General features: G+C 57.3%; 30 protein-coding genes and 1 pseudogene. 15 read left to right on the top strand and 16 right to left on the bottom strand.

Annotated elements, in window-relative coordinates:
• From AC0L3U_RS35380 to AC0L3U_RS35370, 3 genes and pseudogenes are all read right to left on the bottom strand, one after another.
• Positions 1-1727: FecR family protein (locus tag AC0L3U_RS35380; RefSeq protein ID WP_473364767.1), on the bottom strand; the 1727-nt coding region annotated here is incomplete at its 3' end.
• Positions 1728-3079: 1352 nt separating this feature from the next.
• The gene (locus tag AC0L3U_RS35375) at positions 3080-4048 is read right to left on the bottom strand and encodes a Hint domain-containing protein (RefSeq protein ID WP_456765741.1); all 969 of its coding nucleotides are present in this window, start codon (positions 4046-4048) and stop codon (positions 3080-3082) included.
• 1911 nt (positions 4049-5959) lie between these two features.
• A pseudogene (locus AC0L3U_RS35370) lies at positions 5960-7146 on the bottom strand (IS3 family transposase).
• 1187 nt (positions 7147-8333) lie between these two features.
• On the opposite strand from AC0L3U_RS35370, the gene AC0L3U_RS35365 reads away from it, so the two are divergent.
• Positions 8334-8669 carry a hypothetical protein gene (locus tag AC0L3U_RS35365; protein WP_456765742.1) on the top strand — a complete coding sequence of 112 codons (336 nt, stop codon included), beginning with the start codon at positions 8334-8336 and terminating at the stop codon, positions 8667-8669.
• 2935 nt (positions 8670-11604) lie between these two features.
• Here AC0L3U_RS35365 and AC0L3U_RS35360 read toward each other — a convergent pair.
• From AC0L3U_RS35360 to AC0L3U_RS35335, 6 genes are all read right to left on the bottom strand, one after another.
• Positions 11605-11979, bottom strand: coding sequence for a hypothetical protein (locus AC0L3U_RS35360; protein ID WP_473295149.1), 375 nt, complete (start codon positions 11977-11979; stop codon positions 11605-11607).
• Between the two features lie 1105 nt (positions 11980-13084).
• Positions 13085-13945 (bottom strand): IS3 family transposase, encoded by an 861-nt coding sequence (locus tag AC0L3U_RS35355; RefSeq protein ID WP_473364766.1) that lies wholly within the window; start codon positions 13943-13945, stop codon positions 13085-13087.
• Positions 13942-15321 carry an IS110 family RNA-guided transposase gene (locus AC0L3U_RS35350; RefSeq protein ID WP_473295150.1) on the bottom strand — a complete coding sequence of 460 codons (1380 nt, stop codon included), beginning with the start codon at positions 15319-15321 and terminating at the stop codon, positions 13942-13944. Before AC0L3U_RS35350 ends, AC0L3U_RS35355 begins: the two co-directional genes overlap by 4 nt.
• A gap of 201 nt (positions 15322-15522) precedes the next feature.
• Positions 15523-15834, bottom strand: coding sequence for a transposase (locus AC0L3U_RS35345; RefSeq protein ID WP_473295151.1), 312 nt, complete (start codon positions 15832-15834; stop codon positions 15523-15525).
• 353 nt (positions 15835-16187) lie between these two features.
• Positions 16188-16433, bottom strand: coding sequence for a hypothetical protein (locus tag AC0L3U_RS35340; RefSeq protein ID WP_007606727.1), 246 nt, complete (start codon positions 16431-16433; stop codon positions 16188-16190).
• 1910 nt (positions 16434-18343) lie between these two features.
• On the bottom strand, positions 18344-18643 hold the full coding sequence (locus AC0L3U_RS35335; RefSeq protein WP_473295152.1) for a hypothetical protein: 300 nt from the start codon (positions 18641-18643) through the stop codon (positions 18344-18346).
• Between the two features lie 1363 nt (positions 18644-20006).
• Here AC0L3U_RS35335 and AC0L3U_RS35330 point away from each other — a divergent pair.
• From AC0L3U_RS35330 to AC0L3U_RS35295, 8 genes are all read left to right on the top strand, one after another.
• Entirely contained in the window at positions 20007-20225 is a 219-nt protein-coding gene (locus AC0L3U_RS35330) for a hypothetical protein (protein WP_473295153.1), read from the top strand.
• A gap of 2358 nt (positions 20226-22583) precedes the next feature.
• The gene (locus AC0L3U_RS35325) at positions 22584-22805 is read left to right on the top strand and encodes a hypothetical protein (RefSeq protein ID WP_473295154.1); all 222 of its coding nucleotides are present in this window, start codon (positions 22584-22586) and stop codon (positions 22803-22805) included.
• A 19-nt stretch (positions 22806-22824) separates the two neighbouring features.
• Entirely contained in the window at positions 22825-23115 is a 291-nt protein-coding gene (locus tag AC0L3U_RS35320; protein ID WP_456765756.1) for a PilZ domain-containing protein, read from the top strand.
• 3 nt (positions 23116-23118) lie between these two features.
• A complete protein-coding gene (locus tag AC0L3U_RS35315; RefSeq protein WP_473295155.1) occupies positions 23119-23361 on the top strand; it encodes a PilZ domain-containing protein in 243 nt (80 codons plus the stop codon).
• A 928-nt stretch (positions 23362-24289) separates the two neighbouring features.
• The gene (locus AC0L3U_RS35310; RefSeq protein ID WP_473295156.1) at positions 24290-24484 is read left to right on the top strand and encodes a hypothetical protein; all 195 of its coding nucleotides are present in this window, start codon (positions 24290-24292) and stop codon (positions 24482-24484) included.
• A 1262-nt stretch (positions 24485-25746) separates the two neighbouring features.
• Positions 25747-26307 carry a hypothetical protein gene (locus AC0L3U_RS35305; protein WP_473295157.1) on the top strand — a complete coding sequence of 187 codons (561 nt, stop codon included), beginning with the start codon at positions 25747-25749 and terminating at the stop codon, positions 26305-26307.
• 688 nt (positions 26308-26995) lie between these two features.
• Positions 26996-29404 carry a tetratricopeptide repeat protein gene (locus AC0L3U_RS35300; protein ID WP_473295158.1) on the top strand — a complete coding sequence of 803 codons (2409 nt, stop codon included), beginning with the start codon at positions 26996-26998 and terminating at the stop codon, positions 29402-29404.
• Positions 29401-31539 (top strand): O-linked N-acetylglucosamine transferase, SPINDLY family protein, encoded by a 2139-nt coding sequence (locus AC0L3U_RS35295; protein WP_473364765.1) that lies wholly within the window; start codon positions 29401-29403, stop codon positions 31537-31539. The genes AC0L3U_RS35300 and AC0L3U_RS35295 overlap by 4 nt, the downstream gene beginning before the upstream one ends.
• 98 nt (positions 31540-31637) lie before the next feature.
• On the opposite strand, the gene AC0L3U_RS35290 is transcribed toward AC0L3U_RS35295, so the two are convergent.
• Entirely contained in the window at positions 31638-33434 is a 1797-nt protein-coding gene (locus AC0L3U_RS35290; RefSeq protein ID WP_473364764.1) for a Hint domain-containing protein, read from the bottom strand.
• Positions 33435-33628: 194 nt separating this feature from the next.
• Here AC0L3U_RS35290 and AC0L3U_RS35285 point away from each other — a divergent pair, with 194 nt between their 5' ends.
• On the top strand, positions 33629-34678 hold the full coding sequence (locus AC0L3U_RS35285; RefSeq protein WP_473295161.1) for a helix-turn-helix transcriptional regulator: 1050 nt from the start codon (positions 33629-33631) through the stop codon (positions 34676-34678).
• A 110-nt stretch (positions 34679-34788) separates the two neighbouring features.
• Here the strand turns inward: AC0L3U_RS35285 and AC0L3U_RS35280 are convergent, their stop codons facing one another.
• Both AC0L3U_RS35280 and AC0L3U_RS35275 read right to left on the bottom strand, forming a co-directional pair.
• On the bottom strand, positions 34789-35760 hold the full coding sequence (locus AC0L3U_RS35280) for a Hint domain-containing protein (RefSeq protein ID WP_473295162.1): 972 nt from the start codon (positions 35758-35760) through the stop codon (positions 34789-34791).
• Positions 35761-36586: 826 nt separating this feature from the next.
• A complete protein-coding gene (locus AC0L3U_RS35275; protein ID WP_473295163.1) occupies positions 36587-37066 on the bottom strand; it encodes a hypothetical protein in 480 nt (159 codons plus the stop codon).
• Positions 37067-37477: 411 nt separating this feature from the next.
• On the opposite strand from AC0L3U_RS35275, the gene AC0L3U_RS35270 reads away from it, so the two are divergent.
• Together AC0L3U_RS35270 and AC0L3U_RS35265 are read left to right on the top strand one after the other, a co-directional pair.
• Positions 37478-42607: a VCBS domain-containing protein gene (locus tag AC0L3U_RS35270; RefSeq protein WP_473364763.1), complete on the top strand. Its 5130-nt coding sequence runs from the start codon at positions 37478-37480 to the stop codon at positions 42605-42607.
• A 28-nt stretch (positions 42608-42635) separates the two neighbouring features.
• Positions 42636-42887, top strand: a complete 252-nt coding sequence (locus tag AC0L3U_RS35265) for an H-NS family nucleoid-associated regulatory protein (RefSeq protein ID WP_083843201.1) — start codon at positions 42636-42638, stop codon at positions 42885-42887.
• A 225-nt stretch (positions 42888-43112) separates the two neighbouring features.
• Here the strand turns inward: AC0L3U_RS35265 and rfbD are convergent, their stop codons facing one another.
• Together rfbD and rfbC are read right to left on the bottom strand one after the other, a co-directional pair.
• The gene (gene rfbD, locus AC0L3U_RS35260; RefSeq protein WP_456765764.1) at positions 43113-44015 is read right to left on the bottom strand and encodes a dTDP-4-dehydrorhamnose reductase; all 903 of its coding nucleotides are present in this window, start codon (positions 44013-44015) and stop codon (positions 43113-43115) included.
• Entirely contained in the window at positions 44015-44569 is a 555-nt protein-coding gene (gene rfbC / locus AC0L3U_RS35255) for a dTDP-4-dehydrorhamnose 3,5-epimerase (RefSeq protein WP_456765765.1), read from the bottom strand. Before rfbC ends, rfbD begins: the two co-directional genes overlap by 1 nt.
• 106 nt (positions 44570-44675) lie before the next feature.
• Here rfbC and rfbA point away from each other — a divergent pair, with 106 nt between their 5' ends.
• Both rfbA and rfbB read left to right on the top strand, forming a co-directional pair.
• Complete coding sequence (gene rfbA, locus AC0L3U_RS35250; protein ID WP_456765766.1) at positions 44676-45551, top strand: glucose-1-phosphate thymidylyltransferase RfbA; 876 nt, start codon at positions 44676-44678, stop codon at positions 45549-45551.
• Between the two features lie 24 nt (positions 45552-45575).
• Positions 45576-46643, top strand: a complete 1068-nt coding sequence (gene rfbB, locus AC0L3U_RS35245) for a dTDP-glucose 4,6-dehydratase (protein ID WP_473295165.1) — start codon at positions 45576-45578, stop codon at positions 46641-46643.
• A 30-nt stretch (positions 46644-46673) separates the two neighbouring features.
• On the opposite strand, the gene AC0L3U_RS35240 is transcribed toward rfbB, so the two are convergent.
• Positions 46674-47435, bottom strand: a complete 762-nt coding sequence (locus AC0L3U_RS35240; protein ID WP_473364762.1) for a galactosyltransferase-related protein — start codon at positions 47433-47435, stop codon at positions 46674-46676.
• Between the two features lie 208 nt (positions 47436-47643).
• Between AC0L3U_RS35240 and AC0L3U_RS35235 the strand changes: the two genes are divergently transcribed.
• Positions 47644-51120, top strand: a complete 3477-nt coding sequence (locus AC0L3U_RS35235; protein WP_473364761.1) for a tetratricopeptide repeat protein — start codon at positions 47644-47646, stop codon at positions 51118-51120.
• A 425-nt stretch (positions 51121-51545) separates the two neighbouring features.
• Here AC0L3U_RS35235 and AC0L3U_RS35230 read toward each other — a convergent pair.
• On the bottom strand, positions 51546-52109 hold a 564-nt coding region (locus AC0L3U_RS35230; RefSeq protein WP_473295168.1), incomplete at its 5' end, for an IS66 family transposase.

Below are 52109 nucleotides of genomic sequence, written 5' to 3'. Positions count from 1 at the left end.
CTGCCGTTGTTCAGTGTGACCGTGGCGCTCCAGCTGCCGTTGCCCTGCACCACCGCGGTGCCGATCGTGGCCGTGCCATCAAGGATGGTGACGGTCGCGCCGGCATCGGCCACGTCGACCGTGCCGGTGATGGTCTGGCTTGCCTGGTTGGTCGCACCGCCCGTGCTGGTGATCGCAACCGTTGGGGCCGTGGTGTCCAACGTAAAAACAACGGGCACACTCGGATTGTTACTGGCGTCGGGGAAACGGGCGACGATACTGTGCGTACCATCACCTGCCAGTGTGACGGCCGTACTCCAAGCGCCGCCAGAGCCAACGGTAACTGAAGCAATCTGAGTGGTGACACCGTCATAGGTATCATACAGCGTCACCGTCGTTCCAACAAAGGCGGCACCGGCGGTTCCACTGATCGTCTGACTACCGTGGTTGATTGGGCCGCCTGTGTTGCTGATAATCACAGCTCCGAATGGCGCCACAACGGCAGCTTGCGTGGTGTCCAATGCGGGGACAAGTGGCTTCGTTGCCGACGAAGAACTTCCGGTAATCAGAGCGAGCGTTACCGTGGGTGGAGTGATCGATCCGCCACTAACCTGTCCCTTCACGTCGTCTACAATAACGGTAGTCGAGGCCTCGGTGGGTGACGGTGGGGGACTGCCAGCGAACTTTTGTAGAGACTTAGTGTCGACGTCGCCTCGCTTGCCGTCGCTGGGCGGCGGAGTATTCGGAGCCAGCTGCTTTCCAATGTCGTAGGTCGTCAACACCTGCTGAAACGCGATGAACTCCTGCGCAACCTGGCTCTGGCTTTTGCTGATAACTTGGGTGACAACTTCGAGATTGGCGGTCGGCGTTATGCTTAGCGAAGGGCCGTCGCTGGTAACGATCCCGATTGAATCTCCCGCAACACAGGCGCCTTGAAGTACACTCCCCGGAACGCATTTGAAGACCTGTACCGAATGGATCTGACCATCGTGCTGATCCGCAACAGAGATTGAGACCTGGCCGTCCACTGAATCGACGTTGAGAAGGACTGCCGTGCCGCGGATTCCGATAACGGCACTCGGGGTCGCAACCTGCATGTCACCCGTCTTGGCAACCTGACCAGCGACGAAACTGACCGCACCTTGCATAAGTGTGAACAGAGAATGGTTCGAGCCATTGGTCAGACTGACCAAGGTGCCATTCGCATTATTCTGACCGTCATATCCCAAGTCGTTCAACATGAACCGTGCGTTAGCACTCAAGTTGAATGTTGAGCCGTCGATCAGAACCAGACCAATTGTCGAGCCACTTCCTGTCTGCACAACGTCGTTTTGATAGACGACGTCCCCATTATTTGCCTCGATAGTAACGCCATTGCGAACGATGCTGGCGCTTCCCGTTACTGTTGCAACATGGCCGATCACCTTGACAGCCGACGCCGCATTTCCCGCGGCTTGAGCGAGGGTTTGATAACCAGTTAGCGCTTCGACAACTCTCGCATCGACTAGCGCGCCGTCTCTTGAGACCAGCGAAGGACGTTTTTCGCCGTGAAAGTAACCTTGGATTGTGAGGCGGTGGTCAGAATCCGAAATAACTAGATCTCGCCCCGACCGTGCGTACGCGCCAGAGAACAGGAGATGCGCGTCGGAAATGGTTACCGTATCGGCTGAGCCGTGAGCGGATGAACTTATGGACCCCCAGACTAACTCGGCCCCGGCGTCGAACATCGGTTGCAATGGGGTATTCAAATCGCCCCCCAACAGAAATCTGTAAAAATCAATTTGATCTTACTAGCATCTGCTCAATTGTCTGAAAAGAGGTTTTGTTCTAATGTTAATTGTTTGGACCCCGGCGATCGTTCGGCCTGCGGCGATGATCCCAGCGTTTCACTAGCGCGCAGATTCTGCGTGGGGGGAGAACCAGGCCAGTGGATCAGTGCTTCGTCCAGGCGGATACACCCCGGGATCCACTCGCACGGTGCAACCTGGAACATCCATCCCTTGGATCTATTCGAGATCCGCCACCAACTTCGTGCAGGCGCGCAACCGGCATTCCAATCGCCACATTCTTGTAGCGCGTCTGTGCAGCATTTATCACTTACAGGAAGTGCGCGACCCGAGCGAACGAGAGCGAATCCGCAAAGCTGCTCAAGTCGCCCTTCGAGGTCCAGCTGGAAATTAGGACCGCTCAACTGCTGGAGCGGCGTTAATTAAAAAACTAAATCTGTCAGATTTAAAAGACGGAACAACGAATAAGTCAAGACAGTCAGGGACGGTGATCTATTAGTCCGCCTCGTGACGATTGAAGGCGCAACTTCAACTGACGCGCGCCGTTTAAAATCGGCGGCATCGCTGCCTCAGTAAATTGCTCTGCTGACGACTTCCTCCATTCGGGAAGGCGCACGTCAGGCGCAAATAGCTCTGACACCAGCGACTTCGATTACCGACGATGACTTCGCACGAGATGATACGATTATACCACTGGCTCTGTCTCGGGAGGACCTACGCACTGCACCCTGCTCTGCCCTTAAAACTCGGGCTCGAAGCTCTTGCAGTTCGGCAAATTGTGAGTTGAGAGCCCCAACGAGTTGCCTCAGAAGAACGATACGATCGCGCTGACCGCGCTCACTCATGATACGCCCCCTCAAATAATGGGACTTTTCAAAAATCAAATCACCTAACGCCAGATCGACAGCTGAAACGGACGCTTCAATTGGGTCCGACGGACTATAGCAAAGGTTCACATGAAAGATGTGACATAGTAGGCGTCGATGTGCAGGTGCACCCCGATGCCCCGGCCGTGATAATCTTACACATGGGGCGGGGAGCATTGCTCACCTCCGCGCCCAACTAAGAGAACATGATCGCTTCTGCGTTTTCATCATGCGACGTCCCCACACAAGACTACCGGCTCTGGCCGTTTTCGTTCGGGCCTGAGGGCAATACGCCACCGCCGATAACAACACCGACCAATGGCTCGGCGAGTTGGAACCAAATGTGTGTTGACGTGCCGGGCCGGACGATCCCAAATTCTGAACACTGCTATCACAAAGAGGCAAAAAAAGAGGCGACTTAAAGCCGCCTCTTTGTGACCTGCCGCACTACGCAACAGATTGCGCGTCCTGCGGCATATCGGTTTGAGCTCTTGCACCCAGCGCAATGCGAATACTGACTGGTACCTGACGGTGCGATTTTGCGCGAGGGTACGGCAACTCGTTCACCGGCTTGCCGTTTGGATAGAGCGCTACATGCTCGGCCCAATTGTCGAAGCCAAGACGATCAACGTTGTCGATGAACGTCTCCGCTGGGGTATTTTCTGCAATGATCAACGAATGATCTTCCACCTCGACGTGATAATAGACGAACGTCGATGGGACCGCGGTCTCTCGCGCGATCGAAGCGCCATTCACAAGCGCGCCAGCTTGGATGAGCGTGCCGTCCACCAACAGCGCGTGATCGGGAGAGACCAATAAGTCTCGGGACGGCACATTGTCGGCCAAAGCTCCTGCCCGAACGCGGATCGGCAGCGACCGCATTTTATCGGCAAAGACGGTCGATACCGTCTGAATGCCGACCCAATCGACTGGGACTGTGCGTCCATCATGAGTCAGCACGAGGTCGCCACGCTTGAGTGCTTCTACAGCCACATCACCGTGGGGCGTCCGGATCAGCGTACCGCTGTAGAAGCAGAATGTGACCTCGGCAGTTGTGTCGACATTCGTCAGCCTGCCGTGTTGGCCGTTCAAATTGCCGGAATACGCGGTATCCGTCAGGAAGAAATAGTTACCGTGGTTGTCCTGGATAATGATGCCGTTATGGCCAGCGAGATCCGCAGTCGCGATGAAGGTATATTTGTTGCCGTTGCTCAGCGAGCCGCTTGCGACGTCGCCGATTTTGACCTTGTCGCCGTGATCGAGCGGATCATTTCCGGACTGGTCTACCGCCTTGACCCCGACCGCGACCGGGTTGACGCCAGGTGACGAGGAATCAGCATCGACGAGTTTAAATGTTCCGCCCGTCTTTACCAACTCGTACGCGAAATTAAATTCCTCACTCGTTTTTGCAGCCATCGCGATAACCTCGGAAATCCAATATTTACCCTAGCCCAAGTTCCTCATAACGGATTGCCAACGCCGTTGATATACGCCGAAACAAAATAACTGTAACTTGAGATAAATAAGCAAATGAATTTACGATCTTTCCACTGGTCATCAGGGCTAGGCGGGGACAGCAGTGCTGAGTGGCCGGCAGACGCAGCTCAGGGCGCCGCTGCCACAGCAGCGAAGGTCCGCAGCGGAACAACAGATTCGGGCCACAACGAAAGATTGCTCAAACATAACGGCGGGCTACTCGGCTCACTGGCGCAGAGGTTTGGGCCCCAAGCTACTTTTAGCCGGGACTGGATTTACGTAATCGTTTGACTTGCGTGAGATACACTGGTCGAACCGGCCGCCCGGCGGGGCGGCCCTTTCTTCTGCCGACCCCTTCGCCCAACCTAAACAGGCTCATCTTAAAGGAGATGGCGTATTCAGTCGCACATGGAGCATCGGCAAAGACATCACTTCACCAATTGTGCGAAAGATTTCCCACTCGTTTTGTTTGTTCGGCCCCGCTGTTTTTGAAAGCGCTGCAAGCGAGCGTAAACCGCCTGCCGCGTGCGGCCCAGCTGTTCGCCGACCTCCCCAGCCGACGCGCCACCGCTAAAGAGGAGAAGCAGTTTGGCTTCCTCGTCTGGCAGCCATGGACGCGTCAAAGTTCGATTGTTCGTCATGATCGGTTACAGCGTTCGCAGACTTAGGCGCGCGGCGGTGCAGGCCGCCGCGGTGCATCAGGAGTTCGGGCCGGCCGTTCGACCCGCGGCGGCTCTGGTATGCGGCTACGCTCAGGCTCACGATTACCGCGCACCATCCACGCCGCTAGACGCGCATAGCTTCGCCTCAGAGCCGGTGCAAACCAAGCCGATACCTCTTCGTGATCCATGCCGCGAAAGAATGTCTTCAAATCATTTAAAAAGACTTGCCGTGTTTTCCCGGACGCGTAACTGCTCTTCAATAGTGCGATGCGAAAGGATGGTCATGATGGAAACAGACCGCTGGCTTGAAGCCATACTGCAAGACGTCCGCCGTCGCGCAAAGCACAATCTTCACTCAGCATCACCGGAAACATCTTGGCCTTCTCGCGATCGCGATTGGGTGCTCGGTTCGAAGCTGCCGAACGTGCCAAAGTGACGGCTGTCCTCCTCCGAAATAATTGGTTCGAACAGCGCTCCACCAAGGCTGGCCTCGAATATCGCATGACTGAGGTAGGTCTGGCAGAGCTTAGCCGACCGCGATAACCGCAGGGCGGGTCGGAACGACAACAAGCTCGCGGGCTACGGATCTTGGATGCGTACCCTGGTCATGTCCTCTCGGCAAAGAGCTGATTTACCCTTCAAGGTCAATGAGGTCCCAAGGGCTCGATAGTGGTCCAGGCGAATTCGGCCGATCACTGATGTGCAAAACTCCTCGCGCTCGTCCTACCGTCATTCGAAGAGAGGGGAATTCAGATGATTACACTCAAAGCGTTTGTACTCGCCCTTGGTGCCGGGATCGCATTTTGGAATTGTTCGGGCGACTTCGGCTACGACGTGGCACTGGCGACCGCCGCCTGCCTGCCATAACTTTTCGACGACAGGAACCCGCCTTGAAGGCAACCTACATCGGACTGGTAGTGCGAAGCCCGCCAGATCAAACCGGCAGCAGCTCAACATAAACGCTCTTGCTCTAGCCGTCTTGGCACGCGATGTCCAAGCTGTCGCAAGCGATGGCGAAAGCCTGTTTTGCCTTAGCTTCTTCGAAGCAAAATTTGGTTCCGACCTTCCGCTCGATCGGTCCACCAGACGGTTCTCGTATCTTTGGCGATGCTCCAGCAGCACGCACAGTCAGGCAATGTTCGTTTGTCATCAAGCCTCCGGAAAATTGGAGTGACCTGCCCCTGAAGTTTCACGCAGTAGCGGTTAGAGTCTCGGCGGATGTTACGCCGTTTGGCGCGGTGTTAGCAACGTGCGATCGGCGGAGCTGGTCGGGGTTGCGCAGCCGATCGCACGTTGCGGTGAGGTAGGCGGCATAGGCCGCAGGGGCCAGATAGCCGAGCGAGGAATGCGGGCGTTGGCCGTTGTAGTCGCCGACCCAATCCGCAATCTTGGCGCGGGCGTGATCGAGGCCGAAGAACAAGGTTTCGTTGAGAAGCTCGTCCCGCATCCGGCCGTTGAAGCTTTCACAGAAGCCGTTCTGCATCGGCTTGCCCGGCGCAATGAAGTGCCAGTCGATGTTGTTCTCCTTCGACCAGGCCAGCATGGCATTGCAGGTGAACTCGGTGCCGTTGTCGGAGACGATCATGCCCGGCTTGCCGCGCTGATTGATCAGCGCCGTCAGTTCGCGTGCCACCCGCCGCCCCGGGATCGAGGTGTCGGGGATGGTCGCCAGACATTCCCGGGTCACGTATCGACGATATTCAGGACCCGGAAGCGACGGCCGCTGGCGAACTGGTCGTGGACAAATCCAGCGACCACCGGGCGTTCGGCCGAGCCTCGAGCAGTATCGGCGCTCGGGTGCCCACGGCGCGGCGGCGGGCTCGGCGCTTGCGCACGCTGAGGCCTTCCTCTCGATACAGACGGTAGATCCGGTTCCGCCCGGACGGCTCGCCCTGCTGGCGAAGCAGCACGAACAGCCGGCGGTAGCCGAACCGCCGACGGGCATTAGCAAGCTCGCGCAAGTGGCCGCGTAGTTCGGTGTCCGGCGGTCGGCACGATCGGTAGCGAACCATCTTGCGGTCAGCGCCGACGATGCCGCAGGCCCGCCGCCTCCGACAGACCCATGACGGCCTGCAGGTGCGCGACGGCTTCGCGCTTGGCGACGGGCCCTACCATTTTTTTGACAAAAGCTCGCGTAGCGCTGCAGCATCCAGCATCTGCTCGGCCAGCAGCTTCTTCAGCTTGGCGTTCTCCGTCCTCGAGTTGCCGCAACCGCTTGGCATCGGAGACGTCCAGACCGCCGAACTTCGCCTTCCAATTGTACAGCGTCGCTTCAGAGACGCCATGCTTCCGCGCCAAATCGGCAGCCTTCGCACCTGCCTCATGCTCACGCAGCACGCCAATAATCTGCTCTTCCGTAAACCTGGCTCGCTTCATCTGTCCGTCCTTCAGAAGGCCGGACTCTAACTTCAACTGGAGGAAATCGGCAGGGCAGGTCAACAGTTGAACAAGACGCAGTCTGGGGCAGACTGCGGCCCGCGCATTGTCAAAAAATCCGGGTGAAAGGGGTCTAGGTGCAAAGCCAGCCCATTGTGCAAACAAAATGCTGTTCCATTACAGGAGCTTAAATTTTGCGGCCTTCGTGCACATAGGGAGGCCCGCTAAAACTACCGAGGTAGGCGACTTCCGCTTCCTGAGCAAGGCCGCGCAAACCCCCAGGGCCGCTTCCCGTTAGATTTTGGACCCGTTTGAAGGGCGGTTTGCAACATCAAGTTCGAAGCGATCCGGCGCGGGGAATTGCCGATCCCGCATCGTCTGCCGAAGGCTGAATAGGCCGGAAAGGCCGGGCGAAGCAGCGGAATGATTATGTGAGGCTGGCAACAAATTGCCAAAGCTAAGCCGCAGCCGAAGTCACACGAACAATTCCAAAACAAATCTCCGTACCTTGGGCGAGCACAAATGCTTTGAGTGCAATTATATGAAGACCCTCTCGTCCAGTGAGGGCGAGGATGAGCCATGATCGTTTCCAGGCAGCTTCAAGGGGACGGGGCGATTGGTTTCGTTCACCGAGCCGTTTATTCCCCTACTTCCATTAGGCGGCGCCGTTTGCCTCGGTATTGCAACCAACCGCAGCTCTCGACAGTACACCCTTTTCAAGTGCCTTCTTATAGGAGATAAACTTTGGCCTAGGTTATGCAGCTTGGCTTCGTATCCAGCAGCCAAGCTGTTGTTGGCACCTCAACGTTTCCCCAGAAACCGCTCATGCAACGTGATGGGGCCCTTTGAGCCGTCGAGAAGAACCCTGACCCGTGTGCGCGTTGCACCTGTCCCAAGAACCACGCCACGTTTACCGGCTAGTCGCGGGCCAGCGTCGGCCTGCACGACGATTAACTGGCCGGCGGACAACGGCGTCATTGCCGACGAGTGCAAGCTGGAAGAAGTTTGCAGCCTCGAATGGCGATCACCCATCGATTGCGCTCTCATAACCAGCATCGCCGCCGCTCCTACCAGCTGGACAGCGCGGCGCTTACCCAAAATGGCGAAGATCTGTTAGCGGGGCCGCTTCGCGTGCTCGTAGGCCACCGCTCCCGTCTGGTCGCTTCGATTCGCTCGCGATCAGCACAATGGCGAGCAATCGCAACTATCGAGCTCGACGGCGTCTCACCAGCCAATACACGCCATATCCTATCGCGAGAAGAGGAAGGCCGGCGCCTGCAATCGGTCCGGGCGCTCCCCGGATTTGGCCGGGCGCGTTGGAGCAATTCCCGTTGCCATTGCAGGCGCTCGCTGTCGGCGAACCCGTCATCAGAATAAAAGTCAAAACGGCCGCAGAGGGTAAGGACAAGGTCAGCTTTTTCATTTGTATCTTGCTCCACGCCACCCGCCAAGGGAAGGAAATATCTAAACTCTACGAATTTAAACTAGAGCTGTCCAAGATTAAATCATTAAACAACGACTGATCTTTTTCAGCGGAACCCAAATCCGCGACCGCATTACTATGAAGACCCGGCGAAGAACGACTTGTCGAAAGTTCGCACTACAACAGATGATCGTTGGGCTGAAATCAGTCGGCGGTTGTTTGACCCACGATACAGCCGTGTACGACGCTACCCGACCGATGGCAACAAGCAGTGGATCGGGCGCATCGGGACCCGCCGCGCCATCATAAGCCTTAACATGGACCAGCTTCTTCGGAGCCGATGGTTCCTTGAGCCGAAGTGGCCCCACAAGCCCGCGATTTGTGACCTTCGCCGCACCCGATTTCGTTCGTGCCATGTTCGTGACGTGTCGTCGGGAGGCGTCGCCATCTTTCTCCAAGACTAAGGGTCATACCGAAAGAGTTTGAGCTGCTGATTGACGGAGTGCCTGCGATGACGCTCTGCAAAATGGTCTGGCGCCGCGATGCCTTTGTAGGCGCCAAGTTTACGGTCCGCGAGGCTTGCTGTTAGTGTTACAGCGTAGTTGCCGTACAGGGATACCCTGATGTGGCTTGCGCGTCCGCCGGCGAACCGGATGCTTGACGCATTTGCGAAATCCCGTGTTTCGCGTCACAACGGCTTCGGGACGCGGAGCTTAGCGCTCCGCTCTGGGCTGTTCTCGACCTCGCGGTTCACTTCCGGACCAGCGTCAACCTCATGCCGGTCAGCATGGTGTAGGCAAGGCGTCGCCAGATCAGGTTCATCAGCACTAACATGATCGCATCCTCTCACTTGAGACGTGGCTTAGGTTCGGTCCGATTTGTTTCAGGGCGACTTCGCCAGCAGAGGATATGGCTTCTTCGCGGAGGCGAGGCCGCGTTTAAACCGCCGCTTCATCACTGAGGGCAGTGTCGCCGAAGCGCCTGCAGGTTATATTAGATAATAACGGGGATAAAATATGCGGTTTAATATTCAAATTGCCATAAGCGAACAATAACGCTCGCGTGGTGAACCTTACAGTTCCCCTCACCGACACAAATTTAAGCAACGCATGCTATGCTGAAAGTGGTCACGGCCGCCCCGTGACCGGGCGGCCGTGTCCTGAGCGTCCTCAACCTACCCCAAGCGAAGTGCACGGCCGCCACCTGTTATCAACGTTTGCAAAGCACTGCAACCGACAGGAAGTCCCTTGGGAAGCAGTTGGACGCCACACGGCGAGTGAAGGCGTAATGACGCACGAAGCCGCGGTAGGGCCGATAGCGGGCGCAACCGTTGCTGCAAGTCCTCAGCTGATTGTCGAGGTAAGATTGACGCCCGTTGTTCTTTGACTGTGCACGCTTGAGCTCGTTCACTCCAGGCCGGGAGAGACGAACGTGTTCATTTGAATGTTAGTCATTCTCATCGGTGTCAGTGTCGCAATTCTGATTGCCCACACGATCGATGCAATACGCTCCTGAAGCCCTGGAGCGGGACGGGTTCACACCTGTGAACGCACGCCGTCGCAGCCGGCGCCACCCCTCGCGGAAGGTGGGCCGCCAGCTTTCCAGCCAGTATCCACTGGCGGCCCGTGCCAATCGAAAATTCTGGCCTTGCGTGGTCAGACGACTGGCGAAATGATACTGCTTCGCAGTCACCCGACCCCGCAAGCGCTTGGTGCAATTAACGTAACGAGGCGAGGTTACCGGCCGCTCCTTCGAGCGGCACTATGGCCCGCCGGTAGGATCAAAGCACCAGAGAGCGGCGCAAGATCAGCGAGCGCCCCTCAGTCGACATGACGTTGAGCACGTCGTCATCACGCCCTTGTCGCATCTGATGCACGCGTTGACGCATTGATCAAAATTTTTTGGATCGAAAGACGAGTACATTTTTGCGGCGCATGCATTTGTTGAGTTGGTGACGTCTTCCTCACGCGAGCAAGCGACCAGCCATGTTGTAGCAAGCGTGACGACGGCAACCGCGCGGATCATTTGCTCGTGACCGCGCTTAACCAGTGCTTGCTGGGGCCAAAGCTACCAGCCTTGGAGACTTTGATTGCATTGCGGCGAAATACCGGGATGTCGTGACTGCGGCAAAAGCGACGGAAATCTCAAAAGCAACCGTGAAAGTAATGAAAGCGGCACGAGGGCTAAAGCATATTTAAGCGCTGCTCCCCAGGGGTCCCCCTGGTAACATTTTAGCGACATCGTCTTTATCAGTCCAAGCCTTTGTCTGACCGGCCTTTGCGACACGCGAAGGCCTGTTCCCCCGACCCCGCCGCTCAAGTGTTCACTTTGGACAATTCGCCGACCTAGCCAGAGGCCGGCAAGCCAAGGCGCCACTTGCCGAGATTGACGAAAACTTGACCGCGCCGACCCAGCGCCGGCACCAGCGCGCAAGTTCACCGCCGTGTGGAAGACGGCGTAAACACAGCGGCGCCCGACGCTGGTCAAGTTCTTGAGCTTCGCACGAGCATTGGACCATGGCGCTAGATGGATCGTTTAACACTCACAAAGCTCGCCCCCGCTGCTGCAATGGTCACCTCGGTGGGCGGACTACGTTGAGACCTCTTTGCGTGATGCGGTACTCAGTGCCATCAGGCGTTTCACGACGCTCGATCCATCCGTTTAGCAGAAGCGCTTTCTTTGTTCGTGGTGGGTCAGGCATCTTGGATGCGTGCGTCCATTTTGCATGCCGGAGGTGATCCAGGAATTGACGATGGCGCCGATTAAATATCTCCTCGGGAGTAGCCTCAGCGGCGCGATGATAACGGCGCACCTTTCAAGGATCGGTTCGAGCGATCCCCATTCAGTCATGTGCAACTCATTTGGTTCAGGTTTTTTATGTAATACTCTTACTTCGACTAATTATCTCTTGTTCTAATTCGCAGAACTGCACACGAAATCCCACGGCATTGTCTATTGATCTGCCGACTTTACCAGCGAAGCTTCGCCTTGTGTCAAAGCCGTGCGCCAGACCGTCGGCCTAGCGAACGTTGGGTTTAGGTAGCCGTTCGGGATGGAAGTGTGTTGGGTTGATCTTCCAGTCCGGTCGCTTTTTCTCCTCTTGGACGGGCATCAGGGTTGCCTGAAAAAACAGCCCCCCCAACCTCGCCAGAGCACGAAGCGTAGTTCGAAGCGGCCGTGCCAGTCAGCTTGATTTCGACTTCGTCAGCACCGAAAACGTTTTGCTGTCCATCAGCGTGTCGGCACGTCGTCAGCGTTGCCGCAAATCGTGTTCCGGCGATCTGATACGTTCCGCCGTAACTCATGACTGTTTCGCCACCTGTGATAACGCCGTTCCTCAGATGAACACGGCCGGTGCCCGAACCGCGCTCGGTCTGAAACCATGCGATATATTCGCCGTCTTTAAGCATGTGTTCGCCTCGCTCAAAGCGCAATAAAGCCGAGCATCGGACAAAGAGAGCGGCGAAAGTATTACAAAACCATGAATGATCCAACAGAGCGGGAGGTCATCGGCGTGGGCGCCGGCGTGCAGGCGCTCTATCGGCTTGCTAGAACGACGCGAAGACGCCGGGGCGCCGACGATTTCGAAGAGGAAGGCGGCTATGAAGCCTTTGCAAGCCAGCAGAGCCCACCGGCGCCCTCGCAGCGCGCGAAGCAAAACCAAGACGTCCAGGTAGGGCTAACAGCGAGGAACAGCCACTTTAGCGGAGGGTTTTTGGTGGGAGAGCCTCCGTTTCGTTTGCGGGCTTGTGATGAAGATCGGAGCCGCCCATCATTCCTCTGCAAGCTGGGACGCGTCCGAGGCGCATCTCGGCAGGTCGGAGCGCGAAGTTGCCAACGTCCTCTCCGTGGGACGACTAGAGAGGCGCGGAACAGGGCTGCCTGCCCGAGCGGCTTCAACCGATGTATCTTGTAGCGGGCCAAGCGGATGATTGGCGCGTCTCTGCAAGATCGTTGGTTTAAAAGGTTCCCATTTGGCGGCATGACGACATAGGACATCTTTGTTACAACCTTGAGATACCGGCAATAATCCAAACTTTACCATCTAAAAATGGCAACGTGCTCCCCTCTCTACCAGACAGACCCGAGCGAGGCTTGTCGGGTTTTGACAGTCGCCCGTAATAATCCGGGAATGCAGCCCGCGATATAAATCGCTAAGATTTACTACCGCTCCAAGTTGCGGGAACGCGCGCACGCCCTTTCGCCTCATCGCAGCTAGGTGACCCATGTCGATCTTTTCGATTTTGGCGGGATGGATCAGCTTCAACGTAGCTCTTGCCGTTGCGTTGACCCTCCGAAGCCCGGTTCGACGCAAGCCCGTGTTGCAGCCTTGCGTCTTTTACTTAGTCGCGCGAGCAGAAAATTACTAACGGCTCTGCTTCACGGCTTCTCTTCTTTCGGCATTGTGAGCCTTTCTGGCTTCAATCACCCTAGTCCGAAAGCCGATAGCATTCGAGCCAGCCCTAACAGAGACGCTCGCTCAGCACTGATCTTCCCCCGAAAAAGTGGACGGGTTTAAACGGCTTTTAGCTCCATCTCGATCGGGGCAATATATCCGAGGGCGGAGTGGAGCCTGGTTCGGTTGTAGAAGCCCTCGATGAAGGCGAAGATATCGCGCTGGGCCTCGGCGCCGGTCTTGTAATCGCGATGATGGACCAGCTCAGTTTTCAAGGTATGGAAGAAGCTCTCCATCGGGGCGTTGTCGTAGCAATCGGCCTTGCGGCTCATCGATGCGACGATGCCGGCGCCGGTGAGGACCTTGCGATAGGCGCGTGAGGCATATTGCACGCCGCGATCGGAATGATGGATCAATCCGGCCTGCGGCCGCTGCTGCTGGATGGCCATCGTCAGCGCGGTGGATGCGAGTTCGATCTGCATATGATCCCGCATCGCCAGCCGACGATCTTTCGGCTGAACAGGTCCATGACGGCCGCCAGGTACAACCCAGCCCTCCGCGGTCGGGATGTAGGTGATATCGGCGAGCCAGACCCGGTTTGGCGCTGCGGCGGTAAAGTCACGCGCGATCAGGTTCGGCGCGATCGGCAGATCGTGACGACTGTCGGTGGTGCGAACCCGACGGGGCCGCGCCATGATCGCTCGAATGCCATATCGACGCATCAGCCGTTCGATCCGGCCGCGGCTGGCGCCACGGCCCTGGGTCCGCAAAGCGGCATGGACCCGCGGGCTGCCATAGCGCTGACCGCTGTCGTGATGGACCTGACGAATCTCGGCAAGGAGCGTGGAATTGGAGCCCGCACGCGCGCTCACCGGGCGATCGCGCCATGCGTAATAGCCGGCCGGCGAGACCTCGAGCACGGCACACATCAAGCGTACCGGATAGGTCTCGCGGTGATCCTCGATGAAGCGAAAACTCATGTCCGGGTTCCGGCAAAGATCGCGATGGTGTCCGTCGGAATGGCCTGCAACACGAAGCCCAGAGATTTGGCCCGGCGCTGAAGGTTGGCGAGAACGCGGCTGCGATATTGTTGCTCATATTGGTCGGCACCTGGATCCCTATAGCTCATGCCGTGCCGGAGGGTATTGTAAAATAGAACCGCAATCTTGCGGGCGGTCGCTGTCACCGCCTTTGACTTACCCGCACGTAGGGACAGGCGACGATAGAATGCTCCGAGCGCCGTATCGCTTCGCCCCACCGTGGTGGCCGCCAACCGCAACAGTGCGGCAGCCCGGCTGGAAGATCTCCGGGTGCGCGAAGAAAGCACTTTGCCGCCGGAGATTTTGTTGCCGGGTGCAAGGCAGAGCCAGGACGTGAAGTGCTTGGCGCTCGGCCATGCCCTCAAATCCGTGCCGCACTCGCCGATAAGCTTCAATGCGAGCGACGGACCCAGTCCATGGATCTCAGTCAGATCGACGCCGAGCACGCCGTACAGCGCGGTCCTGTCGTCAAAGGTGGGCGTGTTGATCTGTTTGGTCTTGATGCGCGGCTTGGATAGCGTCCCGACCGGCTTTGCCCCTTTATTTCCTAGCGCGGCGATCAGGACTTCGAGCTTGCGGTCACAGTCCAGCATCTTCGCCTGGTAGACGTCGTAGAGTTCTAGCGATTGGCTCAGGGCGAAGAGATGTTCGTGCCGGTCGTTCCCTACCAGTGCCGCGCGAATGGTCTCGGTGGATGAATGGCATCGCACGTCCCGATAGGTTGCCAAAACATCAGGATTGCGCTCGCCTGCAACAATGGCCCGGATAATCCGCATGCCAGTGGCGCCCGTGATGTCCGAGACGACATGATGGAGCTGCAGGTTCATCTCCATCAAGGCCTTTTGCATATGCTGGATATGGGCGGCGGCATATTCCACAAGCCGCTCGCGCTGCCGCAAATAGGCCCGCAGTGTTGCGATCTCGGCATCGGGTCGGAAGCTGCCTCGTAGCAGTCCATAGGAATGAAGCTGGCGTAACCACGCGGCATCGCTGACGTCGGTCTTGCGTCCGGGCACGTTCTTGGCGTACCGGGCGTTGACCAGAATAACCTCAAATCCACGCTGCTCCAGGATTTCATAGGCTGGGATCCAATAGACCCCGGTGGATTCCATCGCGACACTGGTCACGCCGCATGCGCTAAACCAATCCGCCAGATCATGGAGATCTTGTGTAAATGTGCCGAACGCGCGCACGGGAATGTCAGTGCAGTCCGGGTTCACCGCAGCCATGTGCATCTTTGATCCGATGTCGATGGCGGCCGCGCTGACGTTGACTGGCTTCAATTCCGGCCGGTCACCGGTCGTCCTCTGGGGCATCGCAAATCCTCCATTCACTCATGAGCGGAAGGGTCTGGGTTATGCCAATCGTCATCTTCCTATTCGGGATCGCAGCCGAAGCGGCGTCACCACTCTCAAGTCCGCATGCACCCATGGACCACGTTTTTTAACGGGGACAGTGCCTCCAATAAGCTGACGGCCGCTACCCTCCCAGCCGCAGAGGATAACACAGTGCTGTTTCTACCCCGCACAGGCGCGCAACGGCCCTGGACAGTTTTTTAAAATGTCGCGCTCCCTGCGCAGCCGTTCGTTCTCCTGGCGCAGGCGGGCGAGCTCCGAAGCCTGGTCCGCCGACATCGGCGTCGCCTGCGTGGGGGGGCGCCACGCCGCCGATGCCGGCTCCTGCCGGAGCTTATCGACCCAGCGTCGCAGCACCGAGTCGCGCAGACTGAGTTCCTTGGCTACCGACGAGATCGAGCGACCGCTCGACACTACCCGTTCGACGGCCTGGCGCTTGTACTCCTCAGTAAACGACCGACGTTGACGTTCCATTCGACACCTCCGGGCTCCATGAGCCTACTACAGGTCCACTCATTCGGAGGAGGTTCAAAGTGCTCCACCTGCTGTGAGGGCTAAGCGTGCTGCTAAACGTAGCCTCCAAATCGAAGTGCCTAGCGATCGATCTTCTTCCTATCAGCTACCGGCTGCTTACCGAGCGTCGTCCCGTTATTTAATCCGAGCAAGGATTTGCAGCCCAAACAATCAGCTTTGCTGGGTTCCCCAGAAGCTTTAGCAGCATCTTGCAAACCTTGGATTGAACCTCGCCCGAGTTGAATTGCACGCATGATCAAAAGCAGGCCCGTTCGGCATTGGCACCGGGTTAACGAAGATTGCCGTCGGCTCGCTCACGCAGCTCGCGCTGTCCTTGCGCGATGTTCAAGAGCGTTGATCGTCAAAATAAGGTTGTCGCGGCGGGATCGGAGGTTTAGCGCAAGCAAAGGATAGGTCGGCTGGCGCACGTCAAATACCCTAGCTTTTGCTTCTTCTTCGAGAATGTCGGAATTCATGAGATCGATGCGCCACCAAAGATCGGCGATAAGCGCGCTGAGCTGCACTTCTCCGGTGATGCCGGAATGGGACATGTCTTGCATCGTTTTCGCCTCAACCTGAGACAGCCTCAACATTGAGACTGACACTTGATGTTGACTGAGCAAGCGTGATGCCAGCGCGTACCCTTGACAGGCAAGTTCCGGAATAATTCGCCGGGACGATACAAGCTTTTTAGTTCGCGAATTCGCTTCGGTTTCGTTACGTTCGCAGGCAGCGAGGCCAGGCTCGCGCAACGGCACCGACGCGGCGTAGTTTCACAGGAAAAGGTGGGCCGCCAGCTTTCCAGCCAATATCCACTGGCGGCCCTCGCCAATCCTGAAAATTCTGGCCTCACGCGGTCAGACGACTGGCGCGTTCCAATCCTGTTAGGTGGCCGTGCCCCGTGCAAGCATCCGCTAAAATCAAGGTAACGCGGCAAGGTTACCGTCCACTCTCGCCAACGATGCCGAAGCCGCAATCAGCAAGAAGCCCGCGAGAGAGCGGGCTTCAATCTACCAGGGATTTTCTGGGGAGCCTTTCCCTGAGCCGGGACTGCCAATGGGAACTCCGTTTGGGGCGGTGCCCGCGCCTCTGAGGGTATTGTTGGACTGGGCGCCTGCTGTCCCGACCGCTGCTGGATTGGTCGTGGTTGCACCGGAGCGAGCGGCACCGGCGGTCAGAGGCGTGGTCACCCCTTGACCGGAAAAGGTCGGATTGTTGGAAGTTGCGACGGGTGCGCCTGACCGGCCGCCTGCAGGAGATAGGCTACCCGTGCCGGACGGCCCCGAGGATGATGCTCCCGAGCTGGAGGAGGCGCCTCCAGCTGCGGACGATCCGCCTCCGGCGCCCCCACCTCCACCTCCTCCACCTTGAGCGAGAGCGGTTGAAGCCAGAGCAACGCACGCGACTGCTGCAACAAAGGATTGCCGTACCATGGGAACAATCTCCAGTGGTTTGCCCGATAACGGTCGATCAATGGCGGGAGTTCCTTCAGTTCGTCCCTCGCTCGATGGCTTCTAGGGCCACTCCGGCCGGACGATGGGATTGAAGCGACATCCGCCGCGGTGAAGCTCACTATCTCCGCATACTGGGTGGCGGCAACGTCAACTGCGGGTTGGCCTGACTAAGTGAGCTGTCAGTATCAATCTCTCAGGCGGCGGCCGTAAGACAACTGAGCAAGCCGAGCGAGGCTGCAGCCTACTGTTCCGCCACCGATCTTTTCTAAGGTGCTGATGCCTATCGGGGGTTAGTGTTGCAAAAACTCGAGTGAAACGGCGACCCCCGAGGATGAAGATCATGACACGCGCGAAGTGCTAAGTGCTAAGGATAAGTGATTACGAAGAGTGCCCCCAGCAAGCCGTAGGCCACGAAGCATTCCGGCCTCACATAGCCGGTGTCTGGTCGGAGGCTGACAGGCAACAAGGTCGCAAAGACAATGGCGACCAGCGCGATCCAGGCCGCCACAATCAGTAACTTACGGGACGGCAACTGGGCGACAACGGCCCTGGCAGCTGTCTTGGGCACCGCTGCGCTTTCGCCGATCACCGCGGCAGCCCCCAGCGCGCCGGCTTGGCAAGAGTTGCTGGCAACTTCCGGGTTTGTGTCTGTCGGCCTTCTGAAGTTGACGACTGCTTGCCTAGTGCTTTGGGGTGGTCGCGAGCGCCCCGTCTGATCGGGGATGGCGGCACTCCCTGGACGGGGTTCGCTCCGTTCGATATCAAACGGCTATGACACCAGCGCAGCGAAGGTCACGCGCTCAAACCCGGCTGATAGCCGAACTTGCGTCCAACATCCTTCGAGCGCCCACAAAAATATTCCGTTCATGAGGCCTTCGAGATGGGCCGCAAGTCTAAAATGTTAGTGCTGCTCCCCAAGTCCTGTGAGCAAGCCCAGCAACGACAGAAACATCCCTGCCATAGCAGGCGACGTCCATCTACTTGCACTTTTCTCCCCTATCATCCGGTTCGAATTCCTACTTGTTTATCTTCGGATCGAGCGTCCGCATCCGGGCGATGGTTTCCGCCGCGTAGTCTTCTCGCTCACGAGCAAAGCGGCGCTGATGAGCGCGGAAGCTCTCAATGCGCTTTTCGATCTCCTCGCGCTCCGTAGACTTCCGTTCTGTTGGCGATACCGCTTCAATATTCCCTTGCAAAGGCACAGCGGCAACGGGCGATGTAAGTTGCTTGCCTGGTACAATTGACGCAGCACCCCTCCGCGCAATTTCGTTGGTTTGCGCCAGCATCGCTTCCAGCTCGGCTTCCCAATTAGCCATCATCAAATTCCTTCGTCACTACCATTAAGGGCGCCGCGGCTTGGACAGTTGATCCAACGGCTCCGGCGAGAACGTCAGCGCCCATTGTGTCGCACTACGGCAGCGCGATTGGATGAAATGGATTTCTTTGGAGGCCGACAGCAATTATGCCGGCCAAAAGGACCGAAATCCTCGCTCCGATAAGGCAATATGCAAACACCATTTCAGCCCCTTGTTCAGCTTCCACCCCAACGACCTTAATAGTTAAATTGTTACCTACAATCGAAAGGAACAATTAACCTTACCCTTCGCGGTCGGCACCAAAAGCAATCCACGCGCAGCCGGACGACAATTCGTGCGAAACGGACTACGCTCGGCGGATCTCAAAGTCTCAGCAACCTGTTTTGGTGGGAGAACTCCGCAGACGCGGGCCAGCTTTGTCTCACTCCGGCACCGTGCTGTGTTCTCACGGCGAAGGTTCGAGCGATCAAAAAACCGCTTCTCACACGAGCTGGTCCCTTATGCCCGTGCGATTGCGCCAGTCCGGCGGCGCCTCATACACTAGCTGTGATTGATTTCTTTCGGCTAGCTTTGCCGAAGTAGAACGGGCGCTAGGTCACGCTACTGCGCTGCTTGCCACGTGTGGGCAAATCCTTGCGGCCCAGGGCATCTCATTAGAACTCCCCTGCCTTCCGATGATTGCCTGTCCAAATTGGAAGGATAGAGCATGGTCGGACACCGATAGTTGTTTCGGTCGCCTGGATGGCTCTTTCGGCAACCGCATTCGCTCAAGGCGGAGGTGGAAGCGGCGCCGGCGGCGCAGGCGGTGGTGGTTCTCCAGCCAATTCCGGAGCCTCCAACGGGGGAGCCTAGAGCGCGACCGGATAGACTGGAGCTGGCACTTATCCTCCACAAACGCCGGACCGGCCAGACCACGACCACAGGCGGCATCAATCAGTCATCTACTGGCAAGAGCGCTGCTGGCGCAACGACAAGCACTGCTGAGACAAAACTCCAGGCACCGGGTAGCTTCCCGAACGCGCAGGCCAAGCGCAATGCAGGTGCGGGCGCCGCGCAAAATGGGCTGCCACTCGGCTCTCGAGCGGGAGGCACTTCGCTTCCGCTGTGCCTGTTTCCAGAGGCGAGGATTGGATGTCCAACGACGCGATGCCATTTCGTCCTCACCGGAGACTTGCATTCGTGGATGAAAGCGCGTTGCACTATGAGTATGTCTGCAAGCGCGTTGAGCGCCGGGAGCAAGTCTGCCGCGCTATGAAAGCCTAGTTCGCCTCTGGCCAGTTCGCGCGGGAGCAGCATCAAGCTTGCTCATTGTGCCGAGCAGTTCGATATTCGGTTCTCGGCAAGGACTAAAGGAGAGTGAGAAATGAACAGTTTCCCACTGAGGGCCGTCGGGGTGACGCTGACCGGCGAGGAATGGACCACAATCCTGATGGTGATCACGCGCGGCCAGGACAGCCTCTCGCGCCACGGCTGCAGCGTCTACGGGCGGGCCGTTGAAAGGCTAGCTGCGCAGGTCTGCACTGCATCGGACCAACATGCCAGCGGCCTTACACCAGGCCTGCGTTTGGTGGGCGCCGACTGAAGAGACAGCGGCTTGGAAGAGGTAATGCAATATCCGGCGCACATTCCAACGCGAGTAAGCGCCCTACTCTCTTCAAACACCAGCGGCACAGTCCTACGCTGGCTTGCCCTTGAGCCGCCGTCAATTCGGACTTGGGGCTGGCGCTGCCACTTGCTTGCGGATCCCGCCGGCCGCATTCATACGATTCAATGCTCTGTTCTTAAATTAACCAAAATGAGCAATTTGGCCTCATTCCAGACCCAATTCGTGGCAAGTTGTTAACGTTGCCAATGCGGGGACTGGCAAATGCCAAAAACTATTGTACTCGGGATACTTGGCTCAGTTGCAATCTGTTCGATTGTTATTGGGGGCCGTAGGTCGGATGCACCCCCTCAGTCGGATGCGCTGCTTGCGTTTGTTGGACCTATTTCGACTGTAACCACTAATAAATCTGACAGGTTGCCAACTCTTGTGGAGAGTGCTGTCGCGCTGCCCAAGCAAATAACCGAGGTGAGCTTCGTGGCGGTGCAGCAAGAGCCCCGACCGGCTTCCCCTATAATCCGACCAAAACCATCGCCTGATTTCGTTCCTCGTCACTGGCACGATCGCTACGCTTCGCAGCCGGAAGCCAAAAAGCTTGCAAGCAGCGCAAAAAAATCCGCCAGGCGGCCCGCCGAAAAACGTCTCGCGAGCGTAGCAAAAGAATGTTCGACCGATGGGTTTGCGCCGCTCCTGAGAAAGCTCAGGTTGGCTGCCGATTGCGATACCTAGAAGTATCCGTTCAAATGCAAGCGCTAAGCGGCTCCCTTGCTTCGGGATCGGGATAGCTCCGCGAAGATGCCTCCGGCTTGGACTGCCGATGAGCCACAGAATGCGAATGTCACGACGATCGCGGCCGGTGCTGTTCTGTCCAGGCCAGCGACCTCTTCCTGTCAGCTGAAGAGGTTGGGTCTGAGCGCAGGTGCCAGCCCACGCAGCAGCCTGCGTTTCGGGCTTATCGTGGTGCCGGGCCGGTGCTGGAGACCTCTAATCTGCTGAGATGGATCGTCGAACACGGGAGCCCCGCCAGCTCGCCGGCGAGTACAGCAATTCGGAGAGCGGGGAAGAGCGCCTTATCATTGGCGAATTGTCCGGAAAATGACTCTTCGATGCCGATGCCGACACAGCCCGGTCCAGCGAAGTGCTCGAGGTCCCCGCGAACGCTGACCGTGCCGCTGATGTAGAATTTAAACCGAAGTGCCTAGCCATCAATCTTCCCCCCGTCTAGTACCCCCTGCTTGCCGAGGGTTGTACTGAGCGGATCCGATTCCAGCACGGATTTGCGGCCTAATCAAACTGCTTTGCCTAGTTTCCCAGAAGAAGTTTCCACGGTGCTTCGCGGACAATAAAATGAACCTCGCCCAACAGTTTAACTGCACGATGAGCAAAGAGTAGCCCACCCATCAGTCCGCGGTTGGTCACGCGCACGAGCGGAAGGTGAGCCTGCTGATAGATGCTGTCGCCGCTCAGCCGGAGGCCGTTTTCCAACGACCCACCGGCCGAGCGATCGCCTCAGGCGCGAGGATTGACGACCGTATAACCTCGTAGAGAACGCGCGTGGATTCTCGTGGCGCCTCCTCCCGAGTTGGGATCGTATGCCATCCGTACGTCGCCGCCAACATGCTGCTCTAGGACAAACACGTGACCATGCCGCGCGGCAACCATTCCCGGAGCCGGCGTTACGCGAGGAAATCGTAGCCAATTGGATGCGAGATTTAAGTCCAGTACGATGCGACCAAATACCTTGATGGATGCACCGCATCCGCAGAAAGCGTGAGGGCAGCCTGCCGGCCGGCTACCAACGACTTGTCCTCTGTCTGCCGAGGCTTCAGCGTACGACCTCCGAGCGCGCGCCGCCTGAAGCGCCTGCGATCGTCGTGAATTGCTGAATAGATTTGGTTGCGAGAACGAAAAGTCGCAGGGCATCGTGACGTTGCACTCAGGCGCTTCATTATAATTTATGCGGCGCGCTTCTGTAGCGGTGGCCCCGATAATGACCAATACAAACGCGACAAAAACTGGTCTTAACATATGCAGGACTCCTACGGAGTTGGTCCTGCCCCTGCGCCAGAAAGCCATTCGAGCTTGGCGAAAATTGGACCCTGGGGCGTAAGCTCGATGCATTAGTTTAAATTATTTGAATTATTATAATCGCCCCGGTTGGGCGTCCTGCAGCGTGGCCAATGGTTGGCGCCAGCCCGGCAGCGCGATGGCGTGGAGCGCGCCTTACCGCATCAGCTCTTGACCAGCAGGTCACCAAACGCGCGAGGTAAGAGTTTTGCAGTAAATAACAGATAATTTCCGATTTTTAAGCGAATGTTGCTTGGCAAGGAGATTGCGATGCCCTCGGAAATTGACTTGGAGTTGGCCAGTTTGACGCAGGAGATTGCCGCGCGCCATCGGGCGGTTGAAGACAAGCAGATCCTGATCCAAGTTCTCGAAAGAGACGGGCACGACGTTTCTGAACAAGAGGCCGCGCTCCGCAGGGAGCGATCCAATATAGCGCTGCAGGTCACTCGACAGTTTCAACTGATCCAACAAGTGGCGGAACAGAGCGAATGAAGCGGCATTCGATATTAAGATGTCATCTAGCCCTGACAGGGAAAATCGTCAATCATCGCGGGTTGTGTTCTCGCGACCCATCGATGTTCACATCCTTGCTATCGACGGGACCTGGAGCCGGCCTTGTAAAATGACTGACGTTTCCCAAGCAGGTGCGAAGCTCCATATCGAAAGTCTCGACGGACTAGCCCTGAAGGAATTCTTCTTGGTGCTGTCAACCAGAGGAGTTGCCTATCGGCGCTGCGAGCTGGCATGGGTCAATGGCGAGGAGATTGGCATCTCCTTTCTACACGACCATCGAAAGATCTGATCAGTGGACGAGCGTCGAAAACACGACCGCGCGGAGATCGATGAGATCGCCTACATATTCGGCGATGGATCTAGTGTCCGTTGCCGCGTGCTCAACATCTCGGAAGAAGGAGCTGCGATTGAGCTGGCAGACCCGCGATCTGCAAGACCGCAATTCAAGTTGATGATCGAGAACAACCGCGCCATCAAGAACTGTTGCTTGGTATGGTCGAGCGGCAGCCGGATCGGCGTGAAGTTCGTTGACTGAGCAGCGAAGACGTCCGCCAATCTTGCCCTCAGGCGCTCTGGTTGGGAGCCAGCCGGGAGTGACATCGCTCGCGTATCGGATTGGCGAGCGCGCTAGTCCGACGGTTGTTGCTAAGGCTGTTTCGTGCTTACGCAGCCGAACCTCAGGGGGAAAGCCGTAGATCGGCAGGCCCGGTGCCTCTCACTTAATGTGAGCGCACCGGCCGCGAGGGTGACGGATATGTCGCTAGGACAGGCAAGCCATGATGGCGAGGACGACGTCGGATCCGAGATCGCCGGACCACAAAGAGAAGAAAACGCCTGCACCAAGCACGATTGCAACTAATTTGAGCGCTATCATTTGAAATCCCCTTCAATGTAGAGAGGTAAACTCCAGCTCCAGTCGTATCAGGACTGTTTCGAGCGAGGAGTTTATGGCTTCATTCACCCAACCGTTATCTGCTGATCCGGATCCAAATTGTTGCGCAATGGCAAAACAGAAAGCATGCGTCGGGCGTCAGTTGCGGCCGGGCGTTCTAATCACGCACAAAGACCACCATATTCACCAATTTAGTGGGCTAGGCGTTGGTTTCAGTATCGAGCGGACTGACGGTCAAGCAACCGCACCATTATGCCCGCACCCCACATCCATTATCTTGAAAGGAAGCTGACTGCTTCCGCCGAGGAAGCTTGAGGAGGTTGCCAAGCAAGGCAACGATTTTGGAAGGGTGGTTTAAGTGCTGCCGAGTACCGCGCTGCGGTTGGCGGGCTTTCTTCTGGCCGGGCGGCAGGCACGAACGGTTGGACCACAGCTTCGCCCCCTGGTGTGTATGCGCACTAAGCACCTTAGGAAGATAGCCTGGGGCCTCAGGCCTACCATGCCTCCCCTTTGGACAGATCTCCTGACCTGCTTCTCTCTGGGCTACTGACTGGAAACGAACCGACTCTGAGTGCATATTGCGCCGATGCAGGTGCCGTGCCCCAAATGCAAAGTGATCGTCGCTGTTGGCTCCACCAGCTGGTTCTTCGACGGCGGCGAATGCCGAGAGCTTCGCGGGACTGTTGCCGGCGATGCGAAGGAATATGAAAAGTGCTCGGTTCTGATCGAAGCGGTGGCTAAGGCCGGAAAAAATGCGACGACCTAAAATGAGCGGCATAGCGTCCGACAAGCCCGCCCTTGGGTTAGAGCGGACCCGCCCAACAAGTCTCGACCCAATCCGTCGCGCTGAGGAAGTTCGGCGGCTGGTTGAAGAGGAATCGATCAGCAGCGCGCTATTGTTGAGGAGCTACGCCGCAACTGAATTGAGGCCCGACGGTCTACGTTAGAGAGCTCTCACGACTAAGGCCGCGGCGGGGGGGCCGCTGCGGCCTGATCGTCGAAAAAATCCGGGTGTCTGTTGCGCGGCGGAGGCAACCAGAGCTGTGCTTAACGTGCGTGAAACTGGTGAGGGAAGGCCCGCCGGGGCTGGGCAGTTGGCGGGCCTCCCCCCAAGCACAAGGCCGCGTATGTCCCCCACGGCCCCGTCCCAAAGCTTAGATTATTATAAAGACATTAAGGATGAATGGAGAGGAGCAGTTCACGGGCTCTGCATTCAGTCGTAAACAAACCGGAGCGATTGGTGTCCGCCTCTCGCTATCTGCAACTCCCGCCGGCCCCCAAGGTCGGCGGGTTTTTATTTCGATCGTAGCAGGGCGTGTCATCTGATCGGTCGTCAAGATCAATACGGCACCGGCCGAAGCGTAGCCGAGCGCCCCATGCAAAAGCGATGATCCCCGGCAGCTCTAGCCGCTTCCTGAACAACGCGCCGCCAGATCAGGCTCATGAAGACCCGCATGCCTGCATCCTGCGGGTCGATCGCAACTGTGGCCGGGGCCGTTTCAGGAGCTCGGCTTCGGCCAAGGGGCGCGCGGCAGCGGTTGGTTTGCCATCAAGTGGGTTCGTTAGGCGACACATCCCGTTTTAATGATCTAATCTTCTGATTTCGAAAATAAGCAGATCTTTGACCGAAGCGCGATCATGATATGCCCGGTCGCGGTAACCCCGCGATCCGGCGGCCGGGCACTCTGCCTACCTCAACCTACCCCAGCGCAGTAGTTGCTCGGCCGCTGATACAAATAGGCCGACCTGTTGCGTTCCGCACAGGCGCATGCTTCGCGAGCCGGCTACGGTGCCCCTCTGCCGCGCACATCACCAGGATCTGCATCGGCGCGGCAATGAAAGGGCATGGTGGGCCGACATGCACATCGAACCGCTAAAGGTGGCCAAGGAGCTATGGGTCGCAAGTCCAGCTCACGAGCACGCGGCGCCCGACATAACCGGGATCACCGCTCAAGCCCATGCCAGGCCGGAGGCGTGATCCAATGACTGGTCCCTTTGCCCATCTTCCACCGTCGCCCGGGGGCCCCTATGCCAGTTGAGTTCGAAGTCCTCTGCCCTGCGCCTCTCCTTTTGCCGGGCGAAAGCGTTGAGCAATACGAGGCCTTACGTGGCGCCGTTTTCAAGGACATCGCACCCCAATCCGCGATCGAGTGGCTGCTCGCGATCGACATTGCTGAACTTTCCTGGGAGATCCTACGCTACCGCGTGTTGCGCCATAGGCTTTTGCAAGATCATCGCCAAAAGGCGATCGAGACAGCGCTCCGCCGGGTCGACCTGGCGGGCATTGCTCCTGGATGCAGAGGGGACGCCGAAGTCTACACCATACGGAACGCAGCCGAGTGGCGGCTGGATCCGATTGCAAGACAGGCTATCGAAGGGCGCCTAGCCTCTTACGATTTTGATCAGCATGCTATTAGCATGGAGGTTTATGTGCAGGCGCGTGAGATCTTCGTGCTGTTCGAAAGTCTATTGAATGCCGCACAGTACCGGCGCTCACTATTTTTGAGAGAGATTGACAATTGCCGCAGACGGGCGCCGGTGCAACCGCGAGCCGCAACGAGGATCAGGTCTGCCGCGAACCAATTTTAGACCAAACTGGTCCCGGCAAAGAGCTCGAAGTAAGTCTTCCGTGTCCCGGATGACGGCCAAGTCACTCCGGAGCACCTGCAAAGGCAAGCGCCTTGCTTGTAACGGCGCGTGGTATCGCGCCGTATCCCCGATCAAATCGCCGGTCGAAAATTCGGCGATTACACCTCAAAAGGCCGGCGAAAGAACATTGGACTCATCGGCACACCGACGGGCATAAGAAAGGCCGCCTTGCGGCGGCCTAGTCTGAAGTTTGTTCAATGCAGTCAAAAAACCGGTACGTGAAATCCAGCCCCGGGATGAAAATTTCTAATGATACAAAGGCCTGCCCGGTAGGCCCAACCAGGCAGGAGCGGAATTTCGGTGCAATAGAAATCCGCGTTCCAACTTTGGAACTAGGCTCGGCAAGCGAGCTGCTCTTCAGTTTATCTGCGGCAGGCATCCAAGGAAAAGCCACCTGATTTCGGTAAATCGATGGTTTGCTCTCGGGCGAGTTCGAACCGAAGTACCCCAACAACGTGACGAGCTGCGAAAGACCTTCTAACCATGTTTACAATGACCCCTTAGGCGTGAAGTTAGTGCCGCTCCCGTTCACTATCAGAGCTCTTTTTCAAGGCGGTTGAGTGAAAACGACTGAAATTCCTGATATCAGAATATTGCGACATCATCGGCCATAGGGCGTCTGTTAGCAATGACCCAGCTAACCTTAGAGGACGTATTGCAGAAGGGGACCTCGCATTTTGTCGAGGGACGCCATAGCGACGCGGAAGCCTTCTTCGCGGCAGCACTTGGCGTTGACCCGGCGAACATCGTCGCACTACATCACCTCGCAATAATCGAGCACGGGCGGCGGCGTCACGGTGAAGCTCTGACACTAATCGAGCGAGCTATCGCAGCGCGCCGAGATGCCAGTCTGTTGAATAGTCGTGCTACCATTCTTGGAGCCCTTAATCGAAACCATGAGGCGCTCGACTCCTTCAGCGAAGCGATCGCAAGCAAACAAGGTTATGGCCCTGCCTTGAAAGGAAAAGGGTTGATGCTTTTGAACGGAGGAGATCCAGCAGCCGCTCTAGATTGCTTCTCCGAAGCGCTACGCAGCTTTCCTCGCGATCCCGGCCTTCATAATCTTCGCGGCAGGGCACTTCGATCACTGAATCGGAACAGCGAAGCACTCGAAGCATTTGAAGTCGCATGTTCGATTAGCCCCGATCTCCTGGACGCGCTCAACAATTGCGCGATTGTATTCAATGACCAGGAAAGATATGCCGACGCGGTAAGATACACGGACCGTGTCCTGACGATCGACGAATCAATTCCCGAAACACACAACAATCGAGCGTTCGCCCTAAATCATCTAAAGCGTTACTCAGAAGCCGCTGAAAGTGCGTCCCGGGCTATCGAACTCAAGCCTGACTACACGAATGCAATGAGAAACAAGGCTTCGGCTCTGCTCGGTCTGTCGCGCCGCGACGAGGCGCTCTTAGTGTGCCAGCAGATCTTGAGTCTGACACCCGATGATGGCAACGCACTGGTTTTGCTTGGAATGATTCTGAACGAGTTGAAGCGTTTTGATGAGGGAACCGCTCTACTCGAGCGAGCAGCGGCGTTGCATCCACATATGGCGGAGGCTCATAACGGACTTGGCAATTCCTATCGTGGACTCGAACAGCACACGCGCGCTCTCGTCTGCTATAGAAAAGCCAGCACTCTCGAGCCGACCTCGGCCGCCTTCGCAAACAACATAGCGACGACGCTGCTTGACTTGGGGCGACCAGAGGAAGCTCTGGAGTTGTTCGAACGGGCTTATAAGGCAAAGCCAAGCTCTGCAGAAATATGCAATAATCGAGGCAACGCTTTATCCGCGTTAAAGCGATATCAAGATGCAGCCTCGTGGTTTGAAGAAGCGCTTCGCCTTCACCCGACCTTCGCAGCAGCTCATAGTGGCCGGGGCCAGGCCTTGTCTAACCTCGGACTACACCAGGAAGCCATCGCGTGCTTTGAACGAGCGGTCGCGCTCCAGCCGGATGCCCCGTCCTCGCTGAATAATCTCGGCTACGGCCTTAAAATGACTGGACGCGTAAACGACGCGCTCGAATGTTTCGAGGCTGCGCAAATGGCGGCCCCTGCCCATCCCGACGCAAATTTCAATGAGTCGCTGACCAGGCTCTTGCTTGGCGACTTCGAAAGAGGATGGACGAAATACGAATGGCGATGGAAGGTGGATAAGCGCGATCAACTGCGGACGAAATTTAGCAAGCCGCGCTGGCTTGGACGAGAGGATCTCAGAGACAAAACTATCCTGCTTTATTCTGAGCAGGGCTTTGGCGATACTATCCAGTTTTGTCGGTATGCAAATCTCGTTACGGCTCACGGGGCGAGAGTTATTTTAGCAGTCGAACCACCGCTAGTCGGTTTACTATCCAGCCTTCGGCCCGGGTTCGAGGTCATCGACAGGGATGGTCCGTTACCCGATCATGATTTTTGCTCGCCTCTGCTCAGCCTTCCGCTCGCATTGGCTACGCGGCTATCAACGATCCCGGCTCATACACCTTACTTATACGCTGCTTCGCACAAGGTGGCACAATGGCAAAGCCGGCTCGGACCAACGAGCAAGATGCGCATCGGCATCGCATGGTCAGGCAATCCGCTGCATAAGTTGGATCAACACAGATCCATAGGGCTTGAAAAGTACCTAAGTCTTGCAGGGGAGAACGTTGAACTCGTCAGCTTGCAAAAAGACGTTTCCAGCGGTGACTTGCATGTTATCGAAACGTCGGGGGCTAGGCATTTCCCCGATGAAATCATCGATTTTTCCGATACTGCAGCGCTCGCCGCCGCATTGGATCTGGTGATCTCGGTCGACACGAGTATCGCCCATCTTGCCGGCGCCATTGGATTGCCCGTGTGGATACTACTTCCCTACATTCCGGATTGGCGATGGCTTTTGGACCGGGAGGATAGCCCGTGGTATCCAACAGCTCGTCTTTTCAGGCAGAGAGCAACGGGTGATTGGGGCGAGGTCATGGGACGGGTCTTGCTCGCTTTGCAGCAAAAAATTGCTGAGCGACCGACCAGCAACGCCAACCGATCCCGGCTATGAGCCCCGCTCATTCGGTCGAAGCGGCCATTAAGCTGCATCAGGCAGGCAGGCTCGTCGAGGCCGAGGCAATCTATACCTCAATTCTTTCCGAGCAGCCGGTCAACGTGAATGCTCTTCACTTTCTTGGGGTTCTTCGACACCAGCAGAATCGCACGTCCGAGGCACTGACACTGCTCGACCAAGCGTCAGCTACAGCTCAGGCCACGGCGTTTCATCACTCGAATTACGCCGTTATTCTCCACAAGATCGGCCGGCTCAGCGAAGCTCTAGCCGCAACCGACCGGGCACTTTTGCTGAAGCCGGATCTCGTACAGACATTATGCAATCGTGGAAACGTCCTAGCTGATCTTGGACGGTTCGCGGAGGCCGTACAATCTTACGATGACGCGATCCGCCTCAGGTCCGACTACGTTAACGCGTACACCAACCGAGGTAACGCGCTCCGCTCCCTGAGAAAGTATGCCGCAGCACTGGAAAGCTATGATCTTGCCATCAGTTTTGCCCCCGGGCTCGCTGACGCCCACAACAATCGCGCCAACGCCCTTTCGGACCTAAATCGGCTGGAAGCGGCCCTCGCGGCCTATAACGCTGCTATCGCCCTGTCACCACGGCATGTTTTGGCAACCTGCAATCGCGCCAGCGTACTTAAACGGCTAGGGCGACTGCAGGACGCATTGGCCGGCTATGATCTGGCGCTCGAATTCGATCCCTCTCACTTCGATGCTCTCCTTGGGCGGGGGCACGCGCTTGCTGCCCTCGACCGAGACGAGGAGGCGGTCGTTAGTTACGAGCGCGCGCTATCTGTGAGGCCGGAATCTCCCTATGCGCTTGACGCGCTCGCTATGTGCGCGCGAGCTGCTTGCGATTGGGACCGTACTACGGCACTAGAACCCGCGTTGCTGCAAGCTGTTAATTCCGGCGAGGCCGCACCCTCACCTTTCACGTTTCTGACGTACTGCGACGATCCAGCTCTGCAACTGAAATGCGCGCAGAGGTTCGCCAAACAAACGGTGCCTGTTGTCCAGCCCATCGGACCTAAGACAACAGCCGTTACGGATAAGGTTAGGATTGCCTACCTGTCCGCGGACTTCCACGAGCATGCAACGGCCTATCTAGCGGCGGAGCTTTTCGAGCGTCACGATCGCTCTCGGTTTGAGATTGTCGGCCTTTGCTGTGGAAAAGATGATGGGAGCGCCACGCGCAAGCGGTTGGCTTCTGCTTTCGACGTCTTCGAAAGCGTTCCAGAAAAGAGCGACTACGAGATTGCCGCGCGCGTGAGTGAGCTGAATGTTCACATTGCGGTTGATCTGAAGGGACACACGGCGGATTCGCGGCTGGGGATTTTTAGTCACCGACCTGCCCCCATTCAGGTCAGCTATCTCGGCTATCCTGGCACCACCGGCGTCGATTTCTTGGACTATGTAATTGCCGATCGCTTTGTTCTACCCATTGACCAGCAGCCGTTCTTTACCGAAAAAATTGTCCACCTGCCCGACAGCTATCAGGTCAACGACTCGAAGCGCATCATTGCGGAACGAACGCCTTCCAGAGAGGAAGAAGGCCTACCTGCTGAGCGTTTTGTTTTCTGCTGCTTCAACAACAACTACAAGATAACCAAAGACGTTTTCGATGTGTGGTGTAGGATCCTCCACTCGATGCCTGGTAGCGTCCTTTGGCTCCTCCGCGGCAATTATGCGGCGGCACGGAATCTCAAGCGAGAAGCATCCGTTCGCGGCATCGATCCTGGCCGCCTCATCTTTGCCGAGCGGAAACCGCTCGATCAGCACCTGGCCCGTCACCGGCTCGCGGACCTGTTTCTCGATACAGTTCCGGTGAATGCCCACACCACAACGAGTGACGCATTATGGGCCGGGTTACCGGTCCTGACATGCCGCGGCCGGAGCTTTGCGGGGCGAGTCGCTTCCAGCCTGCTGCAAGCCGCCGGGCTTCCGGAACTCATTACCGATGATCTTGGCCAATACGAGCAACTGGCGCTTAGTCTCGCTCGCGACCCGGGCCTGTTAGGATGTTATCGCGACCGCGCGCGCCGATTGAGGGATGTCTGCGCTCTTTTCGACGTCGGCCGTTTCGCTCGCAATCTTGAAGCGGTTTATGAGCGAATGTTGGAGCGGTAGCCGTAGGGAAAGCGAGCCCCTCGAAGGAATGGAATGCAAGCCTGATGCAAACGGCGGCGCCCGGGCGCCGCCGTTGAAGTCCAAGGTGTGCTGCCGCCTTAGGCGACGCCAGCCTGAGAAGCATAGTAGCCGAGCTCTTGCGCAATAGCCGCCAGCTTCACGCGAATGGCTACCGGAACCTGCCGATGAGCCTTCGCACGGGGATAGGGAAGCTCCTCGATCACCTTGCCCTCCGGATAAAGCGCTTGATGCTCGGCCCAATTGTCGAAGGCGAGACGATCGACGTTGTCAACGAACGTCTCGGCCGGCGTGTTCTCGGCCAGAACGAGCGAATGGTCGTCCAGCTCAACGTGGTAGTAGGTGAAGACCTGCGGAACGTTCTTTTCCCGCGTGATCGAGGTGCCGTTCACCAAAGCGCCGGCCTGGATCAACGCCCCATCGACCAGGATTGCATGGTCGGGGGAGATCAGGAGGTCACGCGCCGGCACGTTAAGGCCGAGCGCGCTGGCCCTGATGCGCACGGGAAGGACGCGGAGAGGATCACCAAAGACGGTCGAGACCGTTTGACGACCGAGCCAAGTTACCGGCATCATCCGACCGTCGTGGGTGGCGACCAGGTCGCCACGCTTCAGGCTTTCAACCGCGACTTCGCCGCCAGGCGTCCGCACCATGGTGCCGGCCATGAAGCAAATAACGACGGTTTGGTCCGCAAACTTAAGGTTCTCAACGGAGTCGTTGCTGGCTGTGTTGGAGCCGTTCCAGTACACCAAGTCGGTGCCATCCGGGGACCCGGCACGGTTGTCGGTCACCGTGAAGAAATGGCCAGCACTGCTGAAGGTTACGGTGTAGTTGGAGCGGTTTCCGCTGAAAACCGCGGTGTCCGTACCAATCCCGCCATGAATGAAGTCGTTACCGGCACCGCCGGTCAACGTGTCGTCGCCAGCATTGCCATTGATGGTATCGCTGCCGACACCACCGCTCAGCGCATTGGCCGCACTATCACCATTGATTGTGTCGTTGCCAGAACCACCGATGAAATTCTCGATATTCGCGATCGTGTCCGACAATGTCGTTGTCGAGCCTGAGCCAGTAACAACGGCAGCGGTCGAGGTATTCAACGTAACGGTCAGTCCGGCAGTATAATTGGAGTAGTCCGCTGTATCGGTTCCAGCACCGCCGTTAAGCACGTCGCGCACGTTATCGGCAGTCAGCACGAACGTGTCGCCACCTTGGCCGCCAGTCAACGTATCGGCTTGGGCTCCGCTCGTGATCGTGAAGCCTTCGGTCTGATTGGCGAGCGACAACGTCACGGCGCCGGCCGCACCGACGGTTGAAATATTCTCAACGCCCGTGAGGTTCGAATTACCAAGTGAATTGAACGACGTGGATGTCGACTTCAAGACAATCGTGTCGCTGCCGCTTCCAAGATTGATGTTGGTCGAGCTGGGCGCATTCAAGAGGTTGTTCAACTGTGCGCCGGTGAGCGTGAGCGTATCCGCCCCGGTTGTGCCATTAACATTGATGGTGTCGATGCTGGACAACGTGGCGGTCGTGCCGCCTGAAATGTCGACCGCTCCGCTAACATTGACGTTCAGAGTGTCGGTGTCGAATCCGGTTCCCAGACTGATGCTCGAAAGTGCAGACAATTGCTGCGCAGTGATCGTGACAGTGTCACTGCTGTTGGTCGCAGCCTGCGAGATGTTTTCAATCCCGGAGATCGACACGACGGAAAGGTCAATCGTCTCATTTGAAGAGCCGAGAGCGATTGTGTCGGTGCCCGAACCTCCAACTACAGCGTCACCCGCTTGGGCCGTCCCGGTGGCAAAAACGAAGGTATCTGCAGCGGTCCCGCCCGTGAGCGTCTGAACTGCATTCGTTGCGGTAAACGTCGTCATTCAAATCTCCAAATTAAATCGCGTTATTCCGATTAACTGCTAATTAAGCGAAGCCATGAGGATTGCTAGCAATTTGATAAAAGCCCATCAATCGCGGGTTCGCCCAATTAAACTAAACGCAAATCTTATGAGACGAAATGTAGTAAATTTGAACAAAATGGCTTATACGTGAGACGATTTGATGGATTTCGCCCATGTTGAGCACGCCTGCGCGCAGCATCGAACTGCCCAGCGACCTGCGGAAGAATCCCTTCAGCAAGTGGCGGCAACTCATGGGTGCGGTTTTTGACCTTGCAGCCAACCCTTCTGAAATGGCTGATTTTGAGGGGGGCTTCGCGGCTCTGGTCAGCAACAAATATGTGCTGACGACCACTTCGGCGTCGAGACTAACCCTCGTTCGGACGCTGGACACTATCTCCCGCTCCAAACTGGATCAGTTCGCGATAACCTACGTACTCTCCGGGACGACCGCAGGAATCTTGAACTCAACCGACTTTGTCGCTGAAGCGGGTGATGTGTTCATCTGCGACCTGTCACAAGTCATGACACGACAGACATCAGTACAAGGCGGACCTACAACCGAAATTACGCTTTGGGTTTCGCGCCGTCGTCTCTTGACATCAATTGGCGACGAAACCGCATTGCACGGGCTGGTCCTCCAGAAAGCGTCCGCTGCAGCCTCGGTGATTGGCGCAGCGCTGCGTTCACTCAGGGAAGTTGCCGGCCACGTGAATCAAAATGAAATAGATGCGGCAGCCAGCGGCGTTGTCGAGCTTGCCGCTCGGGCGATTGTTCCTAACCTCGAAGCTTCCAAGCCCCTTATCTCCGCCTCTCCCTCTGCCCCGATTATTACGATCAGACGATACATTGATCGAAATCTGAGGTCAGCGACATTGGACGCCACCTCGATCGCAAGGACCTTCGGTTTGTCCCGGGCTTCACTCTATCGACTATTTGAACCGATTGGCGGGATTGCGGGATACATCCGCAAGGCACGGCTCGATCATGCCTACCAACAGATCGCTGCGATCGAACATTCGGACCGGCGAATTGCGCAGATCGCCTACGGCTTGGGCTTCAAGAACATCAGCAGTTTCAACAGGCTCTTCCAAAACACGTATGGGATAACGCCGCGCCAGGCACGGCAAAGAGCAGCAAAAGGTTCCTCAGACAACGTTCTCAAGGCCGAGCTTACGGAGGTGAACTCGCTGAGCGTATGGCTTTCACAGATCAGTGCCGCATAGTCCAGCCATTCATGCAGTCAGCGACTTCAGAAAAGATCTGAGCGGGTCCAACGTGATGAAGTAAAACTTCAGAGTTGAGTGCCCGCTCAGTAAATACCCAAATGGCTCGATTAAGCGACCGATCTGTTTTCGCCGGTCAATCCCATCAATTGCGCTCTCGCAGAGAGCATCACGCGAATCCTAATGGGTACTTGGCGATGCGATTTCGCTCGCGGATAGGGCAATTCCTTCACCGGTTTGCCATTGGGATAGAGTGCTTGATGCTCGGCCCAGTTATCGAACCCCAGGCGGTCGACATTGTCGATAAACGTCTCGGCAGGGGTATTTTCCGCCAGGATCAGAGAGTGATCCTCCACCTCAACATGGTAATACGTAAAGACCATCGGAACGTCTGTCTCTTGGCAAATTGACGTGCCATTGACGAGCGCCCCAGCCTGAACCAATGCACCTTCGACCAACAATGCATGATCGGGCGAAACCAGAAGATCACGCGACGGGGTGTTCTCTCCAAGTGCGCCAGCTCGAATCCGGATTGGAAGCACACGTGCTTTGTCAGCAAACCTGAGCGAGACCGTCTGCTCGCCCAGCCAATCAACCGGGACGGCACGCCCATCATGGGTGAGCACTAAATCGCCCCGTTCCAAAGTCTCGACTGCGACTTCACCGCCACGCGTGCGCACCATAGTGCCGGCCATAAAGCAGAAGGTGACCTCGGCACTTGTATCGACATTCGTCAATCGCCCGTGTTGGCCGTTCAAATTCCCAGAATAGGCCGTATCGGTCAGAAAAAAGAAGTTGCCGTGATTGTCCTGGATGATGATGCCTTCGGTGCCCGACAGCTCGGCCGTACCGATAAAAGTGTATTTGTTGCCCTCGCTGAGATTCCCGCTCGCAACATCTTTGACTTTGACCTTGTCGCCGTTGGCAAGCGGATCATCACCGGATTGATCTATAGCCTTAACGCCGATCGCAATGGGATCGACCCCGGCAGAACTCGTATCCGCGTCAACCAGCTTGTAGTTCCCACCCGTTTTCACCAACTGGTACGCGAAATTAAATTCTTCTCTCGTTTTGGCAACCATCGTCGAATCCTCGAAATCCAGTATTAACTCTCGCCCCAATGCGCTCATACCGAATTGTATAATTAACTGATAGACGCTGATACAAATTGCACGTAACTTGAGATAATTTGCAACTTCACGTTAATAACTTTTCATTGTTAATACCCTCTGGCCTGCCGAGACGGCTCTCTACGCTCCATCGACCAATTAGCGCGCATCCGCCGCGTGGGCTGAGGTGATGCAATCGGCGCTTGCGAAGCCGAAGAGGGATCAGCAACTGAAGACGAGACGACTGCGTTCAAGTGGAATGAAGTCCCCTTCATTCCCCTGCGGAAGGCGACCGACTTGGCCGCCATCATCAAAGCGACTGACGGCGTTTCCTCTGCCGCGGCACACCCCGAGATGCATGACGTGCTGGCCTGGATAGGCGACACCTGTCCGGATTGTCCCCACAGGCTAAGACTGATGCTGCTACACCCAAGTCTCCGCGAACTTACCCGCAAACGATCAGACCGTGTTTCCGAGCCAAGACGCCACCGCCGAGCAAACGAGCGAAATAAAGACGCCAGCGCTTGTCACATCGCGCGCGGATTGGCAGAACGCGGTGCCCCTGCGACTTAACCTTAGGCGGAGAGCACTAAGGCCGCCTCCGAGCCGGATCGAACGCCGCAAGGAAAAGAACAGTCCTCAGGCGGATCCGTCAATGCGGAGATGCCGCTTCGAGAACCAAGACCCAATCGCTTTCACCAGATTGGTTAAACCTTGGAGGACTGAACTGCCTGCTTCCCTCGTTGGCAGCCGGGGCGCCATTCGACCAAACATAGTGGCAGGACGTTCGCTGAAATGCTTAGGATTGAGTGTTACTGCATTTCATGACGTGAAGCTCTATTCCGGCGGCGGTAGCACGCGCGGGTGCAACGTCAACCGTGCTCAATAGTAGATCCACGAAATCGAACGTAAAAAGCCTTACGATTCCACCCGTTTTGTCCTCTCTCCAGGCGACAATCTGATGCTTGTTGGTGAAATCACTTCTCATTTCCCAGACAGTCTTGCCGTATTCAGTTCGAAATGCCGGTCGATCCGGGTCCCTGATGATCTTGAGTATTGTTTTTCCGACGACCTGAATCCTGTATCGCACTAACGGCTTTTCAAAAACATCGCTGCTGATCCCAATGTCCTTGTCTTCGTGCTCAGGAAACTGCGTCTTGCTGGCGAACGATTGATAGCAATCAACTGTGATCTCCGGTAGCGACTCCGCTGCCCTCTGCGCGCAAACAGACGAAGATGTAAAGATGGCAAGGAATGACACCATGGTAAGCACCTTCATTTGATTCTCCACTTGATTACATTTCATCAATCGCCGATGGCCGCTGCCTCGGAAATCCGATCTGGCACTCTGCTTGGTCCATTGTGGACGGAGCTCGCAGGATCAGCTTGTGCTCACGGTCACTATGAGCGTGTTGGTTCTAGTGTTCCTCGCCATCGAAGCAAATGCAAAGCGATAAAACCGAGTCGTCGAGTCGTGCTGCAAACGCCGAGAGGATAACGAATCTTCGGAGACTAGAACGAACAGAACGACTGCAAGGCAGGCCTGACCTCGGCAACATATGTAAGCATCCCTGTCGCATCGGGACACGCGTTTGAATCAAACACGTACTGGTTGATTTCTATGGCAGCGTAGGAGTGATACAAATTTGAAGATAATTTTCTTTATTTAATAGCTATTAGCGGTGCTCAATTGAATTACACGGGCAATTTTGACGCCGCGCGTCCTGCTATGGAGAGCCAGGGGCTTCGCCCCCTCGCCTTCGGGCACGTCGATTCATCCACCGCAGTGGCTCACGGGCACCCGCCCGATGGGGCACTCACCGTGCCTGATCCTAATCTGCTATTTCACGGCGAGTACAAGCGCGCTGGGGTTGATCTGATCCTGTCGAACGATGGGCATGAGTTCATTGTTCAGGACTATTTCAGGGGCGAGAAGCGCCTAGCACTCACCTCCCCTGATGGTGCTCATCTGAGCGGAGATCTTGTCAACGCGCTCACCAGCCAAATTCAGTATGCTCAGGCCGGGCCCAGCATGGCCTCGGCCCAGATTATTGGACACATCACGAAGTTGGCGGGGAGTGCCACCGCGATCCGCAATGGCGTACCGGTCATCCTGAACAATGGCGACGACGTCCAGAAGGGCGACGTGCTTGTGACCGGGTCGGATTCGACCCTCGGGGTCACTTTCATCGACGGCACAGTGTTTGGCCTGTCCTCAAACGCGAGGATGGTGTTGAACGAGATGATCTACGACCCCAATGGATCGAGCAACTCGTCGCTGCTCAGCCTGGTCGCGGGCACAATCAGCTTCGTCGCTGGTGAGACCGCCAAACACGGCGACATGAAGATCGATACTCCGGTTGCGACCATGGGCATCCGTGGGACGGCGGTGCTAACCCAGATCAGCTTCTTCGTGCCGCTGGGTGGCGGAGATCCGCAGCCCCAGGCCAATTTCCAGGTTCTGGTCGAGCCCGACGGCACGACAGGCTCCTACGTCTTGTTCGACAAGATCACACTGCTGCCGATCGGCACAGTCAACCAAGCTGGACAGATGATCCAGATCAGCGGCGGCAATGTCTCGGTCTCCAACGCATTATTGTCGCCGGAGGTTCAGAAGCTCATATCCGACGTGTTCTCACTGAAATTCAGCGCAAATTCGGGCAACACCAGGCTCACGACGAATTTCACCGACACGGTCATCCCCGACAGCCGTGGTCTGGCGATGAACAGTGCAGGCGGCCAAGCCGGTATCCCGAATTTTAACTTTGCGATCGCCCCCGAAAAAACGGCTGCATTCAATCAAACAGGCGAACTGTTCATTCCGTTCATCTCGATCAAATCTGTCGATGTGATTCCTGCGTCAGACAAAGCGAGTTTCACAATTGCCGATCAGGTTATCATCACCGATTCCAACCCTGCTGATGTTCTCGTTCCATACATCGCAGGAACCGGCTCAATCAAATCTGTTAGCGGGCCCCCCGCCGCTCCACTCGGCGCCGATCTGGCAAAGCTTCTAACTCTCAATGCTGCCACTGGCGCAATCAGCTATGATCCGGCAAAGTTTGCTTTTCTTGGCGCCAATCAGAACGTCGTGATTGTAATCGAATTTGATAGCAGAGTCGGATCCGAAATCTTTCATAGGGCTCTATCCCTCACCATCACCGGAAGCAACGATCCGGCGATGATCTCGGGAATAGGAACCGGTGCGGTGAAGGAAGACGGCGGGCTGACAGCGCACGGTGTGCTGATGGTCCAGGACATCGATAGCGGACAGGGTAACTTCCAGACGCCGGCTTCACTCGTGGGAGCCTACGGCACTTTTACGTTCGATCCTGCCACCGGCGAATGGAGTTATACGCTCGACAACTCGGCCGCCAAGGTCCGGGCGCTCGCCGATGGCCAAGTCGTCCACGACACCCTGACTGTGAAGTCTGCCGACGGCACCGCCTCGCAGCTGATCGACATTACCATTGCTGGAAGCAACGATGCCGCGGTGATCTCGGGAACAGCTAATGGCGCGGTCAAGGAAGACGGCAAGCTGACTGCGGGCGGCACGCTGACGGTCCAGGATATCGACACGGGCGAGGACCATTTCCAGACGCCTGCCTCCCTCGCCGGAGCTTACGGGACGTTCACGTTCGATCCTGCCACCGGCGAATGGAGCTACACGCTCGATAACTCCGCCGCCAAGGTCCAGGCGCTTGCCGATGGCCAAGTCGTCCAGGATACCCTGACTGTGAAGTCGGCTGACGGCACCGCTTCGCAGCTAATCGACGTCACCATCACCGGCAGCAACGATGCCGCGGTGATCTCCGGAACAGCGACTGGCGCAGTCAAGGAAGACGGCAAACTGACCGCGTGTGGTACGCTCACGGTCCAGGACATCGACACCGGGCAAGACCACTTCCAGACCCCAGCATCTCTCGCCGGGACCTACGGCGCGTTCACCTTCGATCCTGCCAACGGCGAATGGAGCTACGCGCTCGATAACTCCGCCGCCAAGGTCCAGGCACTCGCCGGCGGCCAGATTGTGCACGACACCTTGACTGTGAAATCGGCTGACGGCACCGCTTCGCAACTGATCGACGTCACCATCGCCGGCAGCAACGATGCCGCGGTGATCTCGGGAACAGCTATTGGCGCAGTCAAGGAAGACGGCAAGCTGACTGCGTGCGGCACGCTCACGGTCCAGGATGTCGACACGAGCCAGGACCATTTCCAGACGCCAGCCTCCCTCACCGGAGCTTACGGCACGTTCACGTTCGATCCTGCCACCGGCGAATGGAGCTACACGCTCGACAACTCCGCCGCCAAGGTCCAGGCGCTTGCTGGCGGCGAGGTCGTCCACGACATCCTGACTGTGAAATCGGCTGACGGCACCGCTTCGCAGCTGATCGACGTCACCATCACCGGCAGCAACGATGCCGCGGCGATCTCGGGAACAGCAATTGGCGCGGTCAAGGAAGACGGCAAGCTGACTGCGTGCGGCACGCTCACGGTCCAGGATGTCGACACGGGCCAGGACCATTTCCAGACGCCAGCCTCCCTCGCCGGCAGCTACGGCACGTTCACCTTCGATCCTGCCACCCGCGAATGGAGCTACACGCTCGATAACTCCGCCGCCAAGGTCCAGGCGCTTGCCGATGGCCAAGTCGTCCAGGATACCCTGACTGTGAAGTCGGCTGACGGCACCGCTTCGCAGCTAATCGACGTCACCATCACCGGCAGCAACGATGCCGCGGTGATCTCCGGAACAGCGACTGGCGCAGTCAAGGAAGACGGCAAACTGACCGCGTGTGGTACGCTCACGGTCCAGGACATCGACACCGGGCAAGACCACTTCCAGACCCCAGCATCTCTCGCCGGGACCTACGGCGCGTTCACCTTCGATCCTGCCAACGGCGAATGGAGCTACGCGCTCGATAACTCCGCCGCCAAGGTCCAGGCACTCGCCGGCGGCCAGATTGTGCACGACACCTTGACTGTGAAATCGGCCGACAGTTCCGCTTCTCAACTGATCGACATTACCATTGCTGGAAGCAACGATGCCGCGGTGATCTCAGGCAAGCTGAGCGGCAACGTGGAGATACCCGATGACGGCCCGGGTAGCGGCAAGTTAATAGATACCGGCAAAGTAACCGACACCGACATCGACAATACTCCCAATACCTTCATACCGAAGCCTGCCGGGTCGGCCACCAGCAACGGCTACGGCACTTATCAACTGACGGCGTCCGGCATTTGGACCTATACGCTCAATTATTCAAACCCGACGGTACACAGGCTCGATGAAGGCCAACATCTCAAAGACACCTTCACCGTTCAGACCATTGATGGCACTGCCAAGGTCGTGACAATTACGATCAGCGATGATGATCCGCCGCATCGAGCTCCGGCTGGCGTCGCTGGCTCCGAAATCAATCTCGGTTTAGCCGACCCGTTCTTGCAATCTGGCGCCACATTCACTGTCACACTCGCCGGCGTTGCGGACGACTGGATCGTAACCCATGGAGTTCGAAGCGCTGATGGTACTTGGTCGGAGCAAACAGCCGATCCCGGATCTCTGTCGATAACAACACCGGGTACTTTCGAAGGCGCCGCGCTTCTGAAAATAACTGAAGTGGTAACCACGCAGAACGGTACAAGTACGAACCACGTCGTCGCTGACAATGTTGAAGCTTACGCCCAAGGAACACCGATCTTCGCCTATGCAGGCGACGATTTTCTTACGGCGGCGAGCGGTCATGACTTGATCGTGTTCTCGCAACCTATCGGTCATGACCTACTCTACAATTTTGATGTTCGTGCCGATCAAATCGATCTGATCGGCTTTTCCGCCACCGACTTCGGCGCCGTTCAAGCGCACATGCTGGACGATGTCTCCGGCAGCGCCGTCATTGCGTTGGGTGACGAGCAATCTATTACGCTATCCGGCATCTCATCGTCTTCGCTAACGGCAAGCAATTTCGTTTTCGATCTGGCACCAGCGTTCAGCAATGTTGGTACGATGTCAGTTTCTGACGGAGCCTTACTCCCGATCAGTGGAGAAATGAACAATACCGGCACCGTCCTAGTAAGCGCGGCAGGCGACGAAACCATCGTGCAGCTCATTCAACCCGGATTGACGCTTAAGGGGGGCGGGCAATTTTTGCTCTCGGATGATAACAGCAACATCATTTCGGGAACGAGCCCGAATGTCACCCTGAACAACGAGGACAACATCATCTCCGGTGCAGGCCAATTGGGCAACGGACAACTGAACTTCATCAACGCCGGCAACGTCAACGCGACAGGCAACCAACCGCTTACCATCGACACTGGCTCGAATGTGATCCACAACGCGGGAATTTTGGAGGCTTCTGGACCAGGAGGCCTGATCGTTGTCAGCGCAGTCGACAATTCGGGCTTCCTCTGGGCAAATGCTGCCAATCTGACGGTCAAAGATGTCGTTAGCGGAAACGGCACAGCGATTATCGATGGCCCAGGCCAGCTTGAGTTCGAGGCCGCTTCAAATGCCAACGTGGTTTTTGGCCTGGCTAGTGGCGGCACCCTGTCGCTCGGAGATGCCTTCCATTTCAACGGTACGATTTCAGGGTTCAACGATTTGAACGTTATCGAGTTGAACAACTTCAACCCCGATTCAGCCACTATCAGTTACGTCCAGAATGCGAACACCGGCGGCACGCTAACCATCGCAAACGGAGCAGAAGTCGCTCACCTGACTCTTCTTGGCGACTACACTGCGGACTCTTTCAGTCTTGTTTCCGATTTACCGGGCCACGCGCTGGTCACGTACGCCCACCAAGGGATCATCTCATAAGTATTTTTTTTGCATCGGGGAGGTAGCGATGAGGGACTATCAATCCATGTCGTTGGACGACCTCTTGCTTCATCATCATGAAATTAGCGAGACGATCCAACAACGAACCAATCTAAAATCTCACCTGACCAAGCCGCGGAAGCCATATCCGCGTGTCCGTCCAAAATACCGAAACCCAAACAACCCGTCACAGACGTGGTGTGGACGCGGTAGTCAGCCGCGATGGGTACATGACTTACTTGCGGCAGGAACAACACTCGAAGATTTAAAACTCAAATAACCCATGATCCTGTCGAACGTCGACCTTCGATGCTGACTTGTTCGATGCTGCGGTTTGAGGCGGCTCATGATCGACTCGACTCGAGCACCAGCAGCTCGGAGAGCTTCACCATCGCGTGCTCGCCCCTTTTGGCAGATCAGCGGGAGTTAGCTTTGCCAACCATCTGCTCGCTACGACCGATGACGATCAACGGCAGAAGCCCCCGGATCTTGAGAAGCACCCGAATTATCCCAGCCGAATCAAACGATCAAGTTCACGGTGCATAGCCTGGCTCCAACCTGGCATCGACACACCGAAGGCCTGGCGGAGCCTTGACGTGTCCAGCCGCGAATTGGCAGGCCTGATTGCTTTTGTGGGAAACTCGCTGGTCGCGATGGCGTGAATCGTCGCAGACTTGACTGCCTGACCTCTCATCTTGAGGCCATCCACGATCGCTGTTGCGAAGCCATGCCAGGACGTCGTGCCGGCGTTTGCCAGATGGACGAGCCCCTCTGCCGCCGCGAAATCCTCGGCCAAATCCGTAGTGTTTGTGCGTCGATCAATGATGGCCGATGTCGCCTCTGCGATTGAAGCCGCCGCCGTTGGGGCGCCAAACTGGTCCGCCACCACCCGCAATTCGTCACGCTCGCGCGCCAAACGCGTCATCGTGCGAAGGAAGTTTGTTCCCTGTGCGGCGTACACCCACGACGTTCGCAGGATGAGGTGGGCTGCGCCAGATGCCTGGATTGCTCGCTCTCCCTCCCACTTGCTACGCCCATAACTTGAGAGGGGTCCGCATCTGTCCCCTTCGCGCCAGGGTGTCTCGCCGGATCCATCGAAGACATAGTCTGTAGAGAAATGGATCAGGGGAACGTTACGTTTACGGGCCCAAGCGGCCATGGCGGCGGGAGATGCTGCGTTCACGCGCAGAGCGAGTTCTGCCTCATCCTCAGCCTTGTCGACAGCTGTGTAAGCAGCTGGATTAACGATGAGGTCGGGCGCTAGACCATCTAACGCTTCAGCTACGGTCTCAGGCCGAGAAAGATCGAGTTCCGCACGCTGCGGCGCCAAGACCACGTGTGAAGTATTCAGCAGAGGCAACAGCGCTCCACCAACCTGCCCACTGGTCCCGGTCAGAAGGATTCGCATTACACTTGCCCGTAAGTCGGCAAATTCTTCACGTCCGCGAGCAAAGGCGCCTCCGCGTCACGCGGCGACAATGACGGGTTGGGAATGCCCCAATCGATCCCGATGGCGGGATCATCCCATCGGACGACAAGTTCGTCCTTTGGGCTGTAGAGATCATCGCATTTGTAAAAGAAATCCGCCGTTTCAGACAGCACCGCGAACCCGTGCGCGAAACCTCGAGGCACCCACAATTGCCTGCGATTTTCCTCGCTAAGTTCAACCGCCACATGCCGCCCGAAATTCGGACTTCCAACACGGACATCTACGGCAACATCCAATACCGTGCCCCGCACGACACTGACGAGCTTGCCTTGTGTCGAGGGGTTTTGTAGGTGAAGGCCGCGAAGCACCCCATAGGACGACCGCGACATGTTATCCTGCACGAACGGGCGGCTGACACCGTGTTCGGCGTAGCGGTCGAACCGGTAGGTTTCGAGGAAAAAGCCCCGCTGGTCGCCAAATAGCTTGGGTTCAATAACCAAAACCTCAGGAAGCGTAGTCGCAATAACATTCATTGTGATATATGAGGGGCTCGAAAACCTTGTTTACTCTAGATCTATAGCGAACTTGTGCCGGCTATTCCATCTGATACGTTTTAATTGGTAAATTTGTGAGAGGGCCATGAAGGGCATCATACTCGCCGGCGGAACTGGCTCGCGCCTCTACCCCGTGACCACCGTTGTATCCAAGCAATTGCTTCCGGTTTTCGACAAGCCGATGATCTATTATCCCCTTTCCACGCTGATGCTGGCGGGTATTCGCGACATTCTGATCATTTCGACCCCTCTGGACAAACCTCTGTTTCAACGCCTGCTCGGCGACGGATCAGACATCGGCGTACGGTTCTCATACGAAAGCCAGGACGCTCCCCGTGGACTGGCTGACGCCTTCATCGTTGGCCGCGAATTTGTAGGCCAGGATTCGGTCGCCCTGATCCTAGGCGACAACATCTTCTACGGCCATGGCCTTCCAGAGATGCTCGCCCACGCCGGGGCTCGAAAAAAGGGCGCGACGGTGTTTGGCTATTACGTGAACACGCCGGAGCAGTATGGTGTCGTCGAGCTCGATACCACCGGCCGAGCGTTGTCAATTGAGGAAAAGCCCAAGCAACCCAAATCTAACGTGGCGGTTACGGGCCTTTATTTCTACGACAATGACGTCCTGGACATCGCCGCGAATGTGAAGCCGTCCGCCCGCGGAGAAATCGAAATCACCGACGTCAACAACGCTTATCTCGAGCGCGGTGATCTCTTTGTCGAGGTGCTCGGGCGCGGATTTGCGTGGCTTGATACGGGTACGCATGCCTCTCTCGTGGAGGCCAGTCACTTCGTACAGATCCTGGAGCAGCGCCAGAGTTTGCGGGTCGCTTGCCCCGAGGAAATTGCCTTGCGGCAGGGCTACATCTCTCTGAAAGCTTTCGAGAAAGTGGCAGAGAAGACAGCCAAGAGTAGTTACGGGGAATACTTGAAATCGGTTGCTCGCTCTTTCCAACAGTAATTTCAATCACGGAGGGCGCTCCAGATGCGCTTCAAAGGCTCAACGATCTTCGTGACTGGGGGGGCCGGCTTCATCGGCTCTGCCGTGGTGCGACATCTGTTGCGCGATACACATGCGCGCGTTGTCAACATCGATAAGCTCACCTACGCGGCTAATCTCGACTCCTTACCTGGCGCCGAAGGCAATCCGCATTATCAGTTCGAGAGGCAGTGCATTTGCGAAGGCGCCTCACTTCGCAAGTTGTTCGAGAAGTATCAACCCGACGCGGTGATGAATCTCGCCGCCGAGAGCCATGTCGACCGCTCAATCGATGGTCCAGATGAATTTGTTCAGACCAACATCGTAGGTACTTTCACGATCCTGCAGGAGACCCTACGCCATTGGCGAACCCTGTCTCCCGAGAAGCGTGCGACGTTCCGCTTCCTCCACATATCCACCGACGAGGTCTTCGGCTCGCTGGGCGATGAGGGGCTCTTCACGGAGACGACAGCCTACGCCCCGAACTCCCCCTACTCTGCCAGCAAAGCTTCGTCTGATCATCTGGTACGCGCCTGGCGGGAGACCTACGATCTGCCGACGTTGGTGACGAATTGTTCGAACAATTACGGGCCGTTTCACTTTCCGGAGAAGCTGATCCCGCACATGATCATCAAGGGTCTCGCCGGCGAACCGTTGCCGGTCTATGGCGATGGCAAGAATATCCGCGACTGGCTCTATGTCGAGGATCATGCCAAGGCTTTGACCACGGTTCTCGAACGCGGCAACATCGGCGAGACCTATAACGTCGGTGGCCGTAACGAACGTACCAATCTGCAGGTCGTCCAGACAATCTGTGACCTTCTTGATGACATGGCCCCTACAAGCGATGGATTGCGCCGTCGGCTCATTTCGTTTGTTACTGACCGTCCCGGCCACGATCATCGCTATGCAATCGACGCTTCAAAGCTCGAGCGACAACTTGGCTGGGGCGCCGAAGAAACTTTTGAAAGCGGAATCGAGAAGACCGTGAAGTGGTATCTCGATCATAAGCCGTGGTGGGCCGCAATTTTGGAGCGGGGCTATACGGCCAAGCGCGTAGGCATAAAGCTTTAGATCTGCGGCATCAGTCCTAAGCTGACTTTTCTAGCCCTCTGCCGGTTGCGGCTGATGGAGGGGTTCAACCAAGATGTGCTCCACAACAATTTTGCCGCTGTGCTCCAAGTGACGCCGCGAATGCACCTTCTGAATGCTCGTTAAATTCGATAAACCATCGCGCTTCCAGAACTCATCAGTTTTGCGCTTGCGAATGAAGCCTTGCGCGACTTGCTCAAACCAAAGGTCCACATAACGAAGTCTGTTTCTAACATGCGCTGGCGTGGGTTCGCCATCCGGAAAGCTTCCGGCATCAACATGAGCTAAGCGCCTGAAGCGACCCGGGCGATGCTCGGTGCTGCACCCAACCCGCAGCAGCCTCTCTCGAAGATCCACGTCCTCGAATCCCCATCCCCAATAGTCGTTCATTCGCGAGCTAAAGTGCTCCTTGCTCATTAAAACGACTGCGCTAAAAAGCTGCCGAACAAATTCCGGGGTGAAGCTAGAGTTGAGCCCGTCTGATATCGCCATCGCAGGCCTCTCTGACAGGCGATAGTCCGCCTCTTCGGGCAAGAGGTCTACGTCATGGGAACAGACATAATCGACGTCCGGCGCTATTGCCTGAAATCCAGCGTCGTTAACGAAACCGCGATTGAAGGGAAGATTGCCGGCCTGCTCTGAAACCATAATCCGGACGGCAACTGTCGAGCAGAGCGTGTCCCGAGCAAAGAAGGCCAGTAAGTGCGGAATGAGTGCCGCAAGGTGTTCCGACCTGTCGCGATAGGGAACAATGATCCCGAGGGTTGTCGGCATTCATTTCCAGCTTACAGGCGGTATACGGCGGTCACCGAGTGATGCACCGCCATTCAGTCCCCCTGCTAGTATTAAGTCCAATCCCGTTTTTGGGTATATCAATCCTCTATTCATGGTAGAGCCGAGCGTAAAGTTCATTTTCATGGCCGCAATTAACCTTCTGACGCCGGTCCATTTTCCTCAGCTAGGGCCGTGTTAAATAGGTTCGATGATCCGCCATATTGGCTCCCCTCATCTAAGTCATTCGATGCAAGGTCCATTAGAAAATAGCGAAGCAACCGAGAAGTTGGCCGGACTTTCAGCTCCCGACGCCGCCGAAACTGCGCGGAGCTTGATCGAGCAAGGCCGGCAACTCCGGAAAGCCAATGATCGTGTCGGATCGCTGGCGGCGTTTGCCCGAGCAACCGATGCTGACCCTTCGAACGTAACCGCTGCGATCGAATGCGGTTATGATCATCTTCACCTCGTCCAGATCCCCGAGGCACGGGATGCCTTCGAGCGCGGCCTTGCGCTTGATGCCGACAACAAGTCAGGCCTGATCGGCTTGGGTCACACCTTTAGGCATCTACGTGATCTCGCGGAGGCCCAGCGCTGCTTTCAGCGCGTCCTCGAACTCGAGCCCGGTCATGCGGGCGCATCCATGGGGCTCGGTTACACTTTGAAATCGCTGGGCCGCAGCGATCAGGCGCTTGACGCGTTCCTGTCGGCCGCAAAGACCAGCCCCACGAACACTGCCGCGAAGGTCGAGGCTGCGAACATCCTTCGCGATACCAACCGTATCGACAACGCCATTGCCCTGTTGCAAGACGTCATCGAGCAGGGCCCATCAAATGCGGGACATATCTCGGCTCTCGCGCGGCTGTTGAAGCAATCGGGCCGCAATCTGGAAGCGGCTGAAACGTTTCGAAAGCTCATTACGGTTGACCCCACCGACATTACTTATCGTATAGAACTCGGTCATATTCTTCGTGACATCGACGCCCTCGACGAGGCCCTCGAGGTCTTGACCGCAGTCCTGGAGCAGGAGCCTGCGAATGCCAGTGCATGGGTCGCGATGGGCTGGCTGCATCGCAAGGCTGCAAGGCTTGACCCTGCTGCAGAGGCGTTCCGGCGTGCGGTTGACCTGCAACCCACAAATGCCGGGTCGCTGCACGCGCTTGGCATCAGCGAGCGAGACCGCGGCAACCATGGGGCTTCGCTGGACTGTTTCAACCGTGCTCGCGATGTCGATCCAAGGGCACTCTATATTCGGCAAGAGATCTGCAATTCGTTGCGAAATCTCGGACGTTTTGACGACGCCGCCGCCCAATACCGGGACGCCCTGAGGGATTGGCCGGCATCACGAGAGTTGCACCTTGGACTGGGCTATGCGCTCCGAAGCGCCGGACACAGCGACGAGGCCTTGGCCGCTTTTGATGCGGCCAAGGGAGACGATCCGGCGCATCCGAACGCGCCCATCGAGGCCGGTCACGTGCTCTTGAAGCTCGGCCGGCCGACCGAAGCGGTTGAGCGTTTCCGGGAAGCGCTTACGCGCGCGCCGGGGAATCCGTCGGCCTTGGTTGGCCTTAGCTACGCACTTCGCCGCCTGGGGCAGTTAGATCAGGCCGAGACAGCCCTGCGCGAGGTGCTGGCCACACAACCAGGCCATGGCGGCGCCCGCGTGGCGCTTGGTCATCTGCTTGACGCCCAATACCGGCTGGACGAAGCGGCCGAGCTGTTCTTGCAGGTCATCGCCAGCCAGCCCGATCACGCCGAGAGTTACGGGGCTCTCGGCAACATTCATCGGCGGCGCGGAGATCGCGATGCCGCGCTCGCGTCGTTCCGCCGGGCGGCGGCTGCTGAGCCAGCCAACGAAATGCGGCTCCTTGATGTGGCCGTCGAGCTGAGAGATCTGGGCCAGCTGGACGAGAGTGCCGCGGTCATCAATCGAGTGCTTGCCTCGGCTCCCACGGAAGCGCGTGCGTTGATGCAACGCGGGCAGCTGCTGCGCCGGCAGGACCGCCGGGACGAGGCGCTGGTGGTGTTCAAGCAGCTGATCGCCCATCACCCGGACAATGCCCAGGCGATGGTTGAAGCGGCGAGCGAGGAGCGTGCGCTCGGCCGCCCGCAGCTTGCGACACAATGGCTTGATCAAGCCCTTATCGCCGAGGCCGATCACGTCGGAGCCCTAATCGGGCTCGCCGAATTGGCCATGCAAAGCGACGATGCGGAAGGGGCCCTGGAGATTTATCGCCGCGCAGCGGCCGCACATCCTACAAATGTTTGGGCATGGCTTGGCGGTGCGCGAGCTGCTTTCGAAGCGGGCTCGCGCGATGAAGCTTTCCGCTTGATCGCAGAAGCTCGTGAGCGGCTCGGATCGCATCCCGAGATGGCTGGGATGGAAATCGAGCTGCTGCGCCAACTGCGAGAATGGACCCGGGCGCAAGAGACGATCGATCAGGCCTTGGCCGAGGCGCCGCGTCCAAATTTCTGGCTCTGGTCGCATAAGGTCCAGATTGCGACCATGACCGGCGACTACGTGCTGGCCGAGCAGGAGTTGAATGGCCCGACGCCGGCCTCGAGCGTAACCGACCACGCGCGGGTCGAGTTGCTTCGCGGGCAGCTTGCCGAGGCCAGATTCGCCTACGGCGAGTCGATCCCGGCCTATCAGGAGGCCATTCGCCTCAATCCCAGCGATGCATGGGCCCATTTCGAGCTCGCGCGCGCGGCATTGATGAGCCTCGACATCGATACATCACGGAAAGCGCTCGCGAACTTCATTCGTTTCAGCAGATCCTCGCTTCTCCTCAAAGGTCAGTCCCTCAGCCCGTCGCAAAATCACGTCGGACAATTGCTCGACGAGTTCGTCCTGGATGCCGATGCCTTGGCGGAACTGCAAAGCATCATGTCTGGCGATCCCGCAGTTCAATTCGGCCGATTGCGAGCGATGCTCGCGGCTTATCCGGACTACACGCCAGCTGCGATGCTTCTGGCGATCGCGCTGCGCCAAAATGGCCGATTTGCAATACCGCCAAAATCGGATCCGGGAGCTCAGAGTCCAATCCCGCGGCACATCGTGCAATTCTGGGATCGGGATCCGCCGAAAGATGTGACTGAGCTGATGGGATCGTGGCGGGAATTCAACCCAAGTCACCGCTGGACTTGTTTCGATAATGACAGCGCGAGAGAATTCCTCAGGCGTGAATTCGGTGTGCAGGTCCTTCGTGCCTACGATCGCGCCGTCGTACCGGCTCAACAGGCCGACCTGTTCCGCCTCGCCTGGCTTGCGGCGCGAGGCGGCATCTATGCGGATGCCGACGACCGATCCCTTGCACCGATCGACAGCTATCTTCATCCAGAGGCGACACTGGCAGTGCATCAGGAGAACTACGGTTCGATCGGCAACAATTTCATCGCCGTGACGCCGGAGCACCCTGTCATCGTCCGCGCCCTCGATATGGGCACCGCGGCCATGAACCGCGGCGATACCGATCTGGTTTGGCTTTCGACGGGCCCAGGTCTCCTGACCCGCGCATTTGCGCTGGAGTGGGCAAGCGGACGCCCCGGTGGCCTACTTCGACGAACTCAAGTACTCGATCTCGGCCATCTCCAACGCGTGATCGGCATCCACTGCCCCGTCCGTTATAAATCAACAGACAAGCACTGGAGCCGCACGGCGTTTCGCCGAAAAGGGAAGCCACGCTAACCGAGCTCTAAAAGGTCATCCCCATCCTGGCAAGGTTTATCATTGTCTAATCCACCCTCGCATTGGACGTTACCTTCGCAGCCGGGTAGCAAACGAATATTCGATCAGAACAAATTCGTCTTCTTCTCGACGCCCTCTACGGCCAGTTCGAGGAGCCCGCTGGGTCGGCGCCGACGGACTGAGGCAGGTCACTGCAACACCGTAGCCCTCTCGCCAAGGCGCTGAAGGCGGAAGCGCTGGCGAGACGCAGTTTGAGCGCAGTCGGACCGCAGCTGCAGATCGACCTCCGGGGCACTGAGCCGAGATGAGAGGAGCGAAACTCACGGCGTTCGTGTTCATCTCAACAAGGCGATTAGCCTGTCATTGAACGTACGCATCCGGTGATGGCCCCTGGTTAGGCATCTTGAGCGGATGGCTGACCGCGCTTATGCGGCGTGAGCGAGGTTCTGAGATCGCCAATTCCAGGGCATGAGTTCGTGGATGCGCTTGGCGGGATGATCCGGGAGACGGGCCAGCACGTCGGCAAGCCAAGCCTGTGGATCGATGTCATTGAGCTTGGCGGTGGCGATGAGGCTGTAGATGGCAGCCGCACGCCGGCCGCCCTCATCCGACCCGGCGAAGGTCCAATTTTTTCGTCCCACGGCGACCGACCGTAGCTCACGCTCAGCAGCATTGTTCGACATGCAAAGCCGTCCGTCATCAAGGAAGCGGCTAAATGCACCCCAGCGGCTGAGGCAGTAATTGATCGCTTTGGTCGTGTCGTTGTTCCTGGAGAGCTTGGCGCGCTGCTCGCGCAACCACGCCTCCAACTCGACGATCAAAGGGCGGCTACGTTCCTGGCGCACACGCAAACGCTCCTGCGCAGGAAGTCTGTTGATCTCGCGCTCGATGGCGAACAGAACATCGACGCGCTTGGGGATGCTGATCGTGGAGACGATTGCCCGGATAAGGCGCGAGCACTTCATCAAGGGCAAGACGATCAAGGAGAT

The organism is Bradyrhizobium sp. Kon69 (assembly GCF_055807515.1).
The sequence above is the reverse complement of the archived record's forward strand: the minus strand, read 5'-3'. Positions and strand labels throughout refer to the sequence as shown.

What these genes read in the sequence shown, in the direction of transcription:
- AC0L3U_RS35375 (WP_456765741.1), bottom strand. Translation starts at nt 4,048, where the DNA reads ATGGCTGCAAAAACGAGTGAGGAATTTAATTTCGCGTACGAGTTGGTA.
- AC0L3U_RS35365 (WP_456765742.1), top strand. Translation starts at nt 8,334, where the DNA reads ATGGCGAGCAATCGCAACTATCGAGCTCGACGGCGTCTCACCAGCCAA.
- AC0L3U_RS35360 (WP_473295149.1), bottom strand. Translation starts at nt 11,979, where the DNA reads ATGCTTAAAGACGGCGAATATATCGCATGGTTTCAGACCGAGCGCGGT.
- AC0L3U_RS35355 (WP_473364766.1), bottom strand. Translation starts at nt 13,945, where the DNA reads ATGAGTTTTCGCTTCATCGAGGATCACCGCGAGACCTATCCGGTACGC.
- AC0L3U_RS35350 (WP_473295150.1), bottom strand. Translation starts at nt 15,321, where the DNA reads ATGCCCCAGAGGACGACCGGTGACCGGCCGGAATTGAAGCCAGTCAAC.
- AC0L3U_RS35345 (WP_473295151.1), bottom strand. Translation starts at nt 15,834, where the DNA reads ATGGAACGTCAACGTCGGTCGTTTACTGAGGAGTACAAGCGCCAGGCC.
- AC0L3U_RS35340 (WP_007606727.1), bottom strand. Translation starts at nt 16,433, where the DNA reads ATGCAAGACATGTCCCATTCCGGCATCACCGGAGAAGTGCAGCTCAGC.
- AC0L3U_RS35335 (WP_473295152.1), bottom strand. Translation starts at nt 18,643, where the DNA reads ATGGCTAATTGGGAAGCCGAGCTGGAAGCGATGCTGGCGCAAACCAAC.
- AC0L3U_RS35330 (WP_473295153.1), top strand. Translation starts at nt 20,007, where the DNA reads ATGAACAGTTTCCCACTGAGGGCCGTCGGGGTGACGCTGACCGGCGAG.
- AC0L3U_RS35325 (WP_473295154.1), top strand. Translation starts at nt 22,584, where the DNA reads ATGCCCTCGGAAATTGACTTGGAGTTGGCCAGTTTGACGCAGGAGATT.
- AC0L3U_RS35320 (WP_456765756.1), top strand. Translation starts at nt 22,825, where the DNA reads ATGTCATCTAGCCCTGACAGGGAAAATCGTCAATCATCGCGGGTTGTG.
- AC0L3U_RS35305 (WP_473295157.1), top strand. Translation starts at nt 25,747, where the DNA reads ATGCCAGTTGAGTTCGAAGTCCTCTGCCCTGCGCCTCTCCTTTTGCCG.
- AC0L3U_RS35300 (WP_473295158.1), top strand. Translation starts at nt 26,996, where the DNA reads ATGACCCAGCTAACCTTAGAGGACGTATTGCAGAAGGGGACCTCGCAT.
- AC0L3U_RS35295 (WP_473364765.1), top strand. Translation starts at nt 29,401, where the DNA reads ATGAGCCCCGCTCATTCGGTCGAAGCGGCCATTAAGCTGCATCAGGCA.
- AC0L3U_RS35290 (WP_473364764.1), bottom strand. Translation starts at nt 33,434, where the DNA reads ATGACGACGTTTACCGCAACGAATGCAGTTCAGACGCTCACGGGCGGG.
- AC0L3U_RS35285 (WP_473295161.1), top strand. Translation starts at nt 33,629, where the DNA reads ATGTTGAGCACGCCTGCGCGCAGCATCGAACTGCCCAGCGACCTGCGG.
- AC0L3U_RS35280 (WP_473295162.1), bottom strand. Translation starts at nt 35,760, where the DNA reads ATGGTTGCCAAAACGAGAGAAGAATTTAATTTCGCGTACCAGTTGGTG.
- AC0L3U_RS35275 (WP_473295163.1), bottom strand. Translation starts at nt 37,066, where the DNA reads ATGAAGGTGCTTACCATGGTGTCATTCCTTGCCATCTTTACATCTTCG.
- AC0L3U_RS35265 (WP_083843201.1), top strand. Translation starts at nt 42,636, where the DNA reads ATGAGGGACTATCAATCCATGTCGTTGGACGACCTCTTGCTTCATCAT.
- rfbD (WP_456765764.1), bottom strand. Translation starts at nt 44,015, where the DNA reads ATGCGAATCCTTCTGACCGGGACCAGTGGGCAGGTTGGTGGAGCGCTG.
- rfbC (WP_456765765.1), bottom strand. Translation starts at nt 44,569, where the DNA reads ATGAATGTTATTGCGACTACGCTTCCTGAGGTTTTGGTTATTGAACCC.
- rfbA (WP_456765766.1), top strand. Translation starts at nt 44,676, where the DNA reads ATGAAGGGCATCATACTCGCCGGCGGAACTGGCTCGCGCCTCTACCCC.
- rfbB (WP_473295165.1), top strand. Translation starts at nt 45,576, where the DNA reads ATGCGCTTCAAAGGCTCAACGATCTTCGTGACTGGGGGGGCCGGCTTC.
- AC0L3U_RS35240 (WP_473364762.1), bottom strand. Translation starts at nt 47,435, where the DNA reads ATGCCGACAACCCTCGGGATCATTGTTCCCTATCGCGACAGGTCGGAA.
- AC0L3U_RS35235 (WP_473364761.1), top strand. Translation starts at nt 47,644, where the DNA reads ATGATCCGCCATATTGGCTCCCCTCATCTAAGTCATTCGATGCAAGGT.